The organism is Stenotrophomonas sp. GW821-FHT09E08 (genome assembly GCF_059416125.1).
On the sequence record NZ_JBWKOO010000003.1, the window covers coordinates 322023 to 379693 of the forward strand.

General features: G+C 67.2%; 50 protein-coding genes (1 of these 50 only partly in view). 20 read left to right on the forward strand and 30 right to left on the reverse strand.

The features are described 5' to 3' along the window. The first annotated feature begins 206 nt into the window (after nt 1–206). The 5 genes from AC07M7_RS06165 to pgaD all read left to right on the forward strand — a co-directional run bounded on the left by AC07M7_RS06165 (nt 207) and on the right by pgaD (nt 7397). Nucleotides 207–1412, forward strand: coding sequence for a CynX/NimT family MFS transporter (locus tag AC07M7_RS06165; RefSeq protein WP_495206956.1), 1206 nt, complete (start codon nt 207–209; stop codon nt 1410–1412). Between the two features lie 344 nt (nt 1413–1756). Next, nucleotides 1757–3784 carry a poly-beta-1,6 N-acetyl-D-glucosamine export porin PgaA gene (gene pgaA, locus AC07M7_RS06170; protein WP_495206957.1) on the forward strand — a complete coding sequence of 676 codons (2028 nt, stop codon included), beginning with the start codon at nt 1757–1759 and terminating at the stop codon, nt 3782–3784. A 1-nt stretch (nt 3785) separates the two neighbouring features. Beyond that, nucleotides 3786–5672, forward strand: coding sequence for a poly-beta-1,6-N-acetyl-D-glucosamine N-deacetylase PgaB (gene pgaB / locus AC07M7_RS06175; protein ID WP_495206958.1), 1887 nt, complete (start codon nt 3786–3788; stop codon nt 5670–5672). Between the two features lie 7 nt (nt 5673–5679). After that, nucleotides 5680–6930 (forward strand): poly-beta-1,6-N-acetyl-D-glucosamine synthase, encoded by a 1251-nt coding sequence (gene pgaC, locus AC07M7_RS06180; protein ID WP_495207006.1) that lies wholly within the window; start codon nt 5680–5682, stop codon nt 6928–6930. Next, nucleotides 6927–7397: a poly-beta-1,6-N-acetyl-D-glucosamine biosynthesis protein PgaD gene (gene pgaD, locus AC07M7_RS06185; protein ID WP_495206959.1), complete on the forward strand. Its 471-nt coding sequence runs from the start codon at nt 6927–6929 to the stop codon at nt 7395–7397. Before pgaC ends, pgaD begins: the two co-directional genes overlap by 4 nt. 79 nt (nt 7398–7476) lie before the next feature. Here the strand turns inward: pgaD and AC07M7_RS06190 are convergent, their stop codons facing one another. The 11 genes from AC07M7_RS06190 to AC07M7_RS06240 form a co-directional block, all read right to left on the reverse strand. Next, nucleotides 7477–8748, reverse strand: coding sequence for a glutamate-5-semialdehyde dehydrogenase (locus AC07M7_RS06190; protein ID WP_046986143.1), 1272 nt, complete (start codon nt 8746–8748; stop codon nt 7477–7479). Next, entirely contained in the window at nt 8745–9902 is a 1158-nt protein-coding gene (gene proB / locus AC07M7_RS06195; RefSeq protein WP_495206960.1) for a glutamate 5-kinase, read from the reverse strand. The genes AC07M7_RS06190 and proB overlap by 4 nt, the downstream gene beginning before the upstream one ends. Nucleotides 9903–9924: 22 nt before the next feature. Continuing rightward, nucleotides 9925–10176 carry a YciI family protein gene (locus tag AC07M7_RS06200; protein ID WP_495206961.1) on the reverse strand — a complete coding sequence of 84 codons (252 nt, stop codon included), beginning with the start codon at nt 10174–10176 and terminating at the stop codon, nt 9925–9927. Further along, entirely contained in the window at nt 10176–11471 is a 1296-nt protein-coding gene (argH, locus tag AC07M7_RS06205; RefSeq protein WP_100469031.1) for an argininosuccinate lyase, read from the reverse strand. Before argH ends, AC07M7_RS06200 begins: the two co-directional genes overlap by 1 nt. A 22-nt stretch (nt 11472–11493) precedes the next feature. Further along, the gene (gene argC, locus AC07M7_RS06210) at nt 11494–12447 is read right to left on the reverse strand and encodes an N-acetyl-gamma-glutamyl-phosphate reductase (RefSeq protein ID WP_428709385.1); all 954 of its coding nucleotides are present in this window, start codon (nt 12445–12447) and stop codon (nt 11494–11496) included. Continuing rightward, the gene (locus tag AC07M7_RS06215; RefSeq protein ID WP_046986148.1) at nt 12444–13043 is read right to left on the reverse strand and encodes a GNAT family N-acetyltransferase; all 600 of its coding nucleotides are present in this window, start codon (nt 13041–13043) and stop codon (nt 12444–12446) included. Before AC07M7_RS06215 ends, argC begins: the two co-directional genes overlap by 4 nt. A 5-nt stretch (nt 13044–13048) precedes the next feature. After that, the gene (locus AC07M7_RS06220; RefSeq protein ID WP_046986149.1) at nt 13049–14377 is read right to left on the reverse strand and encodes an acetylglutamate kinase; all 1329 of its coding nucleotides are present in this window, start codon (nt 14375–14377) and stop codon (nt 13049–13051) included. Between the two features lie 75 nt (nt 14378–14452). After that, nucleotides 14453–15541, reverse strand: a complete 1089-nt coding sequence (locus AC07M7_RS06225; protein WP_428709386.1) for an acetylornithine deacetylase — start codon at nt 15539–15541, stop codon at nt 14453–14455. 125 nt (nt 15542–15666) lie between these two features. Next, nucleotides 15667–16860 (reverse strand): argininosuccinate synthase, encoded by a 1194-nt coding sequence (locus AC07M7_RS06230; RefSeq protein ID WP_046986151.1) that lies wholly within the window; start codon nt 16858–16860, stop codon nt 15667–15669. A 67-nt stretch (nt 16861–16927) separates the two neighbouring features. After that, nucleotides 16928–17938: an N-acetylornithine carbamoyltransferase gene (locus AC07M7_RS06235; RefSeq protein WP_099484818.1), complete on the reverse strand. Its 1011-nt coding sequence runs from the start codon at nt 17936–17938 to the stop codon at nt 16928–16930. Nucleotides 17939–18257: 319 nt separating this feature from the next. After that, nucleotides 18258–18827, reverse strand: a complete 570-nt coding sequence (locus AC07M7_RS06240) for a glycine zipper 2TM domain-containing protein (RefSeq protein ID WP_046986152.1) — start codon at nt 18825–18827, stop codon at nt 18258–18260. Nucleotides 18828–19015: 188 nt separating this feature from the next. On the opposite strand from AC07M7_RS06240, the gene cysS reads away from it, so the two are divergent. From cysS to AC07M7_RS06255, 3 genes are read left to right on the forward strand one after another with little or no spacing between them, the layout of a single operon-like run. Next, nucleotides 19016–20392, forward strand: coding sequence for a cysteine--tRNA ligase (cysS, locus tag AC07M7_RS06245; protein ID WP_046986153.1), 1377 nt, complete (start codon nt 19016–19018; stop codon nt 20390–20392). A gap of 54 nt (nt 20393–20446) precedes the next feature. Further along, entirely contained in the window at nt 20447–20899 is a 453-nt protein-coding gene (locus AC07M7_RS06250) for a SufE family protein (RefSeq protein ID WP_006378633.1), read from the forward strand. Continuing rightward, complete coding sequence (locus tag AC07M7_RS06255; RefSeq protein WP_046986154.1) at nt 20896–22143, forward strand: MFS transporter; 1248 nt, start codon at nt 20896–20898, stop codon at nt 22141–22143. Before AC07M7_RS06250 ends, AC07M7_RS06255 begins: the two co-directional genes overlap by 4 nt. A 622-nt stretch (nt 22144–22765) precedes the next feature. Here the strand turns inward: AC07M7_RS06255 and dksA are convergent. Then, a complete protein-coding gene (dksA, locus tag AC07M7_RS06260) occupies nt 22766–23983 on the reverse strand; it encodes an RNA polymerase-binding protein DksA (protein WP_495206962.1) in 1218 nt (405 codons plus the stop codon). Nucleotides 23984–24255: 272 nt separating this feature from the next. Between dksA and yidD the strand changes: the two genes are divergently transcribed. Genes yidD through AC07M7_RS06275 form a run of 3 tightly spaced genes read left to right on the forward strand, consistent with a single transcriptional unit; the run spans nt 24256 to nt 26703 of the window. After that, nucleotides 24256–24510 carry a membrane protein insertion efficiency factor YidD gene (gene yidD, locus AC07M7_RS06265; RefSeq protein ID WP_005414016.1) on the forward strand — a complete coding sequence of 85 codons (255 nt, stop codon included), beginning with the start codon at nt 24256–24258 and terminating at the stop codon, nt 24508–24510. A gap of 1 nt (nt 24511) precedes the next feature. Further along, nucleotides 24512–25858: a dihydroorotase gene (locus AC07M7_RS06270; RefSeq protein ID WP_046988151.1), complete on the forward strand. Its 1347-nt coding sequence runs from the start codon at nt 24512–24514 to the stop codon at nt 25856–25858. Continuing rightward, on the forward strand, nt 25858–26703 hold the full coding sequence (locus AC07M7_RS06275) for a M23 family metallopeptidase (protein WP_495206963.1): 846 nt from the start codon (nt 25858–25860) through the stop codon (nt 26701–26703). Before AC07M7_RS06270 ends, AC07M7_RS06275 begins: the two co-directional genes overlap by 1 nt. 87 nt (nt 26704–26790) lie before the next feature. On the opposite strand, the gene AC07M7_RS06280 is transcribed toward AC07M7_RS06275, so the two are convergent. From AC07M7_RS06280 to efp, 5 genes are all read right to left on the reverse strand, one after another. After that, nucleotides 26791–27495, reverse strand: a complete 705-nt coding sequence (locus AC07M7_RS06280; RefSeq protein WP_495206964.1) for a squalene/phytoene synthase family protein — start codon at nt 27493–27495, stop codon at nt 26791–26793. Nucleotides 27496–27506: 11 nt separating this feature from the next. Next, the gene (locus AC07M7_RS06285; RefSeq protein WP_495206965.1) at nt 27507–28202 is read right to left on the reverse strand and encodes a phosphoglycolate phosphatase; all 696 of its coding nucleotides are present in this window, start codon (nt 28200–28202) and stop codon (nt 27507–27509) included. Then, a complete protein-coding gene (ubiG, locus tag AC07M7_RS06290) occupies nt 28199–28915 on the reverse strand; it encodes a bifunctional 2-polyprenyl-6-hydroxyphenol methylase/3-demethylubiquinol 3-O-methyltransferase UbiG (protein WP_337302631.1) in 717 nt (238 codons plus the stop codon). The genes AC07M7_RS06285 and ubiG overlap by 4 nt, the downstream gene beginning before the upstream one ends. 25 nt (nt 28916–28940) lie before the next feature. Further along, nucleotides 28941–30284: a TRZ/ATZ family hydrolase gene (locus tag AC07M7_RS06295; protein ID WP_495206966.1), complete on the reverse strand. Its 1344-nt coding sequence runs from the start codon at nt 30282–30284 to the stop codon at nt 28941–28943. A gap of 219 nt (nt 30285–30503) precedes the next feature. Further along, complete coding sequence (efp, locus tag AC07M7_RS06300; protein ID WP_046988145.1) at nt 30504–31070, reverse strand: elongation factor P; 567 nt, start codon at nt 31068–31070, stop codon at nt 30504–30506. Nucleotides 31071–31167: 97 nt separating this feature from the next. Here efp and epmB point away from each other — a divergent pair, with 97 nt between their 5' ends. Then, a complete protein-coding gene (gene epmB / locus AC07M7_RS06305) occupies nt 31168–32208 on the forward strand; it encodes an EF-P beta-lysylation protein EpmB (RefSeq protein WP_495206967.1) in 1041 nt (346 codons plus the stop codon). Nucleotides 32209–32268: 60 nt separating this feature from the next. Here the strand turns inward: epmB and AC07M7_RS06310 are convergent, their stop codons facing one another. From AC07M7_RS06310 to AC07M7_RS06320, 3 genes are all read right to left on the reverse strand, one after another. Further along, nucleotides 32269–34395: a putative bifunctional diguanylate cyclase/phosphodiesterase gene (locus AC07M7_RS06310; RefSeq protein WP_046988143.1), complete on the reverse strand. Its 2127-nt coding sequence runs from the start codon at nt 34393–34395 to the stop codon at nt 32269–32271. Then, the gene (locus tag AC07M7_RS06315; RefSeq protein ID WP_426355553.1) at nt 34392–35294 is read right to left on the reverse strand and encodes a phosphate/phosphite/phosphonate ABC transporter substrate-binding protein; all 903 of its coding nucleotides are present in this window, start codon (nt 35292–35294) and stop codon (nt 34392–34394) included. The genes AC07M7_RS06310 and AC07M7_RS06315 overlap by 4 nt, the downstream gene beginning before the upstream one ends. Before the next feature lie 76 nt (nt 35295–35370). Beyond that, nucleotides 35371–36141, reverse strand: coding sequence for an RNA methyltransferase (locus AC07M7_RS06320; RefSeq protein ID WP_136639850.1), 771 nt, complete (start codon nt 36139–36141; stop codon nt 35371–35373). Between the two features lie 120 nt (nt 36142–36261). On the opposite strand from AC07M7_RS06320, the gene AC07M7_RS06325 reads away from it, so the two are divergent. Beyond that, entirely contained in the window at nt 36262–37089 is an 828-nt protein-coding gene (locus AC07M7_RS06325; RefSeq protein ID WP_012511653.1) for an inositol monophosphatase family protein, read from the forward strand. Between the two features lie 674 nt (nt 37090–37763). On the opposite strand, the gene htpX is transcribed toward AC07M7_RS06325, so the two are convergent. Further along, entirely contained in the window at nt 37764–38630 is an 867-nt protein-coding gene (htpX, locus tag AC07M7_RS06330; RefSeq protein ID WP_019336842.1) for a protease HtpX, read from the reverse strand. Between the two features lie 93 nt (nt 38631–38723). Between htpX and gluQRS the strand changes: the two genes are divergently transcribed. From gluQRS to phaR, 3 genes are all read left to right on the forward strand, one after another. Beyond that, a complete protein-coding gene (gene gluQRS, locus AC07M7_RS06335) occupies nt 38724–39644 on the forward strand; it encodes a tRNA glutamyl-Q(34) synthetase GluQRS (protein WP_136639847.1) in 921 nt (306 codons plus the stop codon). Between the two features lie 17 nt (nt 39645–39661). Then, nucleotides 39662–40402, forward strand: coding sequence for a beta-ketoacyl-ACP reductase (locus tag AC07M7_RS06340; protein WP_006379851.1), 741 nt, complete (start codon nt 39662–39664; stop codon nt 40400–40402). A gap of 183 nt (nt 40403–40585) precedes the next feature. Further along, the gene (phaR, locus tag AC07M7_RS06345; RefSeq protein WP_428709395.1) at nt 40586–41137 is read left to right on the forward strand and encodes a polyhydroxyalkanoate synthesis repressor PhaR; all 552 of its coding nucleotides are present in this window, start codon (nt 40586–40588) and stop codon (nt 41135–41137) included. Between the two features lie 74 nt (nt 41138–41211). Here the strand turns inward: phaR and AC07M7_RS06350 are convergent, their stop codons facing one another. The 6 genes from AC07M7_RS06350 to AC07M7_RS06375 all read right to left on the reverse strand — a co-directional run bounded on the left by AC07M7_RS06350 (nt 41212) and on the right by AC07M7_RS06375 (nt 48722). Continuing rightward, a complete protein-coding gene (locus AC07M7_RS06350) occupies nt 41212–42165 on the reverse strand; it encodes a TraB/GumN family protein (protein ID WP_480983112.1) in 954 nt (317 codons plus the stop codon). A 1-nt stretch (nt 42166) separates the two neighbouring features. Next, nucleotides 42167–43096, reverse strand: a complete 930-nt coding sequence (locus tag AC07M7_RS06355) for a DUF1684 domain-containing protein (RefSeq protein WP_046985044.1) — start codon at nt 43094–43096, stop codon at nt 42167–42169. 11 nt (nt 43097–43107) lie between these two features. Beyond that, nucleotides 43108–45012 (reverse strand): DNA mismatch repair endonuclease MutL, encoded by a 1905-nt coding sequence (mutL, locus tag AC07M7_RS06360; protein WP_100469053.1) that lies wholly within the window; start codon nt 45010–45012, stop codon nt 43108–43110. A 98-nt stretch (nt 45013–45110) separates the two neighbouring features. Beyond that, complete coding sequence (locus tag AC07M7_RS06365; RefSeq protein ID WP_136639843.1) at nt 45111–46676, reverse strand: N-acetylmuramoyl-L-alanine amidase; 1566 nt, start codon at nt 46674–46676, stop codon at nt 45111–45113. Between the two features lie 82 nt (nt 46677–46758). Then, entirely contained in the window at nt 46759–47241 is a 483-nt protein-coding gene (gene tsaE / locus AC07M7_RS06370) for a tRNA (adenosine(37)-N6)-threonylcarbamoyltransferase complex ATPase subunit type 1 TsaE (protein ID WP_046985047.1), read from the reverse strand. Continuing rightward, complete coding sequence (locus AC07M7_RS06375; protein ID WP_495206968.1) at nt 47238–48722, reverse strand: NAD(P)H-hydrate dehydratase; 1485 nt, start codon at nt 48720–48722, stop codon at nt 47238–47240. The genes tsaE and AC07M7_RS06375 overlap by 4 nt, the downstream gene beginning before the upstream one ends. Before the next feature lie 23 nt (nt 48723–48745). On the opposite strand from AC07M7_RS06375, the gene queG reads away from it, so the two are divergent. Continuing rightward, nucleotides 48746–49816, forward strand: coding sequence for a tRNA epoxyqueuosine(34) reductase QueG (queG, locus tag AC07M7_RS06380; protein WP_495206969.1), 1071 nt, complete (start codon nt 48746–48748; stop codon nt 49814–49816). Nucleotides 49817–49860: 44 nt separating this feature from the next. Next, complete coding sequence (xseA, locus tag AC07M7_RS06385; RefSeq protein ID WP_428710468.1) at nt 49861–51192, forward strand: exodeoxyribonuclease VII large subunit; 1332 nt, start codon at nt 49861–49863, stop codon at nt 51190–51192. A 550-nt stretch (nt 51193–51742) separates the two neighbouring features. On the opposite strand, the gene AC07M7_RS06390 is transcribed toward xseA, so the two are convergent. Together AC07M7_RS06390 and AC07M7_RS06395 are read right to left on the reverse strand one after the other, a co-directional pair. After that, complete coding sequence (locus tag AC07M7_RS06390; RefSeq protein ID WP_482997771.1) at nt 51743–52639, reverse strand: M48 family metallopeptidase; 897 nt, start codon at nt 52637–52639, stop codon at nt 51743–51745. Between the two features lie 88 nt (nt 52640–52727). Next, the gene (locus tag AC07M7_RS06395; protein ID WP_253079398.1) at nt 52728–54614 is read right to left on the reverse strand and encodes a formylglycine-generating enzyme family protein; all 1887 of its coding nucleotides are present in this window, start codon (nt 54612–54614) and stop codon (nt 52728–52730) included. Between the two features lie 84 nt (nt 54615–54698). Here AC07M7_RS06395 and rnd point away from each other — a divergent pair, with 84 nt between their 5' ends. Beyond that, the gene (gene rnd / locus AC07M7_RS06400) at nt 54699–55775 is read left to right on the forward strand and encodes a ribonuclease D (RefSeq protein ID WP_495206970.1); all 1077 of its coding nucleotides are present in this window, start codon (nt 54699–54701) and stop codon (nt 55773–55775) included. A gap of 176 nt (nt 55776–55951) precedes the next feature. Further along, nucleotides 55952–56704 carry a hypothetical protein gene (locus AC07M7_RS06405; protein ID WP_495206971.1) on the forward strand — a complete coding sequence of 251 codons (753 nt, stop codon included), beginning with the start codon at nt 55952–55954 and terminating at the stop codon, nt 56702–56704. 89 nt (nt 56705–56793) lie between these two features. Here AC07M7_RS06405 and AC07M7_RS06410 read toward each other — a convergent pair whose 3' ends face one another. Next, a protein-coding gene (locus tag AC07M7_RS06410; protein ID WP_046985303.1) for a TonB-dependent receptor crosses the window boundary here: on the reverse strand, nt 56794–57671 show its end. The gene runs 1453 nt beyond the window's last position; the window shows 878 of its 2331 coding nt (coding positions 1454–2331); the start codon falls outside the window, past its right edge; it ends in the stop codon at nt 56794–56796.

The following is a 57671-nucleotide window of genomic DNA, read 5'->3' on the forward strand; positions in this document are numbered from 1 at the left end:
ACCACTTCGGTGGTCACCAAGAAGCCTGGAAGACATCACTGTCCTCCGGGTTTTTTTGTGCCTGCGGCCCGGGACAGGTGCGGCCGGCCGCAATGCCACTGGCCAGCCACGTACAATGGCCGCCTCCCCCACCTGCCGCTTCGGCGTAGACCGATGCCGGCGCTGCATGCCACCACGTCGGCGTGCGACACCTGCAAGGACCACCGATGAGCTCCTCCACTTCCGACTCGCCGTCGCTGCTGCATGGCCGCGTCCTCGCATTCGCCGCGATCCTGCTGGCCGCGATCAACCTGCGCACTGCGGTCACCTCGATCACGCCCCTGCTCGATGTGCTCGGCCAGCAGTTCGGTTTCGGCACCACCATGACCGGTGTGCTGGGCATGCTGCCCACCGCCTCGTTCGCGCTGTTCGGCGTGGCAACGCCGGCACTGGCGCGGCGCCTGGGCCTGGAGCGCACCACCCTGCTGGCCATGCTGATGGCCGCCGCCGGCCTGCTGCTGCGCTCCAGCGCCGGCAACGTCGGCACGCTGCTGCTGGGCTCGGTGATCGCACTGGCCGGCATGGGCATCGGCAACGTGGTGGTGCCGCCACTGGTGAAGCGTTACTTCGCCAACAAGGTCGGCACCATGAGCACGCTGTACATCAGTGTGCTGCAGCTGGGCACGATGATGCCGGCGCTGCTGGCGGTGCCGGTAGCCAATGCGGCCAGCTGGCGGGTGTCGCTGGGCATGTGGGCACTGCTGGCGCTGGCGGCGAGCCTGCCGTGGCTGCTGCTGGCGCGCCGTGCGCCAAAGCCGGTGCTGGACGCCAACGACCCGACCGCACAGCCGCATGGCAAGGTCTGGCGCACGTCGCTGGGCTGGAGCATGACGTTGATGTTCGGCATGACCTCGCTGATGACCTATTCGATGTTCACCTGGCTGCCGCGCATCGTGGTCGAAGCCGGTGGCACGCCCGCCTTCGGCGGGGTGATGGTGGCGGTGTTCTCGGCACTGGGCCTGCTGCCGTCGCTGGTCATCCCATCGATGGCGGTGCGCCTGCAGAACCCGTTCCCGCTGGTCCTGATCGGCTTCTTCTCGTTCGTGATCGCCTTCACCGGCCTGCTGCTGGCACCGATGAAAGCGCCACTGCTGTGGGCCTGCCTGCTCGGTGTCGGCCCGTCCACGTTCCCGCTGGCACTGACCCTGATCAACCTGCGCACGCGCACTCCGACCGGCTCGGCCGCGCTGTCCGGCTTCATGCAGGGTGTGGGCTACAGCTTCAGCTGCCTGGGGCCATTCCTGGTCGGCTGGCTGCACACCGTCAGCGACGGTTGGACGATCCCATTCAGCTTCCTGTTCGGCTGCGCGACCCTGATGCTGTGTGCCTCCTGGGTGGCATGCAAGCCGCGCAAGCTGGAAGACCTCTGGTAAGCCTCCACCCGGGCCGGCTGCCGCCCTCCATCTACCGCCGGTCAGCTTTCACGCAGATTTTGACGCTGGGCTGACAGTTCCGGGCAGATAGTGCCCCCGAATGCCCATCCTTGCCGCGTGCCGGCATCGGGCATGGGGGCGGCAGCGCCGTCCAGGCCACCAGTCGGTGTGCGGGGGATTCTCGTTTCAGACTAGACATTGCAGGTCGCTGTCCCGGTTCTACCCATCCTGCTGGATGGGAACGCACGAGGGGAGTGACGCAGGCCACGGCCATCCCAAAATCTGGCATGTGATGTGCGTCACATTTTTCAGGTTGTCTGGTTCGGAAGCCAAGGGGGTCCCCAATGGTTGTCCACCGCCGGCTGGCGCTCTGCGTCGGCCTTGCCTGCTTCGCTCTGGCCTGGGCCAGCAGCGCGGCCCCGCCTGATCGCGAGGCCGCCCTGGCCGAGATCGGCCGCTACCGCGACCAGGCCCGCTGGCTGGATGCGCTGGGAGCGATCGAGCGCGCCAGCCAGCAGCAGCCCAACGACGATCTGTTGTTCAAGCTGCGCGTGCTGACCCTGGGCGATATCGGCAACGCGTGGCGCGCCTGGGAGCTGTACCAGCAGCGCCCGCAGTTGTTCGACGATGCACAGAAGCAGCGACTTGAGGGCGACTACCTGGCCAAGCTGGTGGTCTGGAGCCTGGCCTACAGCAGCAGCGAGGACGCCCGCCTGGAAGAAGCCGAGTCGACCCTGGCGCGCATGCAGCGCTACGTCGGCAGCGAAGGCACCACTGCGGCGCAGGCACCCCTGCGGATCCGGCTGGATCGCCTGATCCTGCTCAACCGGCTGGGCCGCCACGCACAGGTTCGTGAGGAAGCACGCGCACTGCAGGCCGAGGGCCATGCACTGCCCGACTACGTGCTGCCCGCTGTGGGTGATTCACTGATGGGCACCCTGCATCCGCTGGAGGCCATTCCGGTGCTGCAGGCGGCAGTGACCGGCGATCCCACGCGCGATGCTTCGCATTCGGAATTGGCCTATGCCTATCTTGAGAGCGAACAGCAGGAAAAGGCCATCGGCCTGCTGCAGGCGTGGCGCGACAAGGAACCGGCCTGGCGCTGGGGCAACGGAAAATCGCCGTATGCGAACTGGTCACGCTACGAGGCCGACCTGAATCTGGCGATGGTGCGTGCCTACAGCGGCAACCTGCCGACCGCCCAGCGCGACCTGGAATCGATGGTCGATATCGCCCCCGGCAACGGTGGCCTGCAGAGTGCGTTGGGCAGCGTGTACATGATGCGCGGCTGGCCACGCATGGCCCTGCAGCGCCAGCAGATGGCGCATGCACTGGACCCGCGCGACATCGAGCCGCGGCTGGGTATGGAAGAGGCCTACGTCGCCCTGCAGCGCGATGACCTGGCGCGGCCACTGCATGACGACCTGCTCGCGCGCTATCCCACCCAGCCTGCCGTCGAACGCATGGACCAGGCCTGGCGTGCACATCGCGGCTGGCAGCTGAAGGCATGGACCGACATCGGCCGCAGCTCCGGCGGTGGCGGCACTTCGCCACTGGGCAACAACGACCGTCACTACGGCATGGAAGTGCAGACGCCGGTGCTCGACGACCGCTGGCGGTTGTTCGCCTTCGCCGACAGGCGCTCGGTCGACTTCCAGGACCAGCGCATCGACCCGCTGTGGCTGGGTGCAGGCGTGCGCTACCGCTTCGGCCGGCTGGATGCGGAGGCCGCGGTAGTGCGTGCCAACGATCACGTCGGCGATACCGGCCTGCGTGCCAGCGTGGGCTGGCAGTTCAACGACTCCTGGCATGCCGGGCTGATGGCTGCGCGCAATGATCCGGAGGCCTCGATGCAGGCGCGCGCGGCCGGGATCACCGCCGACAGCGTGGGCGCGCAGGTGGACTACCGGCGCAGCGAACGCACCCATTGGATGTTCGGCGCCAGCCGCTTCCGCTACGACGATGGCAATCACCGCGAACTGTTCAGCACCAGTGTCGAGCAGCGGCTGCTGACTCGACCACGCTGGCTGATCGATGGCCTGGCCAGTGCCTATACCAGCCGGGGCAGCCGCGACGATGCGCCCTACTTCAATCCGAAGCGCGACCGCATGGTCGAGATCGGCCTGCGCGTCGACCAGCAGCTGTGGCGACACTATGAGCGCCATTTCCGGCACCGGCTGACGGTCTCGCTGGGCGACTACTGGCAGGACGGCTTCGGCAGCGCACTGGTGCCGTCGGTGTCCTACATGCATGAGTGGCAGATCGGCCAGGGCCGCGTGCTCGAGTATGGCGTGCGCTGGTCACGGCCGGTCTATGACGGCCACCGCGAGCGCCATATCGGCTTCGAAGCCGCACTGCGCTGGGGAGACTGACATGACCCACATCCTGCGAATGATCGTGCTCCTGCTGCTGGCCGCCGCGACACCGGCCCCTGCGCAGCAGGCCGTGCATCTCGACGCGGCCGACAACGGCCTGCTGATCCTCAGCTATCACGATATCCGCGACCAGGTCGCGGCCAAGGGGGACGCAGATACCTACGCGGTAAGCACGCAGAACTTCGCTGCCCACCTGGACTGGCTGGGTGCGCATGGCTACCACCCGGTGTCGTTGTCGCAGGTGATCGACGCCTCGCAGGGACGCGCGACACTGCCACCGAAGCCGGTGCTGCTGACCTTCGATGACGGCCTGCGCAGTGTCTACGACAAGGCCTTCCCGCTGCTGCAGGCCTATCGCTATCCGGCGCTGGTGGCGGTGATCACCGACTACGTGGACATGGCGCCGGGTCGTACCATCGACTACGGCTACCGCCCGTTCGGTCGCGAGGACTTCATCACCTGGGCACAGCTGAAGCAGATGCACGACAGCGGCCTGATCGAAGTGGCCAGCCATACCGACGACCTGCACCATGGCGTGATCGCCAACCCTCAGGGCAACTCCACGCCAGCGGTGGTCACCCGTGTCTATACGCCCGCGACCCACAGCTACGAGAGCGAAGCACAGTACGAACAGCGCCTGCGTGCCGACCTCAGCCGCAGCGCACAGCGCATAGAGCAGCATCTGGGGGTTCGCCCGCGCGCCATCGTCTGGCCTTACGCCGCGTACAACCAGCTGAGCAACGATATCGCCGAGCAGCTGGGAATGCCGGTCTCGTTCGATCTGGAAGGCCGCAGCACGCCAGTGGCCAGTGACCTGCACGGGTTGGCGCGCTTCCTGGTCAGCGACAACCCGACCGTGGAGGGACTGGCCTACGAACTGCGCCGCGACGTGGCACTCGATGGCGTCCGCGCCCTGCAGATCGACCTGGATGCCGTCTATGACCGTGACCCTGCCCAGCAGGCGCGCAACCTGGATGCACTGATCGAGCGGGTCAAGCGGATCGCGCCGACCCACGTCTACTTGCAGGCCTTTGCCGACCCTGATGGCAACAACACCGCCGATGCCGTGTACTTCCCCAACCGGCACATGCCGATGCGCGCTGACCTGTTCAGCAGGGTCGCGTGGCAGCTGAAGTCGCGTGCTGGAGTGAAGGTGTACGCCTGGTTGCCGGTGCTCGGTTTCGAACTGCCGGATCCGGCGCAGCGACAGGCACTGGCGATCCGCAGTGGAGATGCCGATGGCATGTACCGGTTGGACTTCACCAACCCCAAAGCACGCCAGATCATGCTGGATATCTACGAGGATCTGGCGGTCAATTCCTACTTCGAAGGGTTGTTGTTCCATGACGATGGTTACCTGCGGGATACCGAGCTGCCCACACTGGCTGCAGGCCACGATGGTAGCGGGCGTACACAGGCATTGATCGACTTCACTCTCGCCCTGCGCGACCGCGCACAGCGCTGGCGGCCGAAGCTCGCAACGGTGCGCAACCTGTACGCCGAACCGGTGCTGCGCCCGCAGAGTGAGGCCTGGTTCGCCCAGCGCCTGGACCTGTTCAACAAGGCCTACGACCAGACTGCACTGATGGCGATGCCGTGGATGGAGGGCAGCAAGCACCCGGAGCGATGGCTGGACCAGCTGCTGGCCGAGGTGCGCAGGCATGACCTGCAGCTGCAGCACACGTTGTTCGAACTGCAGACCGTTGACTGGCGTAGCGGCCAGCCGATTCCAGCTGATCGCCTGCGCGCGCAGATCCGCCAGCTGCAGGCACAGGGCGTGCACCACTTTGCCTGGTACCCCGATGATTTCATCGCTGGCCAGCCCTCCACCCACGATGCCCGTGCGGCCATGTCCGCCGGCAACTTCCCGTATCCGGAGAAGTGACGTGGACATGCATCCGTTGTTGCAGATCCTGTTCCAGTTCGCCTTCTACTATCCGATGGTGATGGCGTTCTTCTGGATGTCCGGTGGGCTTTACTACTACTTCCGGCGCGAACGGCATTCGCCGCCGCGCAATGATCCACCGTTGATGGTTGATCCACCGTTCGCCAGTCTGCTGATTCCCTGCCACAACGAATCGGAGAACCTGGACGACACGCTCGGTGCGGCATTGGTACAGCGCTATCCGGCCGACTACGAGGTGATCGTCATCGACGATGGCAGCAGCGACGACACCGGTGCCCGCCTGGACGCGCTCGCAGCCAGGCATCCACGGCTGCGCGTGCTGCACCTGGACCGCAACCTGGGCAAGGCCAATGCGCTGCGTATGGGTGCACTGGCGGCACGCTCGGAGTATCTGGTGTGCATCGACGGCGATGCGATGCTCGAGGAGCACGCCCTGCACTGGATGATCTGGCACCTGGTCAGCGGCAACCGGGTCGGCGCGGTCACCGGCAACCCGCGCATCCGCAACCGCTCCACCCTGCTGGGGCGGCTGCAGGTCGCCGAGTTCTCCTCGATCATCGGCATGATCAAGCGCGCGCAGCGTGTGTACGGACGCATCTTCACCATCTCGGGAGTGATCGCCGGCTTCCGCCGCACCGCCCTGCACCAGGTCGGATGGTGGTCGGATGACATGGTCACCGAAGACATCGACATCAGCTGGCGGCTGCAGCGCGCGCACTGGGACATCCGCTACGAGCCCAATGCGCTGTGCTTCATCCTGATGCCGGAAACGTTGAAGGGGCTGTGGCGGCAGCGGCTGCGCTGGGCCCAGGGAGGCGTGGAGGTGATGCTGCGCCATGCCCGTTCGCTGCTGCACTGGAAGGAACGGCGCATGTGGGGCGTACTGCTGGAGTATGTGCTGAGCGTGGTCTGGGCCTACACCATGCTGTTCATCGTGGTGCTGTGGGCGCTGGGCAAGTTCATCGAACTGCCCCACCAGCTGTATATCGCCAGCCTGCTGCCCCAGTGGCATGGCGTGATCCTGGCATTGGTCTGCCTGCTGCAGTTCGCCAGCAGCCTGATCATCGACCGCCGATACGAAACACAGATAGGACGCAACTACTTCTGGGTCATCTGGTACCCGATGGCGTACTGGCTGATCAGCCTTTCCACCACCCTGGTGGCGCTTCCGAAGACCCTGCTGCGCCGTCGCAGCAAGCGTGCCACCTGGACCAGTCCTGACCGGGGTATCCGATGAACGCAAACCACTCTTCCAACCGCTTCGATTCACGGATGATCCGCAAGCCGCACCGCCAGCCGCGGTTCCAGCGCACTGCCTGGGGGTTCGTCACCCTGGCGTTCTGGGGCTTCTACTTCTACCTGTGGGCTCCTCTGGTCACTCTGGTGTCGTGGCTCGCCGGCGGCCGGCTGGCTTGGCGGCAGCTGTACGAGCGACAGAACCAGTTCGATCCGTATGTGCTGGTGGCGCTGCCGCTGATGCTGCTGTGCGCCAGCGTGCTGCTGATTGGCTGGGCCGAGTACAACCGCGCGCGCTTCCGTGGCCACGAGCGGCGCCTGCCGCGGCCACCGGCCAGTCTCAACGAGGTCGCCGCTGACCTGGGTGCCAGCACCGGCCTGGCCGAACGCCTGCTGGGCTGCAAGGCCGCCACGCTGCACATGGACGATCACGCGCGGCCGATCGGCATCCGCCGGGAAGTGGTGTAAACCTGCGCTTCGCCGGGCATGGCCCGGCGCTACCCGATGTGCGGCGGTAGCGCCGGGCCATGCCCGGCGTCCGTTGCGCTCAGGTGCGGGTCTGCCCTTCGCCACGCACCACGAAACGCTCGACGGTGAGCGCTTCCAGGCCCATCGGGCCGTAGGCATGCAGGCGCGTGGTGGAGATGCCGATCTCGCTGCCGAGGCCGAGCTGGCCGCCATCGGAGAAGCGCGAAGAGGCATTGACCATCACCACCGCAGAGCGCAACGCGTTGACGAAACGCTCGGCGTTGCCCGCGTCCTCGGTGGCGATTACTTCGGTATGGTCGGAACTATAAGCACGGATGTGCGCGATGGCCGCATCGAGGTCGTCGACCACGCGCACCGCCAGCACCAGGTCAAGGAACTCGGCGGCGTAGTCGTCTTCGGTGGCCAACGTGCTGCCCGGCAGCAGCGGCTGCGCCAGCGCATCGGCGCGCAGCTGCACGCCTCGCTCGCCAAGCGCCTGTGCCACGCGCGGCAGGAAGGTATCGGCCACGACACGATGCACCAGCAGGGTCTCCAGCGAGTTGCAGGCTGCCGGACGGCTGCACTTGCCGTCCACCAGTAGGTCGATGGCTTTGCCCAGGTCGGCGCTGGCATCCACGAACAGATGGCACACGCCCTTGTAATGCTTGATCACCGGCACCCGCGCATGCTCGGCAACGAAGCGGATCAGGCCTTCACCGCCGCGCGGAATGGCCAGGTCGATCAGCTCATGCAGCTGCAGCAGTTCCAGCATCGCTTCACGGCGCAGGTCGGTCAGCACGGTCACCGCCGCCGGAGGCACACCATTGGCGGTCAATGCACCAGCCAGTGCCTGGGCGATGGCGGTGTTGGAATGGATCGCTTCGGAGCCGCCACGCAGGACCACGCCGTTGCCGGCCTTCAGGCACAGCGCCGCGGCTTCGGCGGTCACGTTCGGACGTGCTTCGTAGATCATCGCGATCACGCCCAGCGGCACGCGCACCTTCTGCACACGGATGCCGTTCGGGCGCACGTCGTCGCGGGTGACCTGGCCGACCGGATCGGGAAGCGCAGCGACCTCACGCACGGCTTCGGCCATCGCGAACAGGCGTGCCGGGTCCAGCGCCAGGCGGTCGAGCATGGCACTGCCAACGCCCTTGTCGCGCGCGGCGGCGAGGTCACGTGCATTACCGGCCAGGATCAGCCCGGCATTCACTTCCAGCGCCTGTGCCATCGCCAGCAGCAGCGTGCGGCGGGCCGCACTGTCGAGGCCGGCAACGATCTGGGCCGCGTCACGGCAGGCACGCGCCTGCGCTTCGATTTCGCTCATCGGGGTGTCCTTCAAACCGGTCATGGCAGCACCAGATCATCGCGATGGACGACACTGCCACCGTAGTTGTAGCCCAGCACGGCCTCGATGTCGCGCGAATGGCGACCGGCGATCCGGCGCACATCATCGGCGGCGTACTGGCTGACACCGCGGGCGATGCAGACACGGCCCTGCGACGAGGTCCAGCACACCTGCACCATGTCGCCACGGCGGAAGCTGCCTTCTGCACCGGTGATGCCACCGGGCAGCAGCGAAGCGCCTTTCTCACGCATGGCCTGGGCCGCGCCCGCATCGACGATGATCGCGCCCTCGGCCAGCGGCGCATGCCGCAGCCAGTGCTTGCGTGCGGCCTCGCGGCTGCGCGCGGCATGGATTCGGGTGCCGAACAGGCGGTCCTGTGCCAGTGCGCGCACCACCTCGCTGCTGCGGCCATTGAACAGGTAGGTTTCGATGCCGAGGCGGCCGGCCTTGGCCGCCGCTTCCAGCTTGGTGCGCATTCCACCAGTGCCGGCGCGCGAACCGGCGCCGCCGGCCATCGCCAGCACGGCATCGTCCAGCTCGGGCACGTCATGCATCGGTCGTGCGTCGGCCACGGTGCGCGGGTCGGCGCTGTACAGACCATCGATGTCGGTGGCGATGAACAGCGCATCGGCATTCACCAGCGCCGCCACCGTTGCGGCCAGGTTGTCGTTGTCGCCGAGCTTGAGTTCATCCACCGATACCGTGTCGTTCTCGTTGACCACCGGCAACGCGCCCAGCCGCAGCAGCTCGGTGAGCGTGGCGCGCGCATTGAGGTAGCGACGACGGTTGCGCAGGTCGTCGTGGGTCAGCAACACCTGCGCCACCGGGCGTTCGAAGAAGCGCTGCCAGAGCCCGATCAGCTGGGCCTGTCCGAGCGCGGCCAGCGCCTGACGCGCCGCCATCGCCGCACCGGGCTCGTCGGCCCGGGGAAGAATCGCGCGGCCAGCGGCAACCGCGCCCGAGGACACGATCACCAGCTCGCGTCCGGCCAGTACGTTGGCGGAGACGAACTGGGCCAGGCCCAGCGCGTGGCGTGGCGACAGGCCACCGCCATCGGCGGCCAGCAGGCTGCTGCCAACCTTCAGCACCGCGCGCCGCCACGGTGGCAGCACCTGTTCCGGGAACGGCGAGGCGACGTGGGTGGCGTGCAGGGTCATCAGGTGCGCCTCAGCGGGTATTTCATTCGTGCACGGTCAGGTCGGAGGCCTGCATCGTCACCAGTGGATCGGTGGCGACGATGGCCTGCGCCTGCGCCAGGTTCTCCACGTTGCACAGCACATAGGCGCCGCCGCTGCCGTCGGCGAAACCGCCGGTCAGCTGCAGCCTGCCCTGCGCACGCAGCGCATCCAGGAAGTCCAGATGCGGCTGCACCGCTGCGGCGTTGAAGTCGGGCCGGCGCATGGCCAGCACCAGGTACACGGTAGCGGCCATCAGGACAGCGCCTGCCAGCGCGCGCGCAGTTCATCCAGGCGCAGGTCGGCTGCCGAACCCGGCGATACGCGTGCGGCCAGGCTGCCTTCCGGAGTACGCCCCTGCCCTGCACTGTCGGCGCCGGCCGCCGCAGCCTTGTAGGCCTCGCGGAACGGCACGCCCGCCACAGCAGCTTCCACCGCCACGTCGGTGGCATACATGCCCGAATCGATGGCCGCGCGCAGCTTGTCATCGCGCCATTCCAGGTTGGCCAGCAGCGCCGGCAGCAGTTCCAGCGCGGCGAGGCCGCGCCCGAAGCCGTGGAAGATGGCGCCCTTGGACGACTGCAGGTCGCGGTGGTAGCCCGACGGCAGCGACAGCAGCTGCTCGATTTCGGTACGGGCAGCGGCGACGCTGGCGTGGGTGGCGCGCATCAGCTCGATCACGTCCGGGTTGCGCTTGTTGGGCATGATCGAGCTGCCGGTGGTGTACTGCGCCGGCAGCGCGACGAAGCCGAATTCTGCGCTGGTGAACAGGGACAGATCCCAGGCGATGCGGCGCAGGTCCAGGGTCGCCGCGCCCAGCGCTTCCAGCGCGGCCAGCTCGAACTTGCCGCGCGACAGCTGTGCGTAGATCGGCGAGATCTGCATGCGCGCAAAGCCCAGCGCAGCGGTGGTGTGCTCACGGTCCAGCGGCAGGTTCACGCCGTAGCCGGCAGCGGTGCCAAGCGGATTGGCGTCGACCAGTGCATGGGTATCGCGGGCACGGATGGCGTTGTCGATGAAAGCCTCGGCCCAGCCGGCCCACCACATGCCGGCCGAGGACACCACGGCGCGCTGGATGTGCGTATAGCCGGGAATCGGCAGGTCTTTTTCCGCCTGCGCACGGTCCAGCGCGACCTTGGCCACTTCGGCGCTGAGCTGGGCCACGCGCTGCAGCTTCTCCTTCAGCCACAGACGGGTCGCGACCAGGATCTGGTCGTTGCGGCTGCGGCCGGTGTGGATCTTGCGGCCGGCATCGCCGAGGCGTTCGGTCAAGCGTGCTTCGATTGCCGAGTGGCCATCTTCGTACTGCGTATCCAGCACGAAGCGGCCTGCGCGGAAGTCCTGCGCCAGCACGTCGAGCTCGCGCAGCAGGCCCGCCAGCTCATCGGCGCTGAGGATGCCGATGTGCTGCAGGCCCTGCGCATGGGCGGCGCTGGCAGCGATGTCGTGCAGGAAGAACTCGCGGTCGAGGATGACGTCGTCACCGGCGAGGAAGGTCTGGATCTTGGCGTCTACAGCGACACCGGGCTTCTGCCAAAGAAGGTCTGCCATGGGGGGGGCTCCGGAAGCGTGGTCAGTGCGGGATCGACGTCAGTTCGTCGATGCCCAGTGCGAGATTGAGGTTCTGCATGGCCTGGCTGGCCGCGCCCTTCAGCAGGTTGTCCAGGGTTGCCACCACCACCACCCGCTTGCCGCCCGGGGCCAGCGTGAAGCCACCGACCTGGGCACCGTGGCGGCCGGCAATGCGGCTGACCCACGGCGCTTCATCCACCACCTCGATCAGCGGTTCGCCCGCATAGGCCTGCTGGAAACGCTCGACGATCTGATCGCGGGTCTGCACTCGGTTCAGCCACAGGTTGGCAGTCAGGGTGATGCCACGGAAATGCGGGGCCACGTGCGGCATGAACTCGACCGCCACGCCCATCTGCACCGACACCTCGCGCTCATGCACATGGTTGGTCAGTGCATATGGCATCAGGTTGTCGGCCAGCAGCTCGACATTGTTCTTGTCCGACGGCGTGGTGCCGGCACCGGAGTAACCGGACACACCGAAACACTGCGGCGGGCCGGCCAACAGGTCCAGCAGCGGGTGGATCGCCAGCTGCATCGCGGTGGCATAGCAGCCCGGATTGCTGATGTGCTTCTGGCCGTTGTAGCGACCGCGGGTCAGCTCCGGGAGGCCGTAGTACCACGCATTGTCGAAGCGGTAGTCGGCCGACAGATCGACGATGACGGTGTCCGGCTTCGCCGCGTCCAGCGCGGCCACGAACGGTGCGGCCAGGCCGTTGGGCAGGGCCAGGATCACCGCGTCCACCCCCTTGGCGGCCACCGCGTCGGCATCCAGGTTCTCGTACTGCAGTTCGCCCTGGAACTCGGGATGATGGTCAGCCAGGCGCTGGCCCGCGCGTTCGCGCGAGGACACGAACGCCAGCTGCAGCTGCGGGTGCGCAGCCACCAGCTTGATCAGCTCGGCGCCGGTATGGCCACGGGCACCGACAATGCCCAGGGTGAAAGTCGAATCGTTCATGCGTGGCTGTCCAGGCGGTACTGCAGATGGCGTTTCACGCCCTGCCATTCCGCATCGATGATGGAGAAGATGACGGTGTCGCGCGGCGTACCATCGGCATGCCGCTTGTGGTTGCGCAGCACGCCATCCTGCTTGGCACCCAGGCGCGCGATCGCGGTACGCGAGGCAAAGTTGAACCAGCTGGTCTCGAATACCACGCTCAGGCATTCCAGCCGCTCGAACGCATGGCTCAGCAGCATCAGCTTGGTCTCGGTATTGACCCCGGTGCGCTGCGCAGACTCGCCATACCAGGTGTAACCGATGCTCAGGCGCGGCACGTCCGCTTGCAGATCGTAGTAGCGGGTGGTGCCGACAATCTGGTCGTTGGCATCGAACACCACGAACGGCAGCACCTTGCCTTCGGCCTGCGCCTGCAGCGCGGCCTGCACATAGCCGGTCATGGTCTTCGCATCGGGCACCTGGGTGTACCAGAGCCTGGACAGCGCCCCATCGCCGAGCGCGCCGCGCAGGCCATCGATATGCCCCATCTGCAGCGGCTCCAGCCGCGCATGGGTGCCCGCCAGGCTAGGGACCTTGGTCCAATCAGCATGGTTCATCGTGCTCAGCCCTCCAGGCTCGGTGCACGAACGCCGCAATGGTCGACATAGGTCCTGATACGGTCGATGCCATCAGCACCGTACCAGAACACCTTCCAATGGCCCTGCTTGTAGCAGCCATCGGATTCGGCGTAGTAGAAATGGTTGATCGGGTTGCCGTTGCGCGAACGCCAGAACAGCTGCGGCGTCTCCTCGCGCATCACGTTCCAGACCGCGCGACCCAGGCCTTCACCCTGTGCATCATCAAGCACCGCGAACTTGTCCAGGTACACGCCCTCGGCCTCGTCAGTAAGGATCACCGCCGTGCGGTAGTTCTCGCTGACGTAGGCGCGCAGCAGCGTGGTCTTCTGGAAGTAGTCCGGCACAAGGGTACGGCCGAAGCTCGATTCGATCAGCTGCTTCAGGCGCGGCAGGTCCAGCTGCTCCCACGCGGTGGCGCGCAGCACCTTCTCACCCTTGCGCACCAGCGTGCCCGAGCCCTTGTGAGTGAACAGCTCCTTGGCCAGGTCGGCCGGGCGGGTGATCGACACCGACGATTCCAGCGGCAGGCGGTCGAGCAGATCCTTGATCTGTTCGATCTTCACCTTCATGCCACCGTGGATCCACGGCTGCGCGATCAGATGGTCGTACTCGGTGGACAGGTTGATCGAATCGATCACGCTGCCCTGCTCGTCCAGCAGGCCGCCGGTGCCGGTCAGGAAGATGATCTTGTACGGCTGCAGCTCCTGCACCAGCTCGTTGGCAGCGAAATCGGCGTTGACGTTGAGGATCTGCCCGCCGGCGGTCTCACCCAGGCTGGTGATGACCGGAATCGAGCCAGCGCGCAGGCTGGCCTCGATCGGCGCCAGGTTGACCTTCTTCACCTCGCCGACCAGGCCGTAGGTGTCCACGTCCAGATACTCGGCTTCGAACACGCCACCGGTGATCGAGGTCGCACGCGCACCGTTCTGCTGCAGTGCTTCGACCAGACGCAGGTTGGACTGCTGGAACACCCGGCGCACGATCGCCAGCGCTTCCGGCGAGGTCACGCGCAGTCCGTTGACGGTCTGTTTCTCAATGCCGGCTGCGGACAGCTCGGCATCCAGCTGCGGGCCGGCGCCGTGCAGCACGATCGGGGTCAGGCCGACTTCCTGCAGGAACGACAGCGACGAGGTCAGCGCGTCAAGGTCGTCGCGCAGGACGGCACCGCCGACCTTGACCACGGCGAAGCGCTTGGCATCCAGCTGCGAGAAGCGCTTGAGGTACTGGCTGATCTCCTTCGCGCTGGCCATGCTGGAAAGCAGGCGCACGATGGTCTGGCGGGTCTGGCGGTGGGGCTGGAGGGCAGGAGACATTTCGATTTCGTCACAGGCGGCGGTCGCCGCGTTGCAGTTCCACCGTGCCGGAGCACGGCGGCGTTGTGGGGTCGATCAGGCGCCGGCAGCAATGATGCGGTGCACGGCGTCGGTGTAGCGCTGCAGCTGGTCCAGCGTTACGAACTCATCGGCGGTATGGGCCTGGGCGATGTCACCCGGGCCGAACACCAGCGTGGTGTAGCCACCGGCCGAGAACAGCGAGGCTTCGGTCCAGAAGTCCACCGCGTTGCCGATCGGCAGCTCCAGTGCGTCGGCCACGTCGCGCGCCAACAGGCGGCGGTTCTCGGCTTCGGCGATGTCACCGGCCGGCAGGCTGGGACCACGGAAGGTTTCGGTGAACAGTGCCGCTTCCGGTTCGGCGAAACCGGCAAAGGTCGCCAGCAAGCCATCAATGTCCATCGACGGCAGCGGGCGGAAGCCGAACCGCACTTCGGCGGCCGGGGCAATCATGTTGGCCTTGATCCCGCCCTCGACGCGGCCGATGTTGAAACGCAGGCCGGTGAGGCCGCCGAAGCGCGCCGAGGCCAGCGATTCCACATGGTCCAGCGCACGGCTGCCCCAGCGCATGGCCTGATGCAGCGCACTGGCGGCCGCATCCTGCTTGCCCGAGGCATGCCCGGCGCGACCGGCGAACTGCATCAGCACCGAGCTGATGCCCCGGTGCGCCAGTACGGCTTCGCTCATGGTCGGCTCGGCCACCAGCACTGCTTCATACGGAATGCCACGGGCCAGAAACGCGGCGATGCAGCGCGGATCGTTGGCTTCCTCGTCGCTGGAGAACAGGAATGCAGCGTCTCCGTCGCTGGCATTGGCCGCGGCCACCAGTGCGGCGGCGGCGCCCTTGATGTCACACACGCCGAGGCCGACCACGCGGTCGTCCAGGCGGCGCATCACGTGCGGGTCGGCACTCCAGTGCGGCGAGTCCGGCACGGTATCCAGGTGCACGTTGAACAGGTACTTCGGCGTACCGCGCACCGCATACAGGCTGACCGCACCGGCGCCATGGTCGATCACCTCGACGTTGAACCCGGGCAGGTTCGCACGCAGGTAATCGAAGATGCCACCGGTGGTGATCGCACGCGGCGGGTTGCGGGTGTCGAAGGACACCAGGGCCTGCAGATGCGAGATCGTCTGTTCAAGCATGAATCAAAGATCCTTCAGTACAACGTGTACCGGCTGGAGGAGAGCCCCCTTGATGCTCAAGGGGGCGCGCCAACGGCGCGGGGATTAGGTGGAATGCGCGGGAGACGCGCATGCAATTCAATCGCTCAGCGATTGACTTGCGCGTATAGCGTCGAGCTCATGCCGAACAGCTTGATGAAACCTTCGGCTTCCTCCACGCCCCAGTCGGCCGACTGCGCATAGGTGGCGCCCTTGGTGTTGAGCAGGTGCGGCGACTTCACCGCTACCGCATCGACGCGGCCACCACGGGTTTCCAGCACCACTTCGCCGTTGACCTTGGCCTGCGAGGACTTCAGGAAGGCTTCGATGTCGGTCTTCAGCGGGTCGTGGTAGAAGCCTTCGTACACCAGCTCCACCCATTTGCGCGCCACGTCCGGCTTGAAGCGGTTCTGCTGCTTGGTCAGCACCGCATCTTCCAGCGCGCGGTGTGCGGCCAGCAGCGAAACCAGGCCCGGGGCCTCGAACACGATGCGGCCCTTCAGGCCGATCACGGTGTCGCCGGTGTACACGCCACGGCCAACGCCGTACGGGGCGAACAGCTTGTTGAGCTGGGCCAGGATCTGGTCACCCGCCAGCGCCTTGCCGTTCAGTTCGACGGCTTCGCCCTCGACGAACTTCAGGGTCACGGTCAACGCCTGTTCCGGCCACTCGCTGCGCGGTGCGCACCAGCCACGGGCGCCCTCGCCCGGGGCTTCCCAACGGTCGATCTCGCCGCCGGACATGGTCAGGCCCAGCAGGTTCTCGTTGATGGTGTAGGCCTGCTGCTTGGCACGCACGCCGAAGCCGCGCTCTTCCAGGTACTTCTGCTCGTAGGCGCGGGTCTGGGTGTGTTCCTTCTGGATTTCGCGGATCGGCGCGATGATCTGGTAATCGCCCAGCGCCTTCACGGCCAGGTCGAAGCGGACCTGGTCGTTGCCCATGCCGGTGCAGCCGTGGGCGATGATGTTGGTGCCCAGTTCGGCCGCACGCTTCAGCGCTGCATCGACGATCAGGTAACGGTCCGAGACCAGCAGCGGGTACTGGCCCTGATAGCCTTCGCCGGCCCACACGAACGGCTTGACGAAGCCTTCCCAGATGGCCGGGCCACCGTTGACGGTCTGGTGACTGGCCACGCCCAGCTCGGCGGCGCGCTTCTCGATGAAATCGCGCTCTTCATCATCCACGCCGCCGGTATCGGCGAACACGGTGTGCACGTTGTAGCCGCGCTCCTGCAGATACGGCACGCAGAAGCTGGTATCCAGGCCGCCGGAGAAGGCGAGAACGACGTCTTTGTTGCTCATGGGGGTAATGTCCAATCAGGTGGGTAGCGCCGGGCCATGCCCGGCGGATTGTTTCAATGCTTGGGAATCAGCGCCCGGCAACGGCCGCCATGATCGCCTTCTGCACGTGCAGTCGGTTCTCGGCTTCGTTGATGGCGATGCACTGCGGCGAATTCATCACCGCATCGGTGGCCTTGACGTTGCGGCGCAACGGCAGGCAGTGGCTGAACACACCGTTGTTGGTCAGCGCCATCTTCCGCTCGTCCACGATGAAGTGCTTGAACTGGTCGCGGATCGGCTTTTCCGGTTCCCAGTTGCCGAAGAACGGCAGCGCGCCCCAGCTCTTGGCGTAGACCACGTCGGCACCGGCGTAGGCGCTGTCGATGTCATGGCTGATCTTCAGCGAACCGCCGCTCTCGGCCACGTTCTGCTCGGCCCAGCCCATGTAGCGGTCGTCGAGGATGTAGTCGGCGGTCGGGCACAGCAGGGTCACGTCCATGCCCATGCGGGTGGCGATGGTCAGCGCCGAGTTCGCCACCGCGGTGTTCAGCGGCTTGGGGTGGTAGGTCCAGGTCAGCACGTACTTCTTGCCGCGCAGGTCCTGGGTGCCGAAGTGCTCCTGCAGCGCCATCACGTGGGCCAGTTCCTGGCACGGGTGGGTGATGGTCTCCATGTTGATGACCGGCACCGGCGAATACTTTGCGAAGCTGTTGAGGACGATGTCCTGGCGGTCGTAGGCCCAGTCGATGAACTTGGGGAACGCACGCACGGCGATGATGTCGCAGTAACGGCCCAGCACCTTGGCCACTTCGGCGATGTGCTCTTCGGTATCACCGTCCATCACCGTGCCGAGGTTGAACTCGATCGGCCACGCATCCTTGCCCGGCTGCAGCACCACGGCGTGGGCGCCGAGCTGGAACGCGCCCAGTTCGAAGCTGGTGCGGGTGCGCATGGACGGGTTGAAGAACACCAGCGCGATCGACTTGCCCTTGAGCTGGTCGCCGAGCTTGTTGCGCTTGAACAGCGCGGCCTGGGTCAGCAGCGCGTCGAGATCGCTGCGGCTCCAGTCCTGGGTGTTCAGGAAGTGCTTGGGGGACATCATCTTTCCTTGCGTGGCGGCGCCGAAGGTCGACGCGGTGGAAGGGAAACCAGGAACCAAAGGTGGTACGAAAAGGTTGCAGTTGCAGCTTTCATGACGCGGAAACGAAAAAACCCAGCCGGTGGGCTGGGTTTTTTTCGGACGAACAGCAAAAAGCTCCGGTTACCCAGCGAGGATGTGGGGTTCCGGTCGACGCGCACGCGAGGTCATGCCCGACGCCTGTCGGGCTGCGCTGCTGTCGTGCTGGAAGTCGGTGAGCTTCATGGCCGGGCATCTTTGCATGCGGCCGGGACCGGCGCAAGGGGCGTGGGTCGCGGAATCAGGGATTGCTGGCAGTGTTCTGTTCGGGACCGACCCATGGGGTGATCGAGACCCGGACCTTGAGCCGGTTGCCGGGGTCTTCCGGCAGCCGCGAGCGGTACTTGGTGCCCTTGTAGACGTAGTCCACGTCATAGGCGATCGGCCGGCGGAATTCACGCCCGACCGGCACGATGCGGCAGTCACGGGTCAGCATCGGCCCGTTGTTGGCCGGCGCCGGGGCCGGCGCGGGCGTCTCGGCGGCGGTCTCCTCGGCCCCCTCTTCATCGCTGCGCTTGAACATCGAGCGCACCGAGTCCCAGAAGCGGCTGATCCGGCCCTTGTCCTCGACCGGCTCCTCACCGGTGACGTTGACCGGGGCCAGGGTGCGGGTCGAGATCGGCTCGCAATGCTCCTCGGTGCGGGTCGCGCGCAGGGTCTGGAATACCGGCTCGACGTTCAGTACCTGGGCGTAGTCGAACTTCACGTTCTCTACGATCACCACCCGGTTGCGGGGCTCGGCCTCCTGGGCCAGGACCACGGCAGGCAGCGCCGACAGGCAGGCCAGGGTCAGCAACGCGGTGGTTTTCATTGGCGAGGAGTGCAGGGACACGGCAATAGTGTAGGCAGTGGTGACCGCAAGGGGCTGAACATTACCCGTCCGCGCCGCTCCTGCCCACCCCACCATGGGTGGGCTTCAGGTCCACCGGTGGCAGCGCGTCGCCCCAAAGCGCCCCGACACGTTCTAAAATCACAGGCTTGTCCCCCAGACACAGCCCCATGACCCTGCGCCTGCACAACAACCTGACTCGCCAGCTCGAACCGTTCACCCCGCTCGACCCGGCCTGTCCGACCCTGTATGTGTGCGGCCCGACGGTCTACAACTACGTGCACATCGGCAACGCCCGTGGCCCGGTGGTGTTCGGGGTATTGGCCGACCTGCTGCGGCGGCGCTTCGGCAGCCTGCGCTACGCGCGCAACATCACCGACGTGGACGACAAGATCAACAACGCCGCGCGCGAACAGGGGGTGCCGATCAGCACCATCACCGACCGTTTCGCCGCCGCCTACCGTGAAGACATGGCCGCGCTGGGCGTGGCACCGCCGGACATCGAGCCGGAAGTGACCGCGCACATCCCGCAGATCATCACCATGATCGGGCAGCTGATCGCCAGCGGCCACGCTTACCCGGCCGAGGGCCACGTGCTGTTCGCGGTCAGCAGCTTCGAGGGCTATGGCAAGCTCTCGCGCCGCGATCCGGAGGAAATGCTGGCCGGTGCCCGCGTCGATGTTGCCCCGTACAAGCGCGACCCGGGTGATTTCGTGCTGTGGAAGCCGTCCAGCGACGACCTGCCCGGCTGGGAATCGCCGTGGGGCCGTGGCCGTCCGGGCTGGCACATCGAATGCTCGGCAATGGCCGCCGCTCATCTGGGCGAGACCATCGACATCCATGCCGGTGGCGTCGACCTGCAGTTCCCGCACCACGAGAACGAACTGGCGCAGAGCGAATGCGCGCACGGAGGCAGGATCTTCGCCCGCTTCTGGCTGCACAACGGCATGCTCAACTTCGGCGGCGCCAAGATGAGCAAGTCGCTGGGCAACATCGAGCGCGTGCATGACCTGGTACGCCAGCACCCGCCGGAAGCGCTGCGCCTGGCGCTGCTGTCGGCCCATTACCGGCAGCCGCTGGACTGGTCCGACGCGCTGATCGAGCAGTCGGTGCGCACCCTGGACCGCCTGTATGGCACCCTGCGCGAGCTGGCCGCGATCGAGGCGACCACGCTGATCCCGGCTTCGATCGAGGCCACGCTGGACGACGATCTGAACACCCCGCAGGCGCTGGCCGAAGTGGCCCGCATCGCTGCCGACGCGCGTCGCGCAACTGACCCTGCCGAGCAAGCGCGCCTGAAGGGCGAACTGCTCGGCGCCGGCCTTGCGCTGGGCCTGCTGCAGGCCGACCCGGCGCAGTGGTTCGGCACCGCCGCCGGCGATGATGGCGACGACGCCCGCATCCAGGGCCTGATCGACGCGCGCGCCGCCGCCAAGCAGGCGCGCGACTTCGCCCGTTCCGATGCCATCCGCGACCAGCTGGCCACCGAAGGCATCGTGCTGGAAGACACCCCGCAGGGCGTGCGCTGGTCGCGCAAGCGCGGCTGACCTGCCCTGCCCCGTGGCCGGTGCGCCGGCCACGCCCCCACTGTAGAGACCGCTGTGACCGACTCCCCGTTCCCGCTTGAACCCACCGCCGCCGAGGCCCAGGCCGCCATCGCCGAGGAATTCGGCTTCTTCGGTGACTGGTCCGAGCGCTACCAGTACCTGATCGACCTCGGCCGCAAGCTGCCGGTGTTTCCGGAAGAATGGAAAACCGAAGAGCACCGCCTGCTCGGCTGCCAGTCGATGGTCTGGATCGTGCCGGAAGGCAACACGCAGTCGCTGCGCTTCCACGCCATCAGTGATTCGGCCATCGTCTCCGGCCTGATCTTCCTGGCACTGCGCGTGTACTCCGGGCGCTCGGCGCAGGAGATCCTCGACACCGAGCCCAGCTACATCCAGGACATCGGCCTGGCCCGCCATCTGTCGCCCACCCGCAGCAACGGCGTGGCGGCGATGCTGGCCTTCATCCGCGAGACCGCGCAGGCCCAGCTGCAGCGCGAGCCCTCGTGAGCGAGCCTGCCACAGCCGAAGACACCGCCCTGGGCCTGCTGTCCCGACCCGGTTTCGCTAGGCTGCTGGCCTACCGCATCTTCGCAATGCTGTCCTACCAGGTGGTCGCGGTCACCGTCGGCTGGCATATCTACGAAGTCACCCGCAATCCATTCTCGCTGGGCCTGATCGGCCTGGCCGAGGTGTTGCCGTTCTTCTGCGTGGCGCCGTTCGCCGGCTACCTGGTCGACCACCTGCCGCGCCGCCGGCTGGGCATGGTCGCCTGTTCCGGGCTGATCGCCACCGCGCTGGTGCTGACCAGCGTGGCGATGGGATGGCTGCCGGTTGACGGTGTGTGGCCGATCTACGCCGCCATTGCGCTGACCGGCATGGTGCGCGCCTTCCTGTCGCCGATCTACAACGCCCTGTTCGCCCGCGTACTGGCCCGTGACCAGTTCGCCCGTGGCGCCGGCCTCGGTGCGGTGGTGTTCCAGGCGGGCATGATCGCCGGCCCGGCACTGGGTGGCGTACTGGTCGGCTTCGCTGGCAAGGGCCTGTCCTATGCGGTGGCCACCGTGTTCGCGGCAGTCGCGATGGGCTGCCTGGCCACGCTGAAGGTGGAAGAGCCCGTGCATTCCGGCCCGGCTGCGCCGATCTTCAAGAGCATCGCCGAAGGTGCACGCTTCGTGGTCGGCAACCGGATCATGGTCGGGGCGATGGCGCTGGACATGTTCTCGGTGCTGTTGGGTGGCGTGGTGGCGATGCTGCCGGCGTTCCTGCACGAGATCCTGCACCACGGTCCGGAAGGCCTTGGCATCCTGCGCGCGATGCCGGCGCTGGGTTCTGTGTGTGTCGGCCTGTGGCTGGCGCGCCACCCGCTGCACCGCAATGCCGGCCGCGTCCTGCTGTTCGCGGTGGCCGGCTTCGGCCTGTGCGTGATCAGCTTCGGGCTGTCGCAGCACTTCTGGCTGTCGGCGCTGATCCTGTTGTTCTACGGGGCCTTCGACGGCGTCTCGGTGGTGATCCGATCGACCATCCTGCAGCTGGCCACGCCGGAAGAGATGCGCGGACGGGTGTCGTCGATCAACGGCATTTTCATCAGTTCCTCCAACGAGCTCGGCGCGTTCTATGCCGGCACGATGGCCAAACTGCTGGGGCTGGTACCGGCGGTAGTGCTGGGCGGCTTCGCGGTGCTGAGTGTGGCCGGGATCACGGCGTGGAAGAACCCGACGCTGCGGAAATTGAATCTTCGCGACCTGCAATAAGTGGATTTCCGCGCGCCCACGCGCCCGTAGCGCCGGGCCATGCCCGGCGGGCTCTTTCCGCGACCGCGGTGGGGTGTCACTTTTCTTTTCGCGCGAAAAGAAAAGTAACCAAAAGAAACGCGCCGCCATCCGCGAGCCGGCGCTGCGCGCCGGTGCCCTGCGCTCCTCGGCGAATCAGGGGACGGCGCGGAACTCGCTTCGCTCAGACACCCGCGCCTCTTCGCCCCTGATTCCCCTGCGGTGCTTGGCTCGCTACAAGGCGGACCCAACAGCCGCGAGCGCACGCATGACCGCTTCTGGTAGAGCCAAGCCATGCTTGGCTGCTTTTGCTTTTGCTCTTCCTTTCCCTCCGGCTTCGGCCAGAGCCGGGCATGGGCTCGGCTTTACAGCAACCGCGCACGCAGGAAACCGTCGAGAGCCTGCGGGAGGGTCCGGGCAGGACCGTCCGCGGCATGGATGCCGCGGCCGAGCTTACAGGGATGTACTTGCAGCGTGTCCTGCCCGGACCCACCCGCAGGCTCTCCCCGATACCCGGAAGGCGCCGTTCTACCCAGCCAACCACCACCCAACAAAAAACCCGGCCGAGGCCGGGTTTTTCGCATGACCATACAACGACCGGGAATCAGTCGCCCTGCTGCTTCTGCAGGTGCTCCCAACGCTCCTGGGCGTCGATGGTGCGCTCGGCGGTGAGGCGCGCTTCCAGGCGCTCCAGGCCGATTTCTTCACCGGTGTCCACGCAGTAACCGTAGTCGCCCGCTTCCAGGCGCTTCAGGGTGCTGTCGATCTTGCCGATCAGCTTGCGGTAGCGGTCACGGGTACGCAGTTCCAGCGAGTTCTCGGTCTCGCGGGTCGCACGCTCGGCTTCGTCGCCGATGTCACGCACTTCCTCGCGCAGGTTCTCGATGGTCTGCTTGGACTCTTCCACCAGGTCCGCGCGCCAGTTCTGCAGGCGCTGGCGGAAGTATTCCTGCTGCAGCGGGCTCATGTATTCCTCTTCCGAGGACGGCTTGTAGCCAGCCGGCAGGATCGGGCGGCCAGTGGCCTCATCGGTCTTGTATTCGACCACCTTGTACTTGCTGCGCGGGGCCGGCGCGGCCGAACGGGCGGCGACGGCCACGGCGACCTTTCCGACAGGACGCGGCACGGTCTTCGGGGCGGAATCGGATTTCACGGCGGTTTTGGCAGGCGATTTCGAAACGGGCACGGGATTCTTGGATTGCGGGGCGGTCGATGCTGCAGGAGCGGCGGCCGGGGCCGGCTTGGGAGCCGGTTGGGCTGCTGCCACTGCCGCGGTCTTGGCCGGGACAGACTTGGCCGGAGCCGGCTTCGCAGCTGGCTTCGGTGCGGACTTCACAACGGGGGCCGGGGTCGGCTTTACGGCCGGCGCGGCGACATTCTTGGCAACTTTCTTTACAGCAGCAGGCTTGGCCGCAGCGACTTTCTTCGCTACAGGCTTGGCGACCGGCTTGGCCGCAGCCTTCTTCACCACCGCCTTCGGCGCTGGCTTGGCTGCTGCCTTCTTCGCCACCGGCTTGGCGACGGCCTTCTTCACCGGTGCAGCCTTGCTGACGGCTTTCTTCACCACCGGCGCCTTCCTGCCGGCAGCGGCAGGCTTGGCCTTGGCAGGCGCAGCGGCCTTCTTCGCCACCGGCTTGGTTGCCTTCACCGGCGCTTTCTTTGCGGTGGCCTTCCTGGCCGCCGGTTGCGAGGACGCTGCCTTGGTCACCGGCTTGCTGGCCGGTTTCTTGGCAACGGGCTTTGCCGCCAACTTCTTCACAACAGGCTTGGCGGTTTTCTTGGCGGCCGTTACGGCCTTCTTTGCAGTTTTTTTAGCAGCCACGAAACGCTCTTCCTTGGATTCCCCGGGGCCCGGGAAAGCGGGCCTTTATAGCCTACCCGACCCGCAGCAGCAACCTCGGTGGCCCACTCCATTCAGTCCAGGAGACAACGGGCCCAAGGTGCGGTCCGACCAACACGGACCGCCCTGCGCGGTACGGAACCTGTCCGGCACCTGGAGGGTGCCGCGAGCGGTCGCAGGCCATTGGCGACATGCGACCAACGGCCCATCCTGCACAAATGCGGCCTTCATGCCAACTGGCATAAGATGACTGGGTGATCTCGCGCCTGCTCATCGCCCTGCTGCGCTTCTACAAGCGCTTCATCAGCCCCCTGCTTGGGCCGCGCTGCCGTTTCGTACCCAGTTGCTCTGAATACGCGATGGAAGCGATCTCGCGCCATGGCCCGCTGCGCGGCAGCTGGCTGGCGGCGCGACGACTGGGCCGCTGCCATCCGTTCCACCCAGGCGGCTTCGATCCAGTGCCCGAATCTCCCAACGCCCCCTCTTGCCGTTGCACAGGAAAACACTGACATGTCCTCCACGCTCATCACCAACGCCCGCATGGTCAACGAAGGCCGCACCTTCGACGGCGACCTGCGCATCGAGAACGGCCGCATCGCGCAGATCGGTTCCGGGCTGGCGCCGCGCGACGGCGAACAGGTGGTGGACGCGGCCGGGCGCTGGCTGCTGCCCGGCATGATCGACGATCAGGTGCACTTCCGCGAGCCGGGCCTGACCCACAAGGGCGACATCGCGAGCGAATCGGCGGCGGCCGTGGCCGGTGGCCTGACCAGCTTCATGGACATGCCCAATACCAATCCGCCGACGCTGGATTCGACCATCCTGGAAGCCAAGTACGAGCTTGCGCGCGGCCGCGCCTGGGCCAACTACGGCTTCTACCATGGTGCCAGCAATGACAACCTGGAGGCGATCCGCGCACTGGACCCGAAGAAGGCACCGGGCGTGAAGGTGTTCATGGGCGCCTCCACCGGCAACATGCTGGTGGACAACCCGGAAACGCTGGACGCGATCTTCCGCGAATGCCCGACCCCGATCATCACGCACTGCGAAGACACGCCGATGATCGATGCCAACCTGAAGGCGTTCCAGGAGAAATACGGCGACGCGCTGACCCCGGACATGCACCCGGACATCCGCTCGCGCGAGGCCTGCATCAAGTCGACCCGCCTGGCGATGTCGCTGGCACGCAAGCACGGCACCCGCCTGCATGTGCTGCACATCTCCACCGCCGACGAGCTGGCGCTGTTCGAGAAAGGCCCGCTGATCCGCGCCGACGGCAGCCGCAAGCAGATCACCGCCGAGACCTGCGTGCACTTCCTGCACTTCGCGCGTCCGGACTATGCGACCAAGGGCAACCTCATCAAGTGCAACCCGGCGATCAAGGAAGTGTCCGACCGCGAGGCGATCACTGCCGCGCTGGCCGATGACGTGCTGGACGTGCTGGCCACCGACCACGCGCCGCACACCTGGGAAGAGAAGCAGAAGCCCTACGCGCAGGCGCCGTCGGGCCTGCCGCTGGTGCAGTACGCGCTGGTGGCCGCACTGGAACGCGTGCACGAAGGCAAGCTGACCCGCGAGCAGGTGGTGCAGAAGTTCGCCCACGCCCCGGCGCAGCTGTTCGACGTGGAAGAGCGCGGCTTCCTGCGCGAAGGCTACTTCGCCGATCTGGTGCTGGTCGAAGACGTGCCGTTCACCGTCAAGCGCGAGGACGTGCTGTCCAAGTGCGGCTGGTCGCCGTTTGAAGGCACCACCTTCCGTTCGCGCATCGCCTCCACCTGGGTCAACGGCCAGCTGGTGTGGGATGGCAGCAAGCTGGTGGGCGAACCCGCCGGCCAGCGCATGACCTACGACCGCTGATGCGCTCCATTCTCCTGATCGGGGCGATGCTGGCGGCGCCCTTGTTTTCCGCACCTTCGGCGCAGGCACAGGATGGCATCGGCAGCCTGATCGACAGCCGCGTGGTGTTCCCGGCCAGCGCGTCGCAGGGCGCGCTGGTGATCGGCAAGGTACCCGCCGGCAGCCGCGTGCAATACGCCGGCCGCCAGTTGCGGGTGAGCGGCTATGGCAGCGTGGTGTTCGGCATCGGCCGTGACGAGAAGGGTCCACTGCGCGTGCAGGTGCAACGCCCCGATGGTGGCAGCGACACCGCAACCATCACGGTGACACCGCGCGACTGGCCCACCGAACGTGTCAACGGCGTGCCGCCGAAGACGGTCAATCCACCACCGGCCATCGCCGAGCGGATCAAGCGCGAGCAGGCGCAGGTGACCGCTGCACGCGCCCGTGATGACGACCGCATTGACTTCACCCAGACCTTCATCTGGCCGGTGCAGGGCCGCATCAGCGGCCGCTTCGGCAATGCGCGCGTATACAACGGCCAACCCGGTGCCGGGCATTCCGGCATGGACATCGCGGTGCCGACCGGCACTCCGGTGAAAGCACCGGCTGCCGGCATCGTCACCTTCGCCGGCCCGGACCTGTACCTGACCGGCGGCACGCTGCTGCTCGACCACGGTTTCGGGGTCAGCTCCAACTTCCTGCACCTGTCACGCATCGACGTGAAGGTCGGTGACCGTGTGGAACAGGGCCAGGTGATCGCCGCCGTCGGCGCCACCGGCCGCGCCACCGGCCCGCACCTGCACTGGGGCATGAACTGGTTCGATACCCGTATCGACCCGCTGCTGGTGCTGGAACGCAAGTAACGCGCGCAATGCGCTTTGGTGGGCGCCGACCTTGGTCGGCACAATCTCATACAGCGTGCGGACCAAAGTCCGCACCCACCTAAGCAGTCAGCCGCGCGCGGCCCACCACACGCGCAGCAGGGTGCGCACCGGCGTCGCTTCAACCGGCTTGCCTGCGGCCTGCGCGGCGACGCGGGCACGCGCCAGGCTGGACCACACGCGGCGCGGGCGCGGGCCGGGCACCCGGCTGCCCCACCCCTTCAACAGATGCTGTGCCCAGCGCTGCGCGGCGGTGCTGGAATCCTCGTCCAGCAGGCTGCGCGGCACACCAGCCACGCCGGCGTCCTGCAGGCGCTGGGCCAGGGTCTGCAGCAGCACCGCACGGCCTGCGCCGGTGCGCGGCTTGTCGGCAAAAAGCGCCGCTTCCACGGCGGCTACGGCCTCGGCGTAGTTGGCCAGCGCACGCTCGGCACCAGCCGCATCCAGCGCGACGGTACGCGCTTCAACCAGATCCGGAAGTGCTTCGGCCAGTTGTGCCCACGGCGCACGCACCGGCTCCAGCAGACGGCCCAGCGGATGGCGCGAACGATGCGCGGCCCAGCTGCGCAACTCCTCGCCCCACCACGCCAGCTTGGCGTCGGCCGGCAGCGGGTCGCCGCTGGTGTTGAGCATGTCGTCGAATTCCTGCAGCAGCGCAAACCACGCCACTGCGATATCGCGTTGCGATTCGGCCACGAACGGGGCGGCCACCGACCATTCCGGCCAACGGCTGCGCCACTTGTCGAGGAAACTGTCCAGCGCGGTACTGCTCACTACGTGATTCCTTACGGCTGGGCCGGGGCTGCCGGCCGGGTCGGCCAGAGGCTGGCCAGTTGCAGAAGTTCGGCGTTCTCGACCAGCACGTCGGCCTGCCAGGCCAGCGGATCGTCGCTGTGCAGGCGGTAACCCCACAACGCCGCCACCGACGGCATGGCCGCGGCACGCGCGGCGATGATGTCGCGCTCGTCGTCACCCACGTACACGCAGTCTTCGGCGGCGATGCCGATGGCCTGCGCGGCGTGCAGCAACGGCAGCGGGTGCGGCTTGCGCTCGGCCAGGCTGTCACCGCCGACCAGCACCGCACAGCGCTGCTGCCAGCCGTACTGCGGCAGGATCAGCCGCGCCAGGTACTCGGGTTTGTTGGTGACAATGCCCCACACCGTACCGGCCTCATCCAGCGCGGCGAGCATGCCGGCCACGCCGTCGAACAGCACTGCGTGCTGGCCGATCAGCGGTTCGTAGCACTGCAGGAACTCGGGGATCAGAGCATCGCGTTTAATGGCTTCCAGCTCAGGGAAGGCCACCGACACCATCGCGCGCGAGCCCTTGGACACTACCGGCCGCAGCAGCACCGGATCGACCGGCGGGCGACCACGCTCGGCCAGCATCGCATCAAGTGTGGCGACGAAGTCCGGTGCGCTGTCCAGCAGGGTGCCATCCAGGTCGAACAGCACCGCGCGCGGGAACTGCACGGTGGTCATGCAGCCTTGACCGCGTGGGCCAGGTAGTTGATGTCGGTACGGCTGCTCAGCCGCGCGCGGTTGCGCCAAGGCTCGTAGGCCATGCCGCTGACGTCGGCCAGCTGAAGGTCAGCCTCGCGCAGCCAGCGCGCCAGCTCGGCCGGCTTGATGAATTCCTGGTAGTGATGGGTGCCCTTGGGCAGCAGCCGCGCCACGTACTCGGCACCAACGATCGCCACGGCAAAAGCTGCAGCGGTGCGGTTGATGGTCGACAGGAACAGGTGACCGCCCGGCTTCAGCAGGCGCATGCAGGCCTCGATGATCGCGCCCGGGTCCGGCACGTGCTCGAGCATTTCCATGCAGGTGACCACGTCGAAGCTGCCCGGCTGCTCGGCGGCCAGGTCCTCGGCGGCCTGTACCCGGTAATCGACCGTGGCACCGCTTTCCAGCGCGTGCAGCCGCGCGACCTTTACCAGTTCCGGGGCCAGGTCGATGGCGGTGACCTCGGCACCGGCCTGGGCCAGTGCTTCACTCAACAGACCACCACCACAACCGATGTCGAGCACGCGTGCGCCGCGCAGCGGCACGCGGTCGGCCACGTACTGCAGGCGTACCGGGTTCAGCGCATGCAACGGTTTCTGCGGGCCGTCAGCGTCCCACCAGCGGTTGGCCAGTGCGGCGAACTTGTCCAGCTCGGCCTGATCGAAATTGGAGGATGCGTGGGGGGCAGTCATGAGGGAGTCCTTGCGGCGCCGGGGTTCAGGCGCGGATATGACGGATGCGCTCGCGCCACTGGCGCGCGTTGGCGATGATGCCCGGCAGGTCCATGCCGACCAGCTCGCGCTGCACCAGCTTCGGCTTGCCGGCAATCCAGACGTCGCTGACCTGCTGGCGGCCGGTGGCGTACACCAGCTGCGACAGCACGTTGTGCAGCGGCTGGGTTTCCAGCGCGGACAGATCAACGCAGACCAGGTCGGCCTGCTTGCCGACTTCGATCGAACCGATGCGGTCGCCGAAGCCCAGCGCACGGGCGCCACCGAGCGTGGACGCGCGCAGTGTGGTCGCCGCGTCCAGCGCGGTGGCATCGTCGGCCACGGCCTTGGCCAGGATCGCCGCGGTGCGGTTCTCGCTGAACATGTCCAGGTCGTTGTTGCTGGCGCAGCCATCGGTACCGATGGCCAGGTTCACGCCTGCGCGTTGCAGGGCGCAGGCCGGGCAGAAACCGGAAGCCAGTTTCAGGTTCGATTCCGGGCAGTGCACCACGCTGACGCCACGCTCGGCGCACAGGTGGATCTCTGCTTCGGTGAGCTGGGTCATGTGCACCGCGATCAGGCGGTCATTGACCAGGCCGAGCCGATCCAGCCGTGCCAGCGGGCGCTGGCCGTGCAGCTTGATCGAATCGGTGATTTCCTGCGCGGTCTCGTGGGTGTGCAGGTGCACCTGCATGTCGAGCTGGTCGGACAGCATCCGCACCCGCTCGAAATTGGCATCGTTGACCGTGTACGGTGCATGCGGGGCAAACGCGGTGCCGATCAGCGGATCGGTGCGCCACTGGTCATGCAGTTCACCGGCCTTGGCGAAGTACTCGTCGTCGGTCCTGGCCCAGGCGGTGGGGAAATCGATGATGACCGCGCCGACCAGCGCGCGGAAACCGTGCTTCTTGTAGATCGCTGCCTGCACGTCGCCAAAGAAGTAGTTCTCGTTGGCGCAGGTGGTGCCGCCGCGCAGCATCTCGGCAATGGCCAGCGTGGTGCCGTCGGCAACGAATTCGGGGCCGATCACCGCCGCTTCCACCGGCCAGATGTGCTGCTGCAGCCAGGTCATCAGCGGCAGGTCGTCGGCGACGCCGCGCAGCAGGGTCATCGGGTTGTGCGTGTGCGCGTTGACCAGGCCCGGCATCAGCGCGGCCTCGGGGCGGCTCACCACCTGGGTGGCGCGGAAACGCGCACGGGCTTCGGCACGCGGCAGGATGGCCACGATCTCGCTGCCACGGATGGCCACGGCATGGTCTTCCAGCACCACCGTATGCGGCTCGATCGGAACGACATAACCGGCTTCGATGAGCAGGTCGCAGGCTTCAGGGAGGTGCGGGCTATCGCTCATGCGGGCTCACTGGGCTGTGGGAGGAGGGACCATTGGCGGCCTTGGGTCTGCCGGGCGACTGATCTCCGGCCGAACGGCTACCGCTGAGCTTCTGGAGGACGAGCCCCTGAGTCAGGGGCGGCCGCGAAGCGGCGGGGTGTGGGTGCTGGTAAGTGGGGCCCACGATCCGCATCGCGGATCGTGGGAGCGCCAGCGCGAATGCACCAGCGCGTACCCGGATTACTTGACGCGCGAGGAGTACTCGCCCGAGCGGGTGTCGACCTTGATGATTTCATCCTGGTTGACGAACAGCGGCACGCGGACCACTGCACCGGTTTCCAGGGTGGCCGGCTTGCCGCCGCCACCGGAGGTGTCGCCACGGACGCCCGGATCGGTCTCGGTGATCTTCAGTTCGACGAAGTTCGGCGGCTGCACGAAGATCGGCGAGCCGTTGAACAGGGTCACGATGCAGGACTCTTCGCCCTTCAGCCACTTCTCAGCGCCGCCCATGCCGGACTTGTCGGCCTGGACCTGCTCGAAGGTTTCCGGGTCCATGAAGTGCCAGTACTCACCGTCGCTGTACATGTAGTCCATGTTGGTATCGACCACATCGGCCACTTCCACGTCATCGGTCGCCTTCATGGTCATTTCGACCGTGCGGCCCGACTTGATGAAGCGATAGCGCACGCGGGTGAAGGCCTGGCCCTTGCCCGGCTTGATGAACTCGGTCTCGGAGATGACGGCCGGTTCATTGTTGACCAGGATCTTCATCCCGTTCTTGACATCGTTCATGCCCGCAGTGGCCATGCTCAAGCTCCTCAAATGGCGAAACCGCCGCGCGTGCGGCGAGCCGGATAGAATGGAAAGCCCACCGGAACCCCGGCGGGCAACTGTTTATGTGTCCATGATAACCGCAGGCCCCCTGTCCATGCAGCTTTCCGCCTTCCCCCGGACCCCGTCGCCAGGCGCACCCGCACGCTGGCAGCAGCTCTGGCGCCAGGCGCTGCGCGACCCGCACGCCCTGCTGGCCCGGCTGCAGCTGGACCCGGCCGCGTTGGGTGTCTCGGACGAAGCCATGGCCCAGTTCGCGCTGCGCGTGCCGGAGGGCTTCGTGGCCCGCATGCGCAAGGGCGATGCGGCCGACCCATTGCTGCGCCAGGTGCTGCCGATCGACGAGGAAATGCGTCCGGCGCCCGGGTTCAGCTTCGACGCGGTGGGCGACGGCGCGGCAAAGAAGGCCACCGGCGTCATCCAGAAGTACCGCGGCCGTGCCCTGCTGGTGGCCACCGGCAGCTGTGCGATCAACTGCCGCTACTGCTTCCGCCGGCACTTCGACTATGGCGCGGAGAATGCCGCCAAGGGCGGCTGGCAGGAGGCGGTGGCGGCCATCGCGGCCGACCCGGACATCGACGAGGTGATCCTGTCCGGCGGCGACCCGCTGTCGCTGGCCACGCACAAGCTGGCCGAGCTGACCGACGCGCTGCGCCAGATCCCGCACATCCGTCGGCTGCGCATCCACACGCGGCTGCCGATCGTGCTGCCGGAGCGGGTGGACGAGGAGCTGCTGGCCTGGCTGGGCGGGCTGCCCTGGCCGCTGGCGATCGTGGTCCATGCCAACCACGCCAATGAATTCGATGCCAGCGTCGATACGGCGATGGCCCGCCTGCGCGGCATCGGCGCCCAGCTGCTGAACCAGGCAGTGCTGCTGCGCGGGGTCAACGACAGCGTGCAGGCGCTGCAGGACCTGAGCGAACGCAGCTTCGCCGCCGGCGTGCTGCCCTACTACCTGCACCAGCTGGACCGGGTCGAGGGCGTGGCCCACTTCGAAGTGGACGACATCCAGGCCAAGGCGTTGATCGCCGGCCTGACCGCGCGCCTGTCCGGTTACCTGATCCCGAAGCTGGTGCGCGAACTGCCCGGCGACCCTAGCAAGCGCCCGCTATAACACGGGGCCGGGGTCAGATCCCTTTTCCCGCGGAAAAGGGATCTGACCCCAAGACAACGGCTACAGGCCCGACTCGATCATCCGTACCACTTCGGTGGCGGTCACCGGGTGGCTCAGCCAGTAACCCTGGCCGAGGTCGCAGCCACGCTGGGCCAGCAGTTCGAACTGCGCCTGCTGCTCGATGCCCTCGGCCACCACCGTGATGCCCAGCGCATGGGCCATGGCGATGATCGCCGTGGTCAGAGCAAGGTCGTCGGGGTCGCGCTGCATGTCGGCGACGAAGCTCTTGTCGATCTTTACCCCATCCACCGGCACCTGGCGCAGATGGCTGAGGCCGGAGAAGCCGGTGCCGAAATCATCCAGCCAGACCTTCACACCGGTGCGGTGCAACTTGTCCAGCAGTTGCGCGGCCACCATCTCATCGCCGATCACCGCGGTCTCGGTCAGCTCCAGGTGCAGGCGCGAGGCCGGCAGCCCGGACTCATGCAGGCACTGCGCCACCAGTGCCGGCAACTCGCCGCCGCGCAGCTGCCGAGGCGATACATTGACCGATACGAACAGGTCATCGCCGCCCGCTCCGCGCGGCCACTGCGAGGCTTCCATGCAGGCCGCGCGCAGCACCTTCGGGCCGATGATCTCGATCAACCCGCTCTGCTCGGCCACTTCGATGAACACCGACGGCGGGATCGTACCCAGGGTCGGGTGCTGCCAGCGCAGCAGTACTTCGACACCTACCATCCGGCGGTCGCGCATGCGGAAGATCGGCTGGTAGGCCAGGCGCAGCTCGCCGCGCTCCCAGGCACCGCGCAGCTCCTGCTCCATGTGCACGCGGCGCTCGACTGCATGGTCCATCGCGCGGCTGTAGTAGCGATAGCAGTTCTTGCCGGCCATCTTCGCCTGGTACATGGCGATGTCGCCGTTCTTCAGCAGCGTGGTCGCATCGGCCGCGTCGTCGGGGAACAGGGTCACGCCGATCGAGGTGCCGAGGAACAATTCCCTGCCCTGCACCACCAGCGGCTTGCCCAGCTCGCGCACCAGCACTTCGGCCAGCAATCGCGCATTGGCAGCCACGTCACCGTCGCCGACCAGGATCACGAACTCGTCGCCACCGAACCGCGCCAGCAGCGCCTCATCGCCACCGGCTTCGGTCACTGCGCGGCCGATGCGCTGTGCGAACTGCAGCAACGCCTCGTCGCCTGCCTCGTGGCCAAGGGTATCGTTGACCCGCTTGAAGTCGTCAATGTCGGCAAACAGCAGGCCCAGCCTATGGTTGGAAGCGCGCGCAGCCATCAACCGGTGATCCAGTGCCTCGCGGAACGCCAGCCGGTTGGTCAGCCCGGTCAACGCATCGGTATAGGCCATGCGCCGCACTTCGCGATCATGGCGGGCGATCGCATCACGCATGCTGGCAAAGCCGCGTACCAGCTCACCAACCTCGTCATCGCGGCTGTTCTCCGCCAGCGGCGCCTGGTAGTCCCCGGCTTCGATACGGCGTGCCGCCGCAGCCAGGTCACGGATCGGCGCCACCAGGGTGCGCTGCACGTAGAGGATCACCACCACGCCGATCACCACCAGCAGCCCCAGCATCAGCAGCAGCCAGCCCAGGTGGCGGCTGCCGACCTGCTGCAGGCGCTCTCCGAGCGTGGCGTTGGCAGCCTGCTCGCGCTGCTGCACCTCGTCCAGCGCCATGCCGACGCGGACGCCACCGATGCGCTGGTTGCCGACCATGATCGGCATCGCGTTGTCGAGCACCTTCGGCGATTCCTGCACCACCAGGGCCCGCGCGGCCACTGCTCCGGGCGCCAGCGGGTCGGCCATGGGCTGCCCGAAACCGGCAACCTCGACCGTACCGTCATGCACCAGCCGGCCATGGTCATCGAACACCAGCACGTAGCGCACCACCTGCTGGCGGGCAGTATTGCGCACCAGCGCACCGATCTGGTCCAGATCGCGGTAGTACAGCGGGTTGGCCAGCGCATCGGACAACTCGCGCGCCATCGCCTCGCCACGGCTGCGCACGCCGCGATCGAACAGTTCATGGATGACACTGCCACTGAGGTTGCGCACCTCGCTCTGCATCGCCGTCTGCCGCCCCAGCAGTACCGCCAGGATCGCCACGACCACGATCATCGCCCCGCCCATCGCAAGCAGGAACCGGGCCTGCATTCCCGAGCCGAGCCACTTCATTCCACTTCCATCCGCACGCGCGTCAATCCTTGTTTCAATTCATCCAGCCGCTGCTGCGCATGCGCATCGACGCGGTGGAAACCGGAAGTGCCAAAAAACCGATGCAACGCCCCCTGCGCCCGCGGATCGCTGGCCGCCTCCAGCAGCACCTGCTGCAGGCGGTCACGCACCCTCGGATCGAGGTCGGCGCGCACCATCTCCACCGCACGCGGGTACGGCTCGGTGCGCAGCAGTTCGCGGAAGTCGCGCCGGAACGCCGCCGGCACCCGCCGTTCGTCGTTCCAGTCCACGCTGCTCACCGCTCCCACATCGGCCATCCCCTTGTGCACATAGGTGGCGATGTTCAACTCACTGCGCACGAACACATAGCCCACGCTGTCCCGGCCCGGCATATCCCAGACCCCGGCAAGGATCTGTGGTGACAGCCCGTCCTGCAGCAGGGTCATCACCGGCACCAGGTAGGCACTGGTGGACGCGGTGTTCTGCAGGGCCAACCGATGGCCGCGCAGATCCTGCACGCGCTGGATCGGGCTGTCGCTGCGCACGAAGAACACCGTCTGGTATTCACGCACGCCATTGCGCTCGGTCAGCAGCAGCGGACGAGCGCCACTGCGCTGGCCCAGCGCCATGGCCGTGCCCGATGTTTCGGTGACCCAGTCGACCCGTCCCCGCCGCAGGTAGCTGGCCATCTGCTGGGGGTCGCGCGCCATCAGGATCCTCCCCTCCTTGATCCCGACGTCGTGCATGCGCGGCACCACATAGTCCAGCAGTGGCTGCAGCTGCTCGTAGTGGGCCTTGGGATCATCGCTGATCCGGCCCAGCACCAGCACCGGGTCCGGTGCTGCACGCACCGTCCCGGCCAGCAGGACCATGGCCAGGCTCAGCAGTCCCCCCTGCATTGCCTTTCGAAGACCTGACACAGGCTTCATCCCCCCTGGGTATCCGGACAGACTACCCGAAAAAATGAGAACGTCGTCAGCTGTCCTTGTTGCCCGCCTGGGCCAGCCGCGCCATGCGCTGGGTATCGGCGAGGATGCCGCGCAGCAGGCGTACTTCCTGCTCGCTCGGCTCGCTGCGCAGGAACAGGCGGCGCAGCTTGCGCATCGCCGATTCCGGCGCGCGGCCCTTGTGGAAATCGATCTCGTCCAGGGTGTCGCCGAGCTGGGCGAAGAAGCTCTCCATCTGCTCATGGCTGGCGACCTGTTCGCGGACGCCGGTCCCCGGCTCAGCCACCGGCTGTGCGCCAAGCAGCTGCATGCGGGTTTCATAGGCCAGCACCTGTACGGCTGCCGCCAGGTTGAGCGAGCTGAACTCCGGATCGGACGGGATGTGCACCGCCGCGTGGCACAGCTGCAGCTCTTCGTTGGTCAGCCCGGTACGCTCGCGGCCGAACACCAGCGCTACCTCGGCACCTTCGCCGGCCTTGGTCACGGCGCGGGCAGCGGCCTCGGCGGGCAGGTACTCCTCCAGCTGGACGCGGCGCGCGCGGGCAGTGCAGCCCAGCACCAGGCGGCAGTCGGCCACGGCCTCGGCCAGGGTGGCCACCACCGGGGCGTCACCGAGTACGTCTTCGGCACCGGCCGAGCGGCGGAAGGCCTCCTCGTCCAATGGCTTTTCGGGCGCGACCAGCACCAGGCGGGCCAGGCCCATGGTCTTCAGGGCACGGGCGGCGGCGCCCATGTTGCCGGGGTGCTGGGTACCGACCAGGACGAATCGGAGGCGGGTGGCGACGGGAAACTGGGACATGAACAGGGAAAATGTCGAGCTGGACGAAGACCAATGGTAAACTGTGCGGCCGGCCACTGCGCCGGACCCGCTCTTTTCCCCCGCCAGCCCTTCTCTTCTGCCTTTCCGGGAGCCCACGCCATGCAGAAACCCGCCGTAACCGTCATGGTCAAGGCCGCCCGCCTCGCCGGCAACGTCCTGTTGCGCAACATCAACAAGCTCGAGGCGCTGAACGTGGTGCAGAAGGGCCGGATGGACTACGCCAGCGAAGTGGACGCGGACGCGGAAAAGGTCATCGTCAAGGAACTCAAGCGCGCCTATCCCGAATACGGCATCTTCGGCGAAGAAGGTGGCGTGCAGGGCGAGCGTCGCCAGATGTGGGTCATCGACCCGCTCGATGGCACCAGCAATTACCTGCGCGGCGTGCCGCACTACTGCGTGTCGATCGCCCTGGTCGAGAACGGCGAGCCGACCGATGCGGTCATCTTCGACCCTCTGCGCAATGAACTGTTCACCGCCAGCCGTGGCGCTGGTGCCGTGCTGAACGACCGCCGCATCCGCGTTGCCGACCGCAAGGACCTGGAAGGCACCATGATCCACACCGGCTTCGCCCCGCGTGAGCGCGCCCGCGCCAGCGCCCAGCTGAAGTCGGTCGACACCCTGCTGGTCCAGGCCGAGGACATCCGCCGCACCGGTTCAGCCGCGCTGGACCTGGCCTACGTGGCCTGTGGCCGCGCTGATGCCTACTTCGAAGCCGGTGTGAAGGCGTGGGACATCGCCGCTGGCCTGCTGCTGGTCCGCGAGGCCGGTGGCAAGGTCTGCGACTTCAAGGGCGCGACCTTGGGCCGCATGGACAACCGTGGCCCGGACACCCACCAGATCGTGGCCGGCAACCTGAAGGTGGCCGAGTCGCTGCAGAAGGTGCTGGTGAACACCGGCTACGCGGCGGAGTTCGACGCGAAGTTCTGAGGTTCCGTGTAAAGCGGTTCATGGAGACGGCACCTGCGAAGGTGCCGTTTTCGTTTGCGCGCTCGGAGATTCATTTCCGCGACCGCGGAGGGGTGTCACTTTCTTTGCTCGTGCAAAGAAAGTAACCAAAGAAACACGCCGCCAGGGCGCGAGCCGTCGCTACGCGCCGGTACCCTGCGCTTCTCGGCGAATCAGGGGACGGCGCCGAACTCGCTGCGCTCAAACACCGGCGCCTCTTCGCCCCTGATTCCCCTGCGATGCTCGGCTCGCTCAAGGCGGACCCAAGGTCAAGTACCCACAGCTGCACCCCGAAGATCCACCCCATGCGTGGATGCTGTTGCCCTTGATCTTGATTTTCCAGTCCGCCTTCAAGCGAGCCGAGCACCGCAGGTCCGGCGAGGGCGAAGAGGTGCGGGTGTCTGAGCGCAGCGAGTTCCCGCACCGTCCCTCGACGGGCCGAGGAGCGCAGGGCACCGACGTGCGGAGCACGTCGGCTCGCGGCTGGCGGAGCGTTTCTTTGGTTACTTTCTTTGCGCACAAAGAAAGTGACACCCCTCCGCGGTCGCGGAAATGACTCTCGCCAGGTCGTTCCCGGCACCACCGATGCGTCGACGCACAAACAAAAACGCCCGGCGCGAGGCCAGGCGTTCCTGCACTACCTTGGAAGCGGAGGCTTACGCCACCGTAGACGCCCGCAGTGCGGCAATGCGCTCTTCCAGCGGCGGGTGGCTCATGAACAGCTTCTTCGCCGTCGAACCGGCAATACCGAAGGCGGCGATCTGGGTCGGCAGCGTGCTCTGGCCGTGGTTGAGCTGCAGGCGCTCCAGCGCGGCGATCATCTTCTGGCGGCCGGCCAGCGAGGCACCGCCGGCATCGGCACGAAACTCACGGTGACGCGAGAACCACATCGCGATCATGGTGGCGAACAGGCCGAACACCATCTCCAGCACGAACACGATGATGTAGTACGCAAAACCGCGGCCGCCGCCTTCGCGGTTGCCCGACAGCGCGCTGTCGATGATGCCGCCGACCACGCGGGCCAGCACGATCACGAAGGTGTTCAGCACACCCTGCAGCAACGCCATGGTGATCATGTCACCGTTGGCGACGTGGGCGATCTCGTGGCCCAGCACTGCTTCGGCCTCGTCTTCGCTCATGTTGTGCAGCAGGCCGGTGGACACCGCCACCAGCGCATTGTTGCGGTTGGCACCGGTGGCGAAGGCGTTGATCTCCGGGCCCTCATACACCGCCACTTCAGGCATGCCGATGCCGGCCGCCTTGGCCTGGCGCTCGACGGTGGCCAGCAGCCAACGCTCGGTCTGGTTGCGTGGCTCGGTGATCACCACCGCACCGGTGGAGCGCTTGGCCATCCACTTGGACAGCAGCAGCGAAATGAAGGAGCCACCGAAACCGAAGATGCCGGCCATGATCAGCAGGCCGCTCATCTTGCTGGGGTCGGTTCCCGTCAGCGACATCACGATGCTGGCCAGGATCAGCACGGCAAAGTTCGTGGCCAGGAAGAGGGCTATACGGGTGAACATGGGAAATTCCGGCTCGGAAGGGGTCGATATCGATCAATTTGCGGTGCGGTCAGCTTGAATTCAAGCGCCAACCTGACCGACGATTCAGCCTGCATGACCTCCCCCATTCCCTGCGGCCGCTTCGCGCCCTCGCCGACCGGCCTGCTCCACCCCGGATCCCTGCTCGCCGCCTTCGGCAGCTGGCTGCTCGCGCGCCATCACGGCGGCTTGTGGCGGCTGCGCATCGAAGACGTCGATCCGCCGCGCACCGTGCCCGGTGCCGCCGAGTCACAACTGCGGGCACTGTCCGCGTTCGGCCTGGTCCATGATGGCCCGATCCTCTGGCAGAGCGCCCGTGGCGAGGTCTACCAGGCCGCACTGGATGTGCTGCTCGCCGATGATCTGGCCTTCATCTGCCACTGCAGCCGCAGCGAGCTGGCTGCCAGCGGCGGCATCCACCATCGCTGCGTTGCGCGGCAACCAAGACCGGACCCGGCCGTCCGCTTCCGCGTGCCGCCTGGCAGCCTCGTGCACTTCGACGATGGCCTGCGTGGCCCACAGCAGCAGGACGTGCATGCCGAGGTCGGCGACTTCGTGCTGCGCCGCGCCGACGGCTGCTGGGCGTACCAGCTGGCGGTGGTGGTGGACGACGCTGCACAGGGCGTGACCGAAGTGGTGCGTGGCGCCGACCTGCTCGATTCCACCGCGCGGCAGATCCTGCTGCAGCAGGCGCTGGGCCTGGCGGTGCCGCGCTACTGGCATCTACCCCTGCTGCTGGATGCACCGGGCCACAAGCTGTCCAAGTCACTGGCGGCGCTGGCGGTCGACAGCACGCGACCGGTGCCGGTGCTGCGCCAGCTCTGGCAGCTGCTCGGCCAGGCCCCCGCCGCGCTGGACCACGCGCAGGATCTGGACACGCTGTTCGCCGCCGCGCAACGGGCCTTCGACCCGGCGCGGCTGCCGCGTACCGATATCCTGCTGCCGGCCGGCGCACTTTCCGCGCCGATGTTGCAGAATCCCCCTTCCCCCACCTGATTCCCGGACAGCATTCCATGACATCTCGCGTCGCACTGGTCACCGGCGGAACCGGCGGCATCGGTACCGCCATCTGCCAACGCCTGGCCGACCAGGGCCACCGGGTCGCCACCAATTACCGCGACGAAGCCAAGGCCCGTGCCTGGCTGCAGGCGATGACCGAACGCGGCTACAGCGTGTCGATCTTCCCAGGTGATGTCTCCGATCCGGACAGCGCCGAGGCGATGGTGCGCGCGGTCGAGGCCGAGCTCGGGCCGGTCGAGATCCTGGTCAACAACGCTGGCATCACCCGCGACACCACCTTCCACCGCATGCGCGCGGACCAGTGGCACGATGTGATCAACACCAACCTCAATTCGGTGTTCAACGTCACCCGCCCGGTGATCGAGGGCATGCGCCGCCGCGGCTGGGGCCGGGTCATCCAGATCAGCTCGATCAACGGCCTGAAGGGCCAGTATGGCCAGGCCAACTACGCAGCGGCCAAGGCCGGCATGCACGGCTTCACCATCTCGCTGGCCCGCGAGAATGCCGGCTTTGGCATCACCGTCAACACCATTTCGCCCGGCTACGTCGCCACCGACATGGTGATGGCGGTGCCGGAGGAAGTGCGCGCCAAGATCATCGCCGACATCCCCACCGGGCGCCTGGGCAAGCCGGAAGAAATCGCCTACGGCGTGTCGTTCCTGGTGGCCGACGAGGCCTCGTGGATCACCGGCAGCAACCTGGACATCAACGGCGGCCACCATATGGGCTGGTAAGCCGCGCACGGGGTGGTTGCAGCGCGCGCTGCCGCCCCCTGCCGAGAGTCATGCTGCGCAGCACGCAAACCCTTGTTGCGCAACATGATCGCCGCCGAAAGCCAAGCCTGGCGGGGGCTGAGGCGGTTGCAACGGCTGCTGCACTGCGCCATGCTGCGCGTCTACTGTGACGAGTACCGCTTCATGGCTGCGACCCGCATCATCAAGAAGTATCCGAACCGCCGTCTCTACGACACCGAGATCTCCAGCTACATCACCATCGAGGACGTGCGCCAGCTGATCCTGGACGGTGAAGACTTCGAAGTCCGCGACGCCAAGAGCGGCGACGACCTCACGCGATCGGTCCTGCTGCAGATCATCGCCGACCAGGAACAGGACGGCGAACCGATGCTGTCCACCCAGCTGTTGAGCCAGCTGATCCGCTTCTACGGCGATTCCCTGCAGGGCTTCATGGGCAACTACCTGGAGCGCAGCATGCAGGTCTTCCTCGACCAGCAGCAGCAGTTCCGCCAGCAGATGGGCAACCTGCTGGGGCAGACGCCGTGGGCGATGATGAACCAGCTGACCGAGCGCAACCTGGAGCTGTGGCAGGAGTTCCAGCGCAACATGGGCACCGGTTTCGGCGGCCCGCGCCCGGGCGGTACCGGGACGGGTACCGGCGCCGGCAACAAGCCGAATGAAACCGGCACTGCCACCGGCACAGGTACGGGTAGCGGCGGCAAGACACGCCGCTGAGCCATTGGCCCGGCTGGAACGAAAACGGCGCGCCTCTGGCGCGCCGTTCTGTTTTGCAGTCCAGCCGCGATGCGTCAGCGTTTCGCCTTGCACCCCGTGCACACGCGCTCGACCTTGTAGCCCTTCGCCTTCAGCTTCTCGACCACGCCATCGTTGCCGAGCAGGTGAAGTGTGCCGACCACGACCAGCGTACCGCCCTGCCCGGCCTGCAGGTACGGCAGCAGCTTGGGCACCCATGCATCATTGCGACCGGTGTTGATGCGCTGGTACAGCTGCGGATACTGCTGGCGCATTTCCGCGGCCATCTTCGTCCACAGCACACGCTCATCGCCGCGGCGCCATGCGTCGTGCAGCTGGCGGGCCTGCTCATCACCCTTGCCGGCCTGGTCCAGCGCCTCGGACAGCATCTGCCGCTGCTCCTGCACGGTCATGCCGTCGAGCATGCCGATCTGGGTATCGATGTCTTCCAGGCCCGCCGTCTTGCGGCCAGTCTTCTGCGCGCGCTCCATGAAGTGCCGATCCAGGCCAAGGGCCGGGTCCAGCCCCATCTTCTGCATCTGCCCGACCGAAATGCTCAGGCCGACAAACCACGGCTTCATGCCCTGCATCTGCGCCAGTGGCAGCTTGTTCTCGGTGGCGAACGTCTGCAGTTTCTGCCAGGTGGCGGCATCAAGATCGCGCTTGAGTTCGCTGCCATCGGTACGGACCGCTGCCTGCACCATGCGGCTGGCCAGCTGTGGCGACTGCATGTCTTCCGGCGACAGCTCGAATACCACCCGCTGCGAGGCCTCGAACGCCTGCTCGACTTCGGGCGACAACGGATAGTCCTGCGGCTTCAGCAGGTGGAAGGAGCCGAGCAGGTAGAGGCGCGAGTCACCCGGGCCGGTCACTTTCCACAGCAACGGCACCGGCGGCTTGGCCGCCGCTGCGCCAGCGGTGTCGGCTTGCACGGTACGCGCTGCAACCAGCGGTGCCAGCGCACAGGCCGCCAATACAACGGCGGTACGCAACAGGGATCTGATCGGCATCTCAGCCTTCTCCTTCAGGCAGGTGGTAAGCCTTCTCGCCCGCTTCCACGCGCAGGTCCAGCCGGTTTTCCGGCGGCGCCAACGGGCAGGTCGCGTAGGCGGTGAACGCGCACGGTGGGTTGTAGGCGTGATTGAAATCGATGCGTACCGTGCCGTCGGCGCCGGGCGCATCGGTGTCCAGGTAGCGGCCGGCCGGATAACTGCCGCGGCCGCTGGTGCGGTCGGCGAAGATCAGGAACAGCGGCTGCCCGGGAGCACCGATCGCCTCCAGCCGCCAGGCGCGTCCATCGCGCTCGAACTCGACCGCACCGGCATTCGGCATCTCAGTGGTCAGGCCGGTGATATCAACGATCGGCATGGTCTTGCCCGGCGGATGCGGGATGAAGCGCGCCTGCACCTGCCAGTCCGGACCACCCGGCCAGTACTCCAGGCCGGCGAAATCGCGGCGTGCCGGTGCGTCAGCGTGCTTGACCCGCAGCGCATCGCGCGGACCGCGGCGAATGATGCCGAGCTGGCCCTTGCCACCATCGAAGGCCAGCAGGGTCGGCTGCGGATCCTTGTCGGTGTCGATGCGGATGCGGCCGCGCACCGGCTGGCCGTCATGGCTGATCTCGGCGCCCGCTTCCGGGGTGAACCACCACTGGCTGCCTTCGCGGCGCAGCAGGCCCAGCTTGTCCGGGCCGACCGCCAGGCGGATGCCATTGGTGGCGCCGCTTCCGACGAAATGCGATTTGTTCGGCAGCCAATGCAGGCCAACCAGTGCTGTCCAGCCATCGGGCCGGGTCAGGTCCTGGTAACGCGCCACGCGCCACTGCTGCTGCGCGGTGGCATAGGCTGGATCTTCAGCAACGGCCGGTGCCGGCGGCGTCGCCGGGCTGCAGGCCGCCAACAACAAGGCGGCCAGCAGGCCGCCCATTCCCCGATAACGCATCGATGCTCCCCTCAACGTCCGCGCAGGAACCAGCGGTCGATCTCCGCCAGCGAAAAACGGGCCCAGGTCGGTCGGCCGTGGTTGCACTGACCGGACCGCTCGGTGATTTCCATGTCGCGCAGCAGCGCGTTCATTTCCGGCACGGTCAACCGCCGGTTGGCGCGCACCGCGCCGTGGCAGGCCATGGTCGACAGCAGCTCGTCACGTGCAGTTGCCACGCGGCGGCTCTGGCCATGCTCGCGCAGGTCGGTCAGTACGTCACGCAGCAGGCCTTCCGGTTCGGCGTGGGCCAGCAGCGCCGGAATACTGCGTACATGCAGCGAGCCAGGGCCGGCGCGGGTCACCTCGAAGCCGAGTGCGGCCAATGTATCCGCCTCGCTCTCGGCGGTATCCGCCTCGCGCTCACCCACCGCCAGCGTGATCGGCACCAGCATCGGCTGCGACTGCAGGCCGATGCCATCGTGCGCGTTCTTCAGCCGCTCGTAGCCGATGCGTTCGTGCGCCGCATGCATGTCGACCACGATCAGGCCTTCGGCATTCTCGGCCAGGATGTAGATGCCGTGCAGCTGCGCGATCGCATAACCCAGCGGCGGCACGCCGGCGTCGGCGCTGGTCACCGGCAGCCCGTTCTCGGTCGGCATCGGCGGTAACGCCGCCCCGCGTTCTGCACCGGAGGGCGCGGCATACAGCGCAGCGTAGGCGGCCGGTGCATCGGCCACCTGCAGGCCCAGCGGCTGCTGCGGGCGCCAGCCTGAGAATCCGCCACCACCACCACCGGAGCCAGCACCGGGTGCGGGACCGCGCACCAGCCCGAAACCGGAGGCGCCCGCGGTCGATGCCATCGGTGCAGCGGCCGCATCCACCGGATGCATGGCGCCAGCACCGATCTCCTGCGCCGACATGCCGGCGCGGGTATCGGCCAGCGCATCCTTCAGCGTGCGGTAGACGAAGTCATGAACCAGCCGCGAATCACGGAAGCGCACTTCGTGCTTGGCCGGATGCACGTTGACGTCGACGCGAGTCGGATCCAACTCCAGGAACAGCACGTAAGCCGGCTGGCGGCCGTGGTACAGCACATCGCCGTAGGCCATCTTCACCGCGTGGGCGACGCTGCGGTCGCGCACCGAACGGCCATTGACGTACAGGTACTGCTGGTCGGCGCTGGCCCGAGAATAATGCGGCTGCGCGATCCAGCCGTGCAGGCGCAGTCCGGCACCGCTGTGGTCCACGCGCACCGCCTGGTTGGCGAAGTCCTCGCCCAGTGTTTCAGCCAATCGCGTATCGGAGTACAGGTCGCCCGGCTTGTAACGGCGTGACGCCTTGCCGTTGTGCGACACGCGCAGTTCGACATCCGGCCGCGCCAGCGCCAGCGAACGCAGCCACTCTTCGATATGACCCAGTTCGGTGCGCTCAGCGCGCAGGAACTTGCGCCGCGCCGGCACGTTGTAGAACAGCTCGCGTACTTCCACGGTGGTGCCCGGCGCATGCGCGCGCGGGGTCACTTCGCCGATCTTGCCGCCTTCGATCTGCAGCGCCGAGCCATGCTCGTCATGCGCGCGGCGCGAGGACAGGGTGAAGCGACTGACCGAGGCGATCGACGGCAGCGCTTCACCGCGGAAGCCGAGCGTGGCCACCGATTCGAGATCGTCGAGGTCGGCGATCTTGCTGGTGGCGTGGCGTGACACCGCCAGCGGCAACTGCTCCGGCGCGATGCCACTGCCGTTGTCGCGGATGCGGATCAGGCGCACGCCGCCCTCTTCCAGGTCGATATCGACGCGGCTGGCGCCCGCATCGATCGCATTCTCGACCAGTTCCTTGACCACCGATGCAGGACGCTCGACCACTTCGCCGGCGGCGATCTGGTTGATCAGGATGTCCGGCAACGGCCGGATCGGACGCGGGCCGGGCGCGCTCATGGGACGGAATGGGCAGCAGACTTCATGGGATGATGATAGCGGAGCCGCCCCTCCGCCGGGCATGGCCCGGCGCTACCCTACGCAATGCGTACCACGGGTTACTTGCTGCCACCGGCCATGGTGCCGGCGGCGTCGATCTCGGCCTGGGCGCGGGCCGCGTAGAGCGTGCCCGGCGGCGGCTGCCGGCTGAAGAAGGTATGCACGCCATCGAGCACCGCACCGGCGATCTTGCGCTGGTAGGCCGGGTCGATCAGGCGGCGCTCTTCGTCCGGGTTGGAGATGAACGCGGTTTCCACCAGCATCGCCGGCATGTCCGAAGTACGCAGTACCGCGAAGTTGGCACGCTCGATGTTCGGCTTGTGGTTGTTGCCGATCCGCTTCAGCCCGCCCAGCACGTGGCCGGCCGCGTCCTCGGACGCCTTCATGTAGCCGCTCTGGGCCAGGTCCAGCAGCACGTTGGCAAGCGTGCCTTCGGTCTGCTGCAGGCGCACGCCGCCGACCAGATCAGCCGCGTTTTCCTTGTCCGCCAGCCAGCGGGCGCGCTGCGAAGAGGCGCCCTTGGTCGACAGCACATACACCGATGAACCTGTTGCCGAGCGGTTCTCGGCAGCGTCAGCGTGGATCGAGATGAAGATGTCGGCCTTGTTCGCACGCGCCTTCTGCGCACGCATCGGCAGCGGAATGAACACGTCGCTGTCGCGGGTCAGGTAAGCCTTCAGGCCCGGCGTCGCGTTGACCTGGCGGGCCAGCTCACGCGCCACGGCTAGGGTCACATCCTTCTCGCGCTTGCCGGTCGGGCCGATCGCACCGGGGTCCTGGCCGCCGTGGCCCGGATCGATGGCCACCACCAGGTGGCGCATGCCGGCCTGCATGCGGATGCGCGAGGCATCGCTGGGCATGACCGGGCGCGGCGGCACGACCGTCGTCGGTACCGGCGCGGGGGCCGTAGCCGGCGGATTGGTCACTACCGCAGCAGTGCGCTGGCCGGCGAGGATCGCGGCCGGCGAGGAAGAAGGCGTGCTGCTGGCGGTGGTACCGGCGGCGGCGACCTGGGCCGGCGCGGTGGACGGTGCCGGCGTCGGCGTGGCCGGTGCGGCAGCGGCCGCGCTGGCCTGCTGCTGCACCTGTGCCGTCAGCAGCGCCGTGGCACGCGCGGCGTCTGAACGCGACTGCGCGCTTTCGGCAGGCGTCGGCGCCGGTGCGGCAACCGGTGCCTGCGGCGGCGGCACGGTCGGCGTCGCCGCCGGACGGCTGGCGGCCACGGCCGGGCCATCACCCGGCCATTCGATCACCAGCTTGGATTCATTGCCCTCGCGCTGCATCTGCGGGCGGAACGGCGCCACCGATTCAGCGAGGTCGAAAACGACACGGAAGGTACCCGGCACCGGCTGTCCGGTACGCACCGCCGTGACCACGCCCTGCGCAGCCGGCATCTTCAGATTGCGTATCGCGCTGGAGTCCGGGAAATCGACCACCAGCCGGTTCGGACCCGCCAGCGACAAGGTCTTGTAGCCGCCGCTGCCAACCAGCGAGATTTCGGCGCGGGTACCGGTCGCGCCGGTGTTCAGCAGGACCTGGCGGACTTCGCCGGCCCACGCACTGACGCTCGCCAGACTCAGTCCGACGGCGGCACAGATGGCAATGAGACGGTTCCCCGGGCGCATGGCTCAGGATTCAATCACCGCGCTGAACGGAATGCAACACCTTTTTCCTTAATAATCCGTAACCTGCCGGTGTTTGTTCTCGTCAGCCGGCAGAAATGGCCTGCAAGTCGCCCCCTTTGGGAAGCCGTTCCAGCCATTCACGTCCTGCGTCGCTGGCCCCAGTGAGACGAACACGCCGCCCTTGCCCCTCGATTTCCAGGGCCACCACCAGGTCAGTCGGCGGCAACGCACCGGCCCCGCGCTCGGGCCATTCGACCAGCCACAGCACCGCGCTGCCCTCGTCCAGGCCGAGAAAATCCAGTTCGCCGGCCTGGCCGATGCGGTACAGGTCCAGGTGCCAGGCCTCGCCGCCACTGGCCAGTGGATAGCGCTCGACCAAGGTGTAGGTTGGGCTGCGGATCGCACCCTGTACCCCCAGCGCGCGCAGCAGTGCCCGCGCAGTGGTGGACTTGCCGGCGCCCAGGTCGCCACGCAGTTCGATCAGCGCCTGCGGCGGCCGGGTGGCCGCCAGCCACTGCCCGAGCAGTTCGGTGGCATCGCTGTCGGCAAGGAAGAAATCGATCATCGAGAGAGTTCCGGGTTGGCCAGTCGCCGCAGCGGCGACAGCAGATCAGTAGGAAGCAGGCCGCGCGCGCCATCGGCGGCAGCTACATCGCCCGCGAGCGCATGCAACAGCGCACCGGCCGCAGCGGCGTCGAAGGCGGCCAGGCCCTGCGCGCGCAGGCTGGCGATGATGCCGGTCAGCAGGTCCCCCATGCCACCGACAGCCATGCCGGGATTGCCGGCGGCAATCAGTCGTGGCCGATGTCCTGGGGCGGCCACGATGCTGCCAGCCCCTTTCAGCACCACCACCGCGTGGAAACGTTCGGCCAGCGCCTGTGCGCAGGTGAAGCGGTCGGCCTGGATATCAGGCGTGCTGCAACCGAGCAGACGCGCAGCCTCGCCGGGGTGCGGCGTGAGAATGGCTTCGGGCAGTGCGCGCGGGTCCTGCGCCAACAGATTCAGGGCATCGGCATCGATCACCAGTGGCTTGCCGCATGCCAGCACCCGCGCAAACAATGCGCGTGCCCACTCGTCCTGGCCCAGCCCGGGCCCGATCGCCACCACCCTGGCCTTGTCCAGCAGCGCCGGCAGTGCGTCGCCGTCTTCCAGCGCGTGGGTCATCGCCTCGGGCAGGCGTGCCAGCAACGGGCCGACATGGTCGCGGCGGGTGCCGAGGCTGAGCAGGCCAGCGCCCGCCCGCAGCGCCGCTTCGGCGGCCATCGCGATGGCGCCGCCGCTGCCGTGGTTGCCACCCACGCACAGCACATGGCCGGATTCGCCCTTGTGGGTATTGGCGCGGCGCGGCGGCAGCAGTACCGGCAAGCGAGCCTGGGTCCAGTGCTCCGCGGCGGGTGACACGCCCTGCCATGCGGCCGCGGGTAGCTGCAGCGGCGCCAGCACCTTATGGCCACAATGATCCAGCGCGTCGCCGGTATACAGGCCGCGATGCGGCACGATGAACTGCAGGGTCAAAGCGGCCTTCACGGCCACGCCCGGTACGGCACCGCGATCGGCATCGACGCCACTGGGGACGTCCAGCGCCAGCACCGGCGCCGTTTGCGCGTTGAGCGCGGTTATCAACGCCTGCGCCGCGCCCTCCGGCGCGCGGTCGAAGCCCAGCCCGAACAGGCCATCGACCCATATATCGGCCTCGGGCAGCGTGCCGTCGAATGCGGCAACAATGCCACCCGCGCGGGCGAATTCCGATGCTGCACGCTGTGCCAGCACGGTTGACGGCGACTTCCCCGGCAAGGCGATCACCATCACCTCGCGCCCGGCCTGCAGCGCGTGACGGGCCAGCACATGGCCATCGCCGCCGTTGTTGCCCGCGCCGACCACCACGCCGATCCGCTGCGCCTGCGGCCAGTGCTGCAGCAGGCACTGCCAGGCGGCCAGGCCGGCCTGCGCCATCAGGCCCCAACCGCCCTCGGCGGCAAGCGTCGAGGCCTGCTCATCAAGCGCACGTGCGGCAGCGGAATCGAACAGATCGGCAAGGTTGGCCATGCGGGGATTTTATACTGGTGCACATGTCCCCCGTCCCCGCCCCTGTCGATCCGGCCCAGGCCGTACAGCGCATCCGCGAACTGGCCCGTGCGCATGGCTTCCAGCGCTGCGGCATTGCCGGCATCGAGCTGGGCGAGGATGAAGCGCACCTGGCCGACTGGCTTGGCCAGGGCCTGTACGGCACGATGGACTGGATGGCGCGCCACGGCACCCTGCGCGCCCGCCCGGCCGAGCTGCTGCCCGGCACCGTGCGGGTGATCTCGGTGGGCATGGATTACAGCCACAAGGACGACACCGAAGCCTGGGCAACCCTGGCCGATCCCGGCCGCGCCTACGTGGCCCGTTACGCGCTGGGCCGCGACTACCACAAGCTGATGCGCAACCGCCTGCAGAAGCTGGCCACGCAGATCAACGACGAAGTGGCGCCACTGGGCTACCGCGTGTTCGTCGATTCGGCGCCGGTGCTGGAACGCGCACTGGCGCGCAACGCTGGCCTGGGCTGGATTGGCAAGCACACCTGCCTGATCGACCGCCACGGCGGCTCCTGGTTCTTCATCGGCGAGATCTACATCGACATCCCGCTGCCGATCGACACCCCGGCCAGCGCCCACTGCGGCACCTGCACGCGCTGCATCGATGTCTGCCCCACCCGCGCGATCACCGGCCCGCAGCGCCTGGACGCGCGTCGCTGCATTTCCTACCTGACCATCGAACATGATGGCGCCATCCCCGAGGACATGCGGCCGTTGATCGGCAACCGCATCTACGGCTGCGATGACTGCCAGCTGGTCTGCCCCTGGAACAAGTTCGCCAAGCGCACCGACGAAGCCGATTTCCGTGCGCGCAACCATCTGGACACCGCGCGCCTGGACCAGTTGTTCGCCTGGGACGAAGCCGAGTTCCTGCGCTGTACCGAAGGCAGCCCTATCCGCCGCAGCGGCCACGAGCGTTGGCTGCGCAACATCGCCGTGGCACTTGGCAACGCGCCGGCCTCGACCGATGCGCTGGCCGCCCTGCACACCCGCGTCGACGATCCCTCGCCCGTGGTGCGCGAGCACGTGCAGTGGGCGCTGGCCCAGCACGGCGCGCGCTGACGTGCGATCCTGAGCGCCCTGCTCTGCCCGTCACCGCCGTACCCATGCAGCCACGCAACAACGACGTCCTCACCCCCAGCCAGCTCAACACCCTGGCCCGCGACCTGCTGGAAGGCAGCTTCCCGGCGATCTGGGTCGAAGCCGAGCTGGGCAGCGTGGCCCGCCCCGCGTCCGGGCACCTGTATTTCACCCTGAAGGATGCGCGCGCGCAGCTGCGTGCAGCGATGTTCCGGATGAAGGCGCAGTACCTGAAGTTCGTGCCGCGCGAGGGCATGCGCGTGCTGGTGCGCGGCAAGGTGACGCTGTACGACGCACGTGGCGAGTACCAGATGGTGCTGGACCACATGGAGGAAGCCGGCGAGGGCGCACTGCGCCGCGCCTTCGAGGAACTGAAGGCACGCCTGGAAGCCGAGGGCCTGTTCGACCCGGCACGCAAGCGCCCGATGCCTGCACACGTACAGCGCCTGGCGGTGATCACCTCGCCCACCGGTGCCGCCGTTCGCGACGTGCTGAGCGTGCTGGGCCGCCGTTTCCCGCTGCTGGAAGTGGACCTGCTGCCGACCCTGGTCCAGGGCAACAGCGCCGCCGCGCAGATCACCCGCCTGCTGCAGGCCGCTGATGCCAGTGGCCGCTACGACGTGATCCTGCTGACCCGCGGTGGTGGATCGCTGGAAGACCTGTGGGCGTTCAACGATGAAGTGCTGGCTCGCGCGATCGCCGCCAGCCGCACCCCGGTGGTGTCGGCGGTGGGCCACGAAACCGACTTCAGCCTCAGCGATTTCGCCGCCGACCTGCGCGCACCAACGCCTTCGGTGGCAGCTGAACTGCTGGTACCCGATCAACGCGAACTGGCGTTGCGCCTGCGCCGCACGGCCGCGCGCATGGTGCAGCTGCAACGGCATACGATGCAGCAGGCCATGCAGCGCGCCGACCGCGCCCTGCTGCGCCTGAACGCACAGAGCCCGCAGGCCCGGCTGGACCTGCTGCGCCGCCGCCAGCTCGATCTGGGCCGGCGCCTGCATGCTGCATTCAATCAGCAGCAGGAACGCCGTGCCGCGCGCCTGCGGCATGCGGCGGCGGTGCTGCGCGGTCACCATCCACAGCGCCAGCTCGACGCGATGCAGCGCCGTCTGGCTGCCCTGCGGGGGCGCCCGCAGGCCGCGATGCAGCGTCTGCTGGAGCGCGACGCACTGCGCCTGCGCGGGCTGGCGCGTTCGCTGGAAGCAGTCAGCCCGCTGGCCACCGTGGCCCGTGGCTACAGCATCCTGACCCGCAGCGACGATGGCGCACTGGTGCGCCAGGTCGATCAGGTGCAGCCGGGTGACGCCCTGCAGGCCCGCGTCGGCGACGGCGTGATCGACGTGCAGGTCAAGTAAAGGGTTGTTCGGCAGGGCTGCGCCCTGCACCTGCCGAAGCGTTCAAGCGACAGCAACAGCCGAAGCAACAGCCAAGCTGGTATTCCGTGGGATGGCGGGGCGGTGTGGCTGTGCAGGACACGCCGTAAACCCATCCATGGGGGCTCGATGGCGCCATCCATGGCGCCAACGGTCCTGCACAGCCACACCACCCCACCCTCGACAGTTTCCCGGTGACGGTCGGTAGATCCACGCCACGCGTGGATGAATCTCCATCGAAATCGAATATTTCGAGTTGAGATCGACAGGCATCCACGCATGGCGTGGATCTACCGTGTCGACCAAGGTCGACACCTACCAACAGCAGCAGAAATCTGTCGAAGGCGGGGTGGGTCCGGTTGCGGGAGTGTCCGCGGCATGGATGCCGCGGCCAAGCCCCCATGGACGGGTTTACGGCGTCTCCCGCAACCGGACCCACCCCGCCATCCCGCGGAATGCACGCTGTTGCTGTTGCTGTTGCTGTTGCTCTGGCTTGTAGCAGGTGCAGGGCGCAGCCCTGCCGAACAACCCCCTACTTTGCCTGCTCGCAGAACTTCTGCCGGTACTCGAGCGCCTTGGGCATCAGCGCCTGCAGGTTCTGGATGCGGGTACCCGGGTTGGGATGGGTCGAGGAGAATTCCGGTGGTGCCTGACCACCGCTGGCCTGGCCCATGCGCTGCCACAGCGGCACCGCCTCGCGTGGATCGAAGCACGCCGCCGCCGCCAGCATCAGCCCCACTTCGTCAGCCTGGGTCTCGTGGCTGCGCGCATACGGCAACAAGTAACCGTAGCCCATCGCCGACATCATCATCTGTTGCTGCTGCGCGTCCATGCCGCTGGCTGCGCCAGCCACCTGCCCGATCTGGGTCAGCTTCTGCTGGGCCATGCGCTGTGCACCATGGCGTAGCAGCGCATGGGCGATTTCATGGCCCATCACCACCGCCATCGCATCGCGGGTGCGCGCCACCGGCACCAGGCCGGTGTACACCGCCATCTTGCCGCCCGGCAGGCAGAACGCATTGGCCTGCTCGGACGGGATCACGTTCACTTCCCACTGGAAATCACGCGCGAAATGCGCCGGCTGCACACCGTGCTCCTGCGCCAGTGCGGTCTCAACCACGTCCACCTTGGCGATCAGTCGCTGGGCGATGTCGCGCACGTCGCGTGCGATCGGCGCATTCGGGTCCATCGGCCGTTCCTGCGACAGGATCTGCTGGTAGGCCTGCAGCCCCAGTGCAGTCTCCTGGCGCGCATCCAGGCTGCTGTCGATCATCACCTTCTCGCCGGTGTAGGGATCGATCGTGCGGTTGGAGAACCAGTAGAACGCGGCGTAACCGGCGGCCAGCAGCAGCACCCACCAACGGATGTTGCCGAACAGGCCGCGCCGCTGCGGGCCCTGCTGCGAGCGGGAGAAGGGATCGTTGCTCATCGGGAGATCTTCCAGCAGCCCCGCCGGCCGGCGGGTACGGCGCAATCTTAGTGCGCCGATGCCCGTAGCGGGTGAAGCCGGACGCCGGTCAGATGCCGCGCACCAGGCGGAAGCCGATGCGCGCGTTGGTGGTGTCTGAATCCTGTGACTGCCGCCAGGCGGCGCGGGTCTGCTCGGGCGCGTTGGCCCAGTTGCCGCCACGGATCACCCGGGCCCGGCAGCCCGGGTTGAACCAGGCCGCGCCATCGGAGGGCGCACGCCGGTAGCTGGCATGCCAGCAATCGGCCACCCATTCGCTGAGGTTGCCACCCATGTCGTGCAGGCCGAACGCATTGGCCCGGAAGCTGGCCACCGGTGCCGGCCCCCACCAGCCATCGCCATAACCGACGAAGGCGTTGTGCCAGTGCCGCCCCGAGGGCGACACATCCTTGCTGCCGGTGAAGTTGCCACTGCCAGGCGGCGGTATGCCGGCGTCACCCCACGGATAGCGGCCACTGCTGCCGCCACGCAGCGCGTACTCGAACTCAGCCTCACTGGGCAACCGGTAGCTGCGACCGGTCTGCTCGGACAACCAGGCCGCATAGTTCTCGGCGTCGCGCACGCTGACATGCATCACCGGGGCATTGCCCAGCGCGCGGGCGCCGTCGTAATCCGAACGCCAATCCACGCCGCTGCGGCGGATGAAATTGCCGCTGCGCTCGTCATAGACCACCGAATGTCCGCGACGGCTCGCACGTGGCCGCGCGTTGGTCGCCTTCACGTAGCGCTCGAAATCGCCAACCGTGACCTCGGTGATCGCCATCGCGAAGCCACGATCGAAACGCACGTAATGCGAGGGCCGTTCGGAATCAGAGGCGCCCGGCTCCGCATCGCCTGCGCCCATCTGGAAGCCCCCATGCGGGACCACCACCATCTGCGGACCGCGGCCGCCGTCACGCATCGCATCGCTGAACACCTGGCCCGGTCGGAAGCTGCCGTAGTGCGTGGCCAGGTCGATACGCTCGCGCAGCTGGGCTACCACCGGGTCACCCGGCAGGGCGATGCGCAGGGCTTCGCCCAGCTTCTCACGCGCCGGCTTCAGACCCTGTGGCGTGGTCAGGTCACGCAGGCCGTCGTCACGCAGCTGCAGCAATACGGTCGCCCGGATCTGCTCGATGCGCTCGAATGCATCGGCAATGGTCGGCGACGAGTCCCGCACCTTGCTGGCCTCGGCCAACCAGCTGCCGGCGCTGGCGAAATCACGCGCGCGCGCGGCCTCTTCTGCACGCCGGATCAGCCCGCTCTCAGCCGCTGCCAGGCCCTGGCGCGCCCGGCTGTTGTGTTCATCCAGCGCCAGCGCCTCGCGGAAATTGCCGATCGCACCGTCGCCGTCCTCGCCAATCCGGTCGGCGCGCAGGTCCTCTTCGCCGGCACGGTTGTAGGCCACCACCCGCTGCGCGTTCTCCACCCGGCCCTGCAGCGCCCGCACGGTCTCGTCCTTGGGCGCCAGGGTCAGCAGCACCAGTGCCTGGCGGCTGGCCTCGGCCAGTGCTTCGCGCTGTTTCAGCGGGCGTACCAGCAGCGCATCGGCCTGCTGCTGCAGGCGCTGGCGCGCGCGCTGCAGGCCCAGTCGCGCCTGGCGGTCATCCGGGTCTTCTTCCTGGACCGCCAGCCACAGCGGGATGGCCGCGTCGGCGTCCTCGTACAGGCGGCCATCGGCGTACGCCTGCGTTGCGGCACGGCGCAACTGGGCCAGGCTGCGGCCCTGCCGGTCCACCCTTGGCGGCGTCCACTGCTGCACGTCCTCGGCGGCATCCTCGCCGGCGATGGTCACACTGCCCCGGGCCACCTGCGGGTTGTCATCAGCGCCCTTGTCCGCGGCCGGACGCGCTTCATCAGCAGTCGTCCGGTCCGCCGTCGCGGGGGGCGACGGCGTGCAACCGGCCAGGGCCACGGCCAGGGCGGTGCACAGCACGGACGACAGCGGAAAACGCAAGCGGGATCTCCTTCAGCACGGACGCGGACCGACGTTAGGCTATTCTCCCCTCCCTGAGCAAACCCGAGTAGTAGGCCCTGACCCGTGGCAACCTGGATCACCACCCCCACCGAGCTGGATGCGTACTTCCAGCAGCGCCCCTCCCGCATCGGCCTGGACACCGAATTCATTCGTGAACGCACCTTCTGGCCGCAGCTGGCGCTGGTGCAGATGGCGGTCGGCCAGGACATCCTGCTGATCGACCCGCTGATTCCCGGCATGACCGAGGCGCTGGCACCGTGGCTGGCCGACGAATCAATCATCAAGGTGATGCACAGCGCCAGCGAAGACCTGGTCGCCTTCAAGTGGGCCTGTGGCGTGCTGCCACGACCGCTGTTCGACACCCAGATCGGCGCGTCACTGGCCGGCATCGGCGGCGGCATGGGCTACCAGAAGCTGGTGGCTGAGATCACCGGCGTGGCATTGGCCAAGGGCGAGACCCGCTCTGACTGGATGCGCCGGCCGCTGTCGGAGTCGCAGCTGCAGTACGCCGCCGACGACGTCGAGCATCTGTTCGCGATGCATGTCGCCATCGATGCCAAGCTGCAGGCGCTCGGCCGCCAGCAGTGGCTGCATGACGACGGCGAGCGCCTGCTGGCCAGCGTCGCCAATGACGAGGACCGCTGGCCGCACCTGTCGATGCGCTCGGCGCAGTTCCTTGATGCCGCCGCGCAGCACCGCCTGCTGCGCCTGCTGCGCTGGCGCGATGTGCAGGCACGCAGCAGCGACCGCCCGCGCAGCTGGATCCTGGACAACGAACTGGCGGCGACCCTGGCGCGTACGCCACCAGCCGACGCCGACGCGTTGGCCAAGCTGTTCGAGCAGTTCCCCAAGGCACCGCGCAAGCTCGCCGCTGCCGTGTGGCAGGCGCTGGACACTCCGCTGGCCGACGAAGCCGAAGCGCCGCTGGCGTTGCCGGCCAACGACAGCAACAAGCAGGCGCTGAAAAAGCTGCAGGATGCGGTGGCCGAACGCAGCCGAGAGCTGGGCCTGCCCGATGGCATCCTCGCCTCGCGCAAGCACCTCGAAAGCTATCTGGAACGTCGCCAATGGCCGGCCGCACTGGCCGGCTGGCGCCAGCAGGAACTGGAATCGCGGCTGCAGGCACTGCTGCCCGCATAAGAAAACCGACCGCATTGGTCGCCCGGCAGGGCGGCCCTGCCGATGATCGACAAGGACGTTGCTGCATGCCTGCGTGGCTCCAATCCGGCACATCACGATGGATGACAGCCTCGCTGCTGATGCTGGCGTCCAGCAGCATTGCAGCGCCTTCCTGCCCACCCACATCCGGAGTTGCAGTGGCACAGACGCCAGAGTCCATCAGCGAAGCCCTTTCGCGGGGCGATCTGCAAGCCGCAATTGAGGTGCTGCGCGATCCACAGCGTTATCGCGTGTTGTTCAAGGATCCGCACGGCGCGGAGCGCTACATCGCGCTGGCACAACAGGTCGCCGACGATGCCCCGCAGAACCCCTGCATCGATCGCAGCAGCCTGCTCAATGCCTACACCGTACTGGCCAGCGGGCTGGATCTTTCCCGCTCGGTCCACTACCTGGCACTGTCGGCCGCACTGATCGAACAGGATGCCGATGCCAGCGAGCAGGACACGCTCGTGCCTGCGCTGCATCCGCATGCCCTGATGCATGGCTACTTCGAAGCCGGCGGTGGACTGGCACTGGAAGGTGCTGTACCCGGCATCGATCGCGCCGAAGTCACCGCGTGGCGCTACGGCCACACCACACTGGCCTACCAGCCGGACCTGCTGCTCGCGTTCCCGCTGCGCATGGATGCCCGCCAACGCCAGCGCCTGTTCGAGGTAACCGGCTTCACCCTGCTGCCGGCATCGCAATGGCATGACGCCGCCGCACTTCGCGCCATCATCCGCAGCGATGCCTACCTTGACTGGCTGGAGTCGGCGCCCCTGCATCTTGCCTCGCGCTTGTCGATGGCATTGGAAGAAATGGCCACGCCACCCTGGCCGGAGCATCTGCGTGCATCCGGCTATCGGGTCCATGGCGGGACACCCGGGGATGATGGGGCCGATTCCGATTGAGCAACGAAAAGGGCGGCCCGGATCACCGGGCCGCCCTTTGCATTCCGTCGATGCGATGGCGGGACAGTGCCCGCCATCGCGACAGCGCATTACCAGTTCATGTTCAGCGAAACGCCCACGGTGCGCGGTTCGTTGTAGACCGCGGCCATGTAGTTCTCGATCACACCCTTGAGGTTCTTCTCGTTGGTGATGTTGCGCGCGAACAGCGCCACTTCGTAGGCACCGTAGTTGCCCGAGTAGCCGATCTTCAGGCCACCCTCGAAGTCACCCTTGGAGTTGAATTCCTTGCTGTCGTACAGCACGAAGCTGGTGTAACCCTGCTTGTTCCAGTCGGTGGAAACGAACATGGTGCCTGCGTCGCTGACCGGGAAGTCGTAGCGGGCGGCCAGGTTGACGTTGTACTTCGGCGCGTTCGGCAGCGGGTTGCCATCGATCTGCGCGAAGGTGTTGGCACCGACCTTGATGGTCGGGTCGCCGACGGTGCAGACCACCTGGCCGTTGAGGCCGCAGACCTGCGCGTACACGCGCTTGTCCTTGATCTCGCTGTGCAGCAGGCTCAGGCCGGCGCTCAGGGTCAGGTTCGGGATCGGGCGCAGCTCCATGTCCGCTTCGAAGCCGTAGGCCTTGGCCTTGTCGGCGTTGAACAGCACGCCGTTGCCGTCCGAATCGTTGCCGTTGAGCTGGATGTCGTTGACGGTGTAGGTGAACGCGGTGGCGTTCAGGCGCAGGCGGTTGTCCCACAGGCTGCTCTTCACGCCCGCTTCCCAGGACAGGATGGTCTCGGAATCGGCGGTGGTGAAGTCGGCATTGAACACCGCCGAACGGCCCTGGATGGTCGGACCGCGGAAGCCACGCGCAACCTTGGCGTAGACGCTCACGTCCGGGGTGATCTGATACATCGCGCTCAGATCCCAGCTCGGGGTGGTGTCGGACATCTTGACGTCGGTGCGGCCCTTGTAGGTAACCA

Coding starts and splice junctions, on each gene's coding strand:
- AC07M7_RS06240 (WP_046986152.1), bottom strand. CDS start 18,827: ATGAAAACCACCGCGTTGCTGACCCTGGCCTGCCTGTCGGCGCTGCCT.
- AC07M7_RS06320 (WP_136639850.1), bottom strand. CDS start 36,141: ATGTCCCAGTTTCCCGTCGCCACCCGCCTCCGATTCGTCCTGGTCGGT.
- AC07M7_RS06190 (WP_046986143.1), bottom strand. CDS start 8,748: ATGACCGGTTTGAAGGACACCCCGATGAGCGAAATCGAAGCGCAGGCG.
- epmB (WP_495206967.1), top strand. CDS start 31,168: ATGATAACCGCAGGCCCCCTGTCCATGCAGCTTTCCGCCTTCCCCCGG.
- cysS (WP_046986153.1), top strand. CDS start 19,016: ATGACCCTGCGCCTGCACAACAACCTGACTCGCCAGCTCGAACCGTTC.
- argH (WP_100469031.1), bottom strand. CDS start 11,471: ATGGCAGACCTTCTTTGGCAGAAGCCCGGTGTCGCTGTAGACGCCAAG.
- tsaE (WP_046985047.1), bottom strand. CDS start 47,241: ATGATCGATTTCTTCCTTGCCGACAGCGATGCCACCGAACTGCTCGGG.
- pgaD (WP_495206959.1), top strand. CDS start 6,927: ATGAACGCAAACCACTCTTCCAACCGCTTCGATTCACGGATGATCCGC.
- ubiG (WP_337302631.1), bottom strand. CDS start 28,915: ATGACTGCCCCCCACGCATCCTCCAATTTCGATCAGGCCGAGCTGGAC.
- pgaC (WP_495207006.1), top strand. CDS start 5,680: ATGCATCCGTTGTTGCAGATCCTGTTCCAGTTCGCCTTCTACTATCCG.
- AC07M7_RS06325 (WP_012511653.1), top strand. CDS start 36,262: ATGCAGAAACCCGCCGTAACCGTCATGGTCAAGGCCGCCCGCCTCGCC.
- AC07M7_RS06220 (WP_046986149.1), bottom strand. CDS start 14,377: ATGTCTCCTGCCCTCCAGCCCCACCGCCAGACCCGCCAGACCATCGTG.
- AC07M7_RS06215 (WP_046986148.1), bottom strand. CDS start 13,043: ATGAACCATGCTGATTGGACCAAGGTCCCTAGCCTGGCGGGCACCCAT.
- gluQRS (WP_136639847.1), top strand. CDS start 38,724: ATGACCTCCCCCATTCCCTGCGGCCGCTTCGCGCCCTCGCCGACCGGC.
- queG (WP_495206969.1), top strand. CDS start 48,746: ATGTCCCCCGTCCCCGCCCCTGTCGATCCGGCCCAGGCCGTACAGCGC.
- AC07M7_RS06235 (WP_099484818.1), bottom strand. CDS start 17,938: ATGTCCCCCAAGCACTTCCTGAACACCCAGGACTGGAGCCGCAGCGAT.
- AC07M7_RS06200 (WP_495206961.1), bottom strand. CDS start 10,176: ATGGCCGCTACCGTGTACCTGGTGCTGGCCATGCGCCGGCCCGACTTC.
- AC07M7_RS06315 (WP_426355553.1), bottom strand. CDS start 35,294: ATGCAGGGGGGACTGCTGAGCCTGGCCATGGTCCTGCTGGCCGGGACG.
- AC07M7_RS06230 (WP_046986151.1), bottom strand. CDS start 16,860: ATGAGCAACAAAGACGTCGTTCTCGCCTTCTCCGGCGGCCTGGATACC.
- AC07M7_RS06375 (WP_495206968.1), bottom strand. CDS start 48,722: ATGGCCAACCTTGCCGATCTGTTCGATTCCGCTGCCGCACGTGCGCTT.
- AC07M7_RS06225 (WP_428709386.1), bottom strand. CDS start 15,541: ATGCTTGAACAGACGATCTCGCATCTGCAGGCCCTGGTGTCCTTCGAC.
- phaR (WP_428709395.1), top strand. CDS start 40,586: ATGGCTGCGACCCGCATCATCAAGAAGTATCCGAACCGCCGTCTCTAC.
- pgaA (WP_495206957.1), top strand. CDS start 1,757: ATGGTTGTCCACCGCCGGCTGGCGCTCTGCGTCGGCCTTGCCTGCTTC.
- AC07M7_RS06340 (WP_006379851.1), top strand. CDS start 39,662: ATGACATCTCGCGTCGCACTGGTCACCGGCGGAACCGGCGGCATCGGT.
- xseA (WP_428710468.1), top strand. CDS start 49,861: ATGCAGCCACGCAACAACGACGTCCTCACCCCCAGCCAGCTCAACACC.
- AC07M7_RS06275 (WP_495206963.1), top strand. CDS start 25,858: ATGCGCTCCATTCTCCTGATCGGGGCGATGCTGGCGGCGCCCTTGTTT.
- AC07M7_RS06270 (WP_046988151.1), top strand. CDS start 24,512: ATGTCCTCCACGCTCATCACCAACGCCCGCATGGTCAACGAAGGCCGC.
- pgaB (WP_495206958.1), top strand. CDS start 3,786: ATGACCCACATCCTGCGAATGATCGTGCTCCTGCTGCTGGCCGCCGCG.
- htpX (WP_019336842.1), bottom strand. CDS start 38,630: ATGTTCACCCGTATAGCCCTCTTCCTGGCCACGAACTTTGCCGTGCTG.
- efp (WP_046988145.1), bottom strand. CDS start 31,070: ATGGCCACTGCGGGCATGAACGATGTCAAGAACGGGATGAAGATCCTG.
- AC07M7_RS06310 (WP_046988143.1), bottom strand. CDS start 34,395: ATGAAGTGGCTCGGCTCGGGAATGCAGGCCCGGTTCCTGCTTGCGATG.
- AC07M7_RS06355 (WP_046985044.1), bottom strand. CDS start 43,096: ATGCGTTATCGGGGAATGGGCGGCCTGCTGGCCGCCTTGTTGTTGGCG.
- AC07M7_RS06390 (WP_482997771.1), bottom strand. CDS start 52,639: ATGAGCAACGATCCCTTCTCCCGCTCGCAGCAGGGCCCGCAGCGGCGC.
- AC07M7_RS06165 (WP_495206956.1), top strand. CDS start 207: ATGAGCTCCTCCACTTCCGACTCGCCGTCGCTGCTGCATGGCCGCGTC.
- argC (WP_428709385.1), bottom strand. CDS start 12,447: ATGAACGATTCGACTTTCACCCTGGGCATTGTCGGTGCCCGTGGCCAT.
- AC07M7_RS06285 (WP_495206965.1), bottom strand. CDS start 28,202: ATGACCACCGTGCAGTTCCCGCGCGCGGTGCTGTTCGACCTGGATGGC.
- AC07M7_RS06350 (WP_480983112.1), bottom strand. CDS start 42,165: ATGCCGATCAGATCCCTGTTGCGTACCGCCGTTGTATTGGCGGCCTGT.
- proB (WP_495206960.1), bottom strand. CDS start 9,902: ATGACCCTGCACGCCACCCACGTCGCCTCGCCGTTCCCGGAACAGGTG.
- AC07M7_RS06365 (WP_136639843.1), bottom strand. CDS start 46,676: ATGCGCCCGGGGAACCGTCTCATTGCCATCTGTGCCGCCGTCGGACTG.
- mutL (WP_100469053.1), bottom strand. CDS start 45,012: ATGAGCGCGCCCGGCCCGCGTCCGATCCGGCCGTTGCCGGACATCCTG.
- AC07M7_RS06295 (WP_495206966.1), bottom strand. CDS start 30,284: ATGAGCGATAGCCCGCACCTCCCTGAAGCCTGCGACCTGCTCATCGAA.